Origin of the sequence: Streptomyces sp. NPDC048349 (assembly GCF_040651925.1) — a bacterium.
Taxonomy (GTDB): domain Bacteria; phylum Actinomycetota; class Actinomycetes; order Streptomycetales; family Streptomycetaceae; genus Streptomyces.
The window spans coordinates 57,672-100,959 of sequence record NZ_JBEZLA010000022.1; the positions used below are offsets into that span (position 1 = coordinate 57,672).

Here is a 43,288-nt window from a genome sequence, read left to right on the forward strand (position 1 = left end):
GGGGAGGCGCCCCACGACGCGAGGCGGTGACGGGCATGCGGTTCGACTCCGGACGGGTCTGCCTGGACCTGGTGGCCACCTACGCCCCTCAGGAGGGGATCCCGGACGGAGAAGAGCTGCGGCTGTGGCTCGCCGGGGCCGGGCTGGTGCCCGACCGGACGCCGCTCGCCCGGGTCGGCCCCGACTGGGCCGCCGCCTTCCGGTCCCTGCGGGCCGACGTGCACACCCTCGTACGGGCGGAATTGGACGGGGCCTCCCCCTCGCCCGAGACGGCCCGCGCCCTCGCCCGGGTCAACGCGCTGGCCGCCGGGCCACCCCCGGGCCTGTGTGCCGTACGGGACCAGGAGGGGCACCTCGTACGGCAGCTGTGCGGCGGAGTGGAGTGCGGGGCCCTGCTCGCGGCCGTGGCCCGGGACGCCGTCGAGCTGCTCACCGACCCCGGCGAACTGGCCCTGCTGCGGGCCTGCGAGGGCGAGGGCTGCACCCGGGTCTACCTGGACACCTCCCGCGGCCACCGGCGCCGCTGGTGCTCCAGCGAGCTGTGCGGCAACCGGGAACGCGTCGCCCGGCACCGCCGCCGCGTCCTGGCCGGGGGATCCGTGTAGGCGGCGCCCGGCCCGCGCGGGGGGACACGGCCCGGGGCGGTTCCGGAACGGGCGTGCGGACAGGGTGCCGGTTCGCGTACGGTTGACGGTCGCCCATGCACGTCAGAAGGGGGCCTTGGTGGCCGCGCAGAATGCCGCTGTCGACAGCACGGCGGATTCCGTCCGAGATCGGGAGATCGCGGTCGAGCAGACGCATCTCGACCGGGTGTACCGACGCCTCGAGGAGAAGATCCACGAGGCCGAGTTCCTGATGAACGACGCCGCCAAGCGCGGTCAGGTGGGCACCCCCGGTGCCCTCGCCGAGCGCGATGCGCAGGTCTTCCGGGCGGGCATCCACCTGAACCGGCTCAACAACGAGTTCGAGGACTTCCTCTTCGGCCGCATCGACCTGGTGCTCGGCAAGGACGGGGAGCGCGGCCCGGACGGCGCGTACACCTCGGTCGAGCCGGCCGACCACGCGATCCGTGAGGACCTCACCGCGGACATCGCCGAGACCCTGCACATCGGCCGCATCGGAGTCCTCGACTCCGACTACGCACCGCTGGTCATCGACTGGCGGGCCCCGGCGGCCGCCCCGTTCTACCGCTCCACGCCCAAGGACCCCGGCCGCGTCGTGCGCCGCCGCGTCATCCGGTCCAAGGGCCGCAAGGTGCTGGGCGTCGAGGACGACCTGATGCGCCCCGAGGTCACCGCCTTCCTGGACGGGCAGGAGCTCCCCGCCATCGGCGACGGCGCCCTGATGGCCGCGCTCGGCCGGGCCCGCACGCACTCGATGCGGGACATCGTCTCCTCCATCCAGGCCGAGCAGGACCTCGTCATCCGGGCCCCCGCCGCCTCCGTCGCCGAGGTCGCGGGCGGGCCCGGCACCGGCAAGACCGCCGTCGCCCTGCACCGCGCCGCCTACCTGCTCTACCAGGACCGCCGCCGCTACTCCGGCGGCATCCTGATCGTCTCCCCGACCCCGTTGCTCGTCGCCTACACCGAAGGCGTGCTGCCCTCCCTCGGCGAGGAGGGCCAGGTCGCCATCCGGGCCCTGGGCTCGCTGGTCGACGGCGCCGAGGCGACCACGTACGACGACCCGGCCGTGGCCCGGATCAAGGGCTCCTCGCGGATGCTCAGGGTGCTGCGCAAGGCCGTGCGCGGCGCCCTCGAGCTCGGCGGCGCCCCCGACCGGCTGCGCGTGGTGGCCTTCGGGCGGCGCCAGGAGCTGGAGGCCGACGAGCTGAACCGGATCCGGCAGAACGTGCTCGGCGGCACCGCGCCGGTGAACCTGCTGCGCCCGCGCGCCCGCAAGCTCCTGCTCGACGCCCTCTACGCGAGGTCCGGCCAGGCCGGCCGGCACAGCGACCCGGAGCTGGCCGCCGAGCTGCGCTCCGCGTTCGACGAGGACATCTCCACCGAGGACGCCTTCATCGACTTCCTGAACCGCTGGTGGCCCGAGCTCACCCCGCGCGCGGTGCTGGCCTCGATGGCTGACGAGCGCCGGCTCGGCCGCTGGTCGCGCCGGGAGCTGAACCCGCGCGAGGCCCGCCAGCTGGCGCGCTCGCTGCGCCGGCTGGGCCCCGACGGCAAGGGCCCCCTGTCGGTGCACGACGTGGCGCTGCTGGACGAGCTCCAGCAGCTGCTCGGCGCTCCCGCACGCCCCAAGCGCAAGCGGGAGATGGATCCGCTGGACCAGCTCAGCGGGCTGGAGGAGCTGATGCCGACCCGCGAGGAGACCCAGTGGGAGCGGGCCGAGCGGCTCGCGGCGGAACGCACCGAGTACGCGCACGTCATTGTGGACGAGGCGCAGGACCTGACGCCGATGCAGTGGCGGATGGTCGGCCGGCGGGGCCGCACGGGCACCTGGACGGTGGTCGGCGACCCGGCGCAGTCCTCGTGGACCGACCCGGACGAGGCGGCCGCGGCGCGCGACGAGGCCCTCGGCTCCCGGCCGCGCCGGCGGTTCACGCTGACGGTCAACTACCGCAACCCGGCGGAGGTCGCCGAGGTCGCCGCCCGGGTGCTGCGCCTGGCGATGCCCGGCATGGAGCCGCCGTCGGCGGTGCGCTCCACGGGCCTGGAGCCCCGGTTCACCGCCGCCGGGGACGACCTGGGCGGCGCCGTCCGGGAGGAGACCCGCAGGCTGCTGGAGCAGGTGGACGGCACCGTCGGCGTCGTCGTGGCCATGGACCGGCGCGCGGAGGCCGCGGGCTGGCTCGCCGACCTGGGCGAGCGGGCGGTGGCGCTCGGCAGCCTGGAGGCCAAGGGCCTGGAGTACGACGCCACCGTGGTCGTCTCCCCGGCGGAGATCGCCGACGAGTCCCCGGCGGGCCTGCGGGTGCTGTACGTGGCGCTGACGCGCGCGACGCAGCAGCTCACGGTGGTCTCGGCGGAGCGGGACCGGCCCGACGCGTCCGGAGTGCCCGAACTGCTCCGCCCGTAGGCCGTCCGGAGCGCGGACTGCTCCGCCGGTAGGCCGTCCGGAGCCCGCCTGCTCCGCCCGTAGGCCGTCCGGAGTGCCCGGACTGCTCCTCGGTAGGCCGCTGCGCGGGCTTTCCCGGCCCGTACGGCCGTATGGCCCGCGGCCAGGAGCGTGGTGGGCACAACCGGCCGCCGGGAGGGGGACCGCATTCGGCGATCCTTTGTTAGCCTGGTGAAGGCACCGACTCGATCCAAGCCCCCGGGCCCAACCTTCGTCGCTTAGAGCGACCACTTGCCGCGAGGCGAGCATGGCGGGTCGGTGTCATAGACGTGGCAGCACAGGTCCGCGCCCCTCACTCCGGTGGGGGGCGCGGACCTGTTTTGTATGACCCGCCCTTCCGCGCACCCCTGGTATCTCGTATGGTGGAAGTGTCTTTCCGGAATTTGTAGCTGGTTACCTTGTACCGGCTGGTAGGTGGGACGATCGGACAACAGGTCCCGCCGCGCCACCCGCTGTGTGCCCCGGGCCCTGTGTACAGCGAAAACCAGGGACAGAAGAGGAACACGGCCATGGCAACGGCGCCCAGCGTCTCGTATTCGATGACGGTCCGCCTGGAAGTGCCCGCGAGCGGAACCGCGGTCTCCCAGCTCACCACCGCCGTGGAGTCCTCCGGCGGCTCGGTCACCGGCCTCGACGTGACCGCCTCCGGCCACGAGAAGCTCCGCATCGACGTCACCATCGCCGCGACCTCCACCGCGCACGCGGACGAGATCGTCGAGAAGCTGCGCGGGATCGAGGGCGTCAGCCTCGGCAAGGTCTCCGACCGCACCTTCCTGATGCACCTCGGCGGCAAGATCGAGATGTCGTCCAAGCACCCCATCCGCAACCGTGACGACCTCTCGATGATCTACACCCCGGGCGTGGCCCGCGTGTGCACCGCGATCGCCGAGAACCCCGAGGACGCCCGCCGCCTCACCATCAAGCGCAACTCCGTCGCAGTCGTGACGGACGGCTCGGCCGTACTGGGCCTGGGCAACATCGGCCCGATGGCCGCGCTGCCCGTCATGGAGGGCAAGGCGGCCCTCTTCAAGCGCTTCGCCGGCATCGACGCCTGGCCGATCTGCCTCGACACCCAGGACACCGACAAGATCGTCGAGATCGTCCGCGCCATCGCCCCCGGCTTCGCGGGCATCAACCTGGAGGACATCTCCGCGCCGCGCTGCTTCGAGATCGAGGCCCGGCTGCGCGAGGCCCTGGACATCCCCGTCTTCCACGACGACCAGCACGGCACGGCGATCGTCGTGCTCGCCGCGCTCACCAACGCACTGCGCGTCGTGGGCAAGGCAGTTGGGGACGTCAAGGTGGTCATGTCGGGCGCCGGCGCGGCCGGTACCGCCATCCTCAAGCTGCTCCTCGCGGCCGGCGTCAAGAACGCCGTCAGCGCCGACATCCACGGTGTGGTGCACGCGGGCCGCCCCGACCTCGTCGACGCAGCCCCCGACTCCCCGCTGCGCTGGATCGCCGACAACACCAACCCCGAGGGCTACACGGGCACGCTGAAGGAGGCCGTGGTCGGCGCCGACGTCTTCATCGGCGTCTCCGCCCCGAACGTGCTCTCCGGCGAGGACGTGGCCGCGATGGCGGAAGGCGCGATCGTGTTCGCGCTCGCGAACCCGGACCCCGAGGTGGACCCGGCCGTCGCGCGTCAGACCGCCGCCGTCGTCGCCACCGGCCGCTCCGACTTCCCGAACCAGATCAACAACGTGCTGGTCTTCCCGGGCGTCTTCCGCGGCCTGCTGGACGCGCAGTCGCGGACGGTGAACACGGACATGATGCTGGCCGCCGCGACCGCCCTGGCGGACGTCGTCGGCGAGGACGAGCTGAACGCGAACTACATCATCCCGTCGGTGTTCAACGACAAGGTCGCCGGCGCCGTCGCCGGCGCCGTCCGCAAGGCCGCCACGGCGGTGTGACCGGGGCTGTGACCGCCCTCACGGGCGCCACGGTCCCGGCGCGTCGCGAGATGCGGGCCGTGTGGGGCGCCTCTAGGGTTGCGGGGATGCCCGCGAGGTCCGCGGTGCGCAGCAGCGTATGGGCGAGGGCGTGGACGGAGCGTCACCGCGGCGTGACTGTGGCGCTTTTCGTGTGACCCCGGCGGGTGCCGGATTGGCTTTCCCGCCGCTGGTGGGGGCAGGATGCGTAACCGGGCGAGAGGGTCTGACGTTCAGACCCGGGTCCGGGGACTGTCCGAGGGCCCTGGCAGCATCGGCTTCGATCTCACGCCTCTAAGGCAAGTTGAACACGGGAGTACAACATGAACCGCAGTGAGCTGGTGGCCGCTCTGTCCGAGCGCGCCGAGGTGACCCGCAAGGACGCCGACGCCGTTCTGGCCGCGCTCGCCGAGACCGTTGGCGAGATCGTCGCCAAGGGCGACGAGAAGGTCACCATCCCCGGCTTCCTGACCTTCGAGCGCACCCACCGTGCCGCTCGCACCGCGCGCAACCCGCAGACCGGCGACCCCATCCAGATCCCGGCCGGCTACAGCGTGAAGGTCTCCGCGGGCTCCAAGCTCAAGGAAGCCGCCAAGGGCAAGTAGTCCTGCCCCCGGCGCCGAAGGCCGCACAGGCCTTTGGAACGGCAGCAGTACGGCGAAGGGCGGCCACCCCGTCCGGGGTGGCCGCCCTTCGGCCGTTGCGGGGCCCGTGCCCGGCTCCCTGCGGTCCTGCCGCCCCTGCCACCCCTACCGGCGGTCCTTCCGCCCCTGTCGCCGCCGGCGCCCTGCCCGGCCCGTGGCCGTCCGGTGGGGCGTCGGCGGCGCCCGGGGGGCCTGCCGGGGGCCCAGGAGCCGTCCGAGGGGCCATGAGAAAGCCCCCCGGGGCCCTTGCGGGGCCCGCGGGGGGCTTTCTGACGGACCGACGGCCCGAGGGCAGCTACCGCTGCCGCCGTGCGCCGGCTCAGACGAGGTCGCCGCCCGGCAGCTCGACCTTCGCGCCGAGCTCCACGAGCTTCTCCATGAAGTTCTCGTAGCCGCGGTTGATCAGCTCGATGCCGTGGACCCGCGAGGTGCCCTCGGCCGCCAGCGCCGCGATCAGGTACGAGAACCCGCCGCGCAGGTCGGGGATGACCAGGTCCGCGCCCTGCAGCTTGGTGGGGCCGGAGACGACGGCCGAGTGCAGGAAGTTGCGCTGGCCGAAGCGGCAGGCCGAGCCGCCCAGGCACTCGCGGTACAGCTGGATGTGAGCACCCATCTGGCCCAGCGCCGAGGTGAAGCCGAGCCGGGACTCGTAGACCGTCTCGTGGACGATCGACAGGCCCGTGGCCTGCGTCAGGGCGACCACGAGCGGCTGCTGCCAGTCGGTCTGGAAGCCGGGGTGCACGTCCGTCTCCAGCGCGATGGCGTTGAGCGGACCGCCCGGGTGCCAGAAGCGGATGCCGTTGTCGTCGATCTCGAACGCCCCGCCGACCCGGCGGAAGGTGTTCAGGAAGGTCATCATCGAGCGCTGCTGGGCGCCGCGCACGTAGATGTTGCCGCCGGTCGCCAGGGCCGCAGACGCCCAGGAGGCGGCCTCCAGGCGGTCCGGGAGCGCCTTGTGGTTGTAGCCGCCGAGGCGGTCGACACCGGTGATCCTGATGGTCCGGTCGGTGTCCATGGAGATGATCGCGCCCATCTTCTGCAGTACGCAGATGAGGTCCTCGATCTCGGGCTCCACGGCGGCGTTGCTCAGCTCGGTGACGCCCTCGGCCAGTACGGCCGTCAGCAGCACCTGCTCGGTCGAGCCGACCGACGGGTAGGGCAGGCGGATCTTGCAGCCGCGCAGGCGCTGCGGGGCCTCCAGGTACTGGCCGCCCTCGCGCTTCTCGATGGTCGCGCCGAACTGGCGCAGCACGTCGAAGTGGAAGTCGATCGGCCGTCCGCCGATGTCGCAGCCGCCCAGGCCGGGGATGAAGGCGTGGCCGAGACGGTGCAGGAGGGGGCCGCAGAACAGGATCGGGATGCGCGACGAGCCCGCGTGGGCGTCGATGTCGGCGACGTTCGCGCTCTCGACGTGGGTCGGGTCGAGCACCAGCTCGCCCGGCTCCTCGCCGGGACGGACCGTCACCCCGTGCAGCTGGAGCAGCCCGCGCACGACCCGGACGTCACGGATGTCGGGAACGTTGCGCAGCCGGCTGGGTCCGCTGCCGAGCAGAGCGGCGACCATGGCCTTGGGCACGAGGTTCTTCGCACCGCGGACACGGATCTCGCCCTCGAGCGGGGTGCCGCCGTGGACAAGCAGTACATCGTCACTGACTGTGCCGGTCATGAATCTCGCGTTCCGGAGTGGGATGGGCAGGGGGCCAGGGAAAAGAGTAAGGGCCACCACCCCTTTGTTTGTATGGCTGACGCGGCCGTAGGACTGTCATGAATTCGGTACAACACCCTCCGTACCCACCACATGGCGGAGCGTTGCATTCCGCTCGCGCCGCCCGCGCGCCCCGCCTCCTGCTGCCGTGCGCCCTGAGCTGCGGACGACCCGATCTTCCCGCCCGCTCCCCGTAACGGGCGAATGTGCGGGATCATGGCGGCATGACCGAGGTGTCCTCCCTCACAGGGCGGCTGCTCGTGGCCACCCCAGCCCTCGCGGACCCGAATTTCGACCGCGCGGTGGTGCTGCTGCTCGACCACGACGAGCAGGGCTCGCTGGGCGTCGTCCTGAACCGGCCGACCCCCGTGGGCGTCGGCGACGTCCTGCTGCCGTGGGCCCCCCTGGCCGGCGACCCCGGTGTCGTCTTCCAGGGCGGTCCCGTCGCCCTGGACTCGGCCCTGGGGGTGGCCGTCATCCCCGGCGAGGAGGGCCCGCTCGGCTGGCGCCGGGTGCACGGCGCGATCGGGCTGGTGGACCTGGAGGCCCCGCCGGAACTGCTGGCCGCGGCCCTGGGTTCCCTGCGCATCTTCGCCGGCTATGCGGGCTGGGGCCCGGGCCAGCTGGAGGACGAGGTGGGCGAGGGCGCCTGGTACGTGGTGGAGTCGGAGCCCGGCGACGTGTCCTTCCCGGACCCCGAGCGGCTCTGGCGGGCGGTCCTGCGCCGCCAGCGCAGCGATCTCGCGATGGTGGCCACCTATCCGGACGACCCGTCGCTCAACTGACCAGCGCGGCGTTCAGTACCCTGGTTTTTATGAGCACTCTTGAGCCCGAGCGCGGGACTGGTACGGGGACCCTCGTAGAGCCGACGCCGCAGGTGTCCCACGGCGACGGCGACCACGAGCGCTTCGCCCACTACGTCCAGAAGGACAAGATCATGGCGAGCGCGCTCGACGGGACCCCCGTCGTCGCGCTCTGCGGCAAGGTCTGGGTGCCGGGCCGGGACCCGAAGAAGTACCCGGTCTGCCCCATGTGCAAGGAGATCTACGAGTCCATGGGCCCCGGCGGGGACAAGGACAAGGGCGGCAAGGACAAGTAGTCCGGCCTTCCCGCAGCAGGACCAGGGCCCCCGGGGTGCGCATCGGCGTACCCGGGGGCCTTCGGCGTACCCCGGGGGCCTTCGGCGTACTAGGGTCGGCGCGACGAGCACTCTGCGGAACGGGCGTTGCGCAGGGCGCAACAGGCTGCTGCGAAGGGCTGACGCATGGACCTGATCCCCGCACCCCGGCTCGCCGCATTCCATGAGCGCGGGCTCCGTTTCGGCTTCGGGCCCCAGCCCGTGCTCGCGGCGGGGCCGGGCGCCGAGGGCGCCGCGCGCCTGCTGCGCCGCGAACTCGGCGCGGCCACCGGCTGGAGCCTGCCGGCCGCCGGGCCGGGCGGCGGCGCCGAGATACGGATCGGGATCGGGCCGGCCGGGCGGGAGTTCGGGGAGGGGGAGGGGCCGGAGCCGGGGCTGGAGTCCGAGGCGTACGCACTCGTCGTCGACGCGACGGGCGTCGAGCTCACCGGCGGGGGCGAGGCCGGGCTGCTCTGGGGCATCCAGACGCTGCGTCAGCTCCTGGGGCCCGACGCCTACCGCAAGGCCCCGCTGCCCGGGCGAACCTGGAGCCTGCCGTACGCACGGATCGCGGACGCCCCCCGGTTCGGCTGGCGCGGGCTGATGCTCGACGTCGCCCGGCACTTCCTGCCCAAGGACGGCGTGCTGCGCTACATCGACCTGATCGCCGCGCACAAGCTCAACGTGCTGCACCTGCACCTGACGGACGATCAGGGCTGGCGGGTCGAGATCAAGCGCCACCCCCGGCTCACCGCGGTCGGTGCGTGGCGGGCGCGCAGCCGCCGGGGACACCGGGCCTCGCCGCTGTGGAACGAGACCCCGCACGGCGGCTATTACACCCACGACGACATCCGCGAGATCGTCGCGTACGCCGCCGAGCGGCACGTCCGCGTGGTCCCCGAGGTCGACGTACCGGGCCACTCGCAGGCCGCGATCGCCGCGTACCCGGAACTGGGCAACACGGACGTCGTCGACACCGCCGCGCTGGAGGTGTGGGACGACTGGGGGATCAGCGAGAACGTGCTCGCACCGACCGAGGCCGTCCTGAGGTTCTACGAGGGGGTCTTCGAGGAGCTGCTGGAGCTGTTCCCCGCCGAGGTCTCGCCCTTCGTCCACGTGGGCGGGGACGAGTGCCCCAAGGCGCAGTGGAAGGCCTCCGCGGCCGCACAGGAGCGCATCCGCGAGCTGGGCGTGGACGGGGAGGACGGGCTGCAGTCCTGGTTCATCCGGCACTTCGACACCTGGCTCGCCGAACGGGGGCGGCGGCTGATCGGGTGGGACGAGATCCTCGAGGGCGGGCTCGCGCCGGGCGCGGCCGTCTCCTCGTGGCGGGGGTACGGGGGCGGGGTCGCCGCCGCCGAGGCCGGGCACGACGTGGTCATGTGCCCCGAGCAGCAGGTGTACTTGGACCACCGGCAGGCGGCCGGAGCGGACGAGCCGACGCCCATCGGGTACGTGCGCTCCCTGGAGGACGTGTACCGGTTCGAGCCGATTCCGCCGAAGTTGTCGGCGGAGGCGGCCGCCCGGGTGCTCGGCGCCCAGGCCAACGTGTGGACCGAGGTGACGGAAGACCAAGGGCGCGTGGACTACCAGGTGTTCCCGCGCCTCGCGGCCTTCGCCGAGGTGGTCTGGTCCCGGCAGCCCGCGCCGGAGGAACGGGACTTCGCCGCCTTCGAGGCGCGGATGGCGGCGCACTACGCGCGCCTGGACGCCCTCGGGGTCGGTTACCGGCCACCGGCCGGGCCGCTGCCGTGGCAGCGGCGCCCGGGGGTGCTCGGGCGGCCGATCGAGGGAGCGCCCCCGAACGTGTGACAACGGGAACCGGAACTCTGGCTGGATTTCTGGTGATACGGGGAAAATCGGGCGATCGGGCGATCGGGCGATCGGCCGGAGGGGGGCGGGTCCCGGCTGTGCCGGGGCCGCGGGCGGCCGGAGCGGGCCGCCGGGGCGGGGGCGCCCGGCCCACCCTCGCGCCGGGCGTGCGGGAAGATGTGCCAGAGTTGCCACCTCCCGGCGGTGAGCACGTACCGTACGGCGGACAGGCGTGAGCGCCGGGACCGGGACATCGGGAAGGGGCAGCTGGGTTGACCACGCACGCACCGCAGGCGGCGCAGTCCGTGACGCTGCCGGCCTCGCTCGACGAGGCCGTGGCGGCACTCACCGCCATGCCCGCCGCCGTGCCCGTCGCGGGCGGCACCGACCTCATGGCCGCCGTCAACGCCGGGCAGCTGCGGCCCGCCGCACTGGTGGGCCTGGGGCGGATCAACGAGATCCGCGGCTGGCAGTACCAGGACGGCCACGCGCTGCTCGGAGCGGGACTGACCCACGCGCGGATGGGACGGCCGGATTTCGCCGCCCTGATCCCCGCACTGGCGGCCGCCGCCCGCGCCGCGGGACCCCCGCAGATCCGCAACGCCGGCACCCTCGGCGGCAACATCGCCTCGGCCGCGCCGACGGGCGACGCCCTGCCCGTGCTGGCCGCGCTGGAGGCCGTACTCGTCGTCGTCGGCCCGGCCGGATCGCGCGAGGTCCCCGTGTCGCACCTGCTGGCCGGCCGCGAGATGCTGCGGCCCGGCGAGCTGATCGGCTTCGTCCGGGTGCCGCTGCTGCACGCGCCGCAGGTGTTCCTGAAGGCCACGGGACGCACGGGCCCGGGGCGCGCGGTGGCGTCCGTGGGGCTGGTGCTGGACCCCGCCCGCCGGGGTGTGCGCTGCGCGATCGGGGCGGTCGCCCCGATGCCGCTGCGCCCGCTGGAGGCCGAGCAGTGGGTGGCCTCGCTGATCGACTGGGACGGGGAGCGGAACCTGGCCCCCGAGGCACTGGAGGCCTTCGGCGAGTACGTCGCGGCCGCCTGCGTGCCCGACCAGGGGGAACCGGTGGCCCCCGGTGTACTGCATCTGCGGCGGACGGTGGCCGTGCTGGCACGCAGGGCCCTGGGGAGGGCGCTGAGCTCATGAGCGGGAACGAGAACGAGAACGTGACCCAGGGGAACGGTACGGCGAGCTGGGGCTGGGAGCCGGTGCCGCAGGGCGGCGAGTACGACTCCGACGCGACGGCCTTCGTGAAGCTGCCGCAGGACATGCTGGACGCGCTGGGGACCGGCGAGCCCCTCGCCGCGCCCGGGCACGGGTACGTGCCGCCGCCGATGATCGTGCCGCTCGGCTCGGCCAGCACCGACCCGGCGGCCACGGGCACGTGGACGATTCCGGTGCAGTGGCCGGAGGCGGGGGCCTCGGCGGCCGCGGCTTCCCCGGCCGCCCCCTCCCCGGCCCCCGTCGGCGGACCGATCCCGGCGTCCATCCCGATCCCGGCCTCGGTGGCCGCGGCGTTCGCCGAGGCGGAGCCGCAGGCGCAGGCACCCTCGCAGGTGCCCCCGCAGCAGGAGCCGGAGTCGGATCCGGGGGCGACGGCGGAGTGGCGGTTCCCCGACGAGGCCTCGTCGACCGGGCAGTGGTCCGCCGACTGGAGCCAGGCCCCGGCGACGCTGCCGGGCGGCGCCGCGGCGCCGTGGGCGGACCACCCCGACTACACGGCGCAGCAGCCGGAGCCGCAGCAGTCGCAGCCCGGGACGCTGCCCGGGACGGACGAAGCCGTGGCTTCGGCGGCGGCCGCCGGGCGGCTGCTCGGCGGGCCCGGGGTCGGCTCCGCGCCGCTGCGCGGGCCGCGCGTGCTGGGCGGCCCCGGCGTGGGGACCCCGCTCCCGGAGACCGGGCTTCCGCAGACGGGCGAGCCGGCGCACCCGGCCGCGCATGACATCGCAGCCCCCCATGACGTGGAGGCCGCGCACGACATCGACGCCGCGCACGACATCGAGGCCGCGCACGGCACCGCGGCGATGCCGGTCGAGGAGGAACGGCCGCACCCGGTGGCTCCGGGAGGCCTGGACCTGTTCGGCGGGGTGAGGGTCGGGGCGCAGCCCCAGCCCGAAGCCGTGGCGGAGCCGGTTCCCGAGAGCGAGGCCAGGGTCGGGGCCGAGGCCGGGGCCGGGGCGGAGGCCGGAGCGGAGGCCGGGCCCGGGGCTGCGGCCGGGGCGGAGACGTTCGCGGAGCAGTCCGTGGACCGGTCCGCGGAGCAGTCGCCGGAGGCGCCGGCGGAGGCGTCGGCCGAGCAGTCCGCGGCGCTGTCGGCGGAGCAGTCCGCCGGGCTGTCGGCGGAGCCTGGGGGTACGGACGGGCACGGTTTTGCCGGGGTCGGGCCCGGACCGGCCGGGATTCCGGCCGGGGCCACGCCGACCGGGGACACCGCCGACATCGCTGTGGCACCGCCGGCCGAGGACACCTCCGAGGGTTTCCCGACCGGGGTGCCGACGTACCAGGAAGAAACGGCGACAGCCGGGGCCGTCGCCCATCACGAGCACCCGCAGGCCTCCTACGTCCTGCGCGTCAACGGCGCGGACCGTCCCGTGACCGGCGCCTGGATCGGCGAGTCCCTCCTGTACGTGCTGCGCGAGCGCCTCGGCCTGGCCGGCGCCAAGGACGGCTGTTCGCAGGGCGAATGCGGCGCCTGCGCCGTGCAGGTCGACGGCAGGCTCGTCGCCTCCTGCCTGGTGCCGGCCGCGACGGCCGCGGGCAGCGAGGTCCGCACCGTCGAAGGGCTCGCGACGAACGGGGAACTCTCGGACGTCCAGCAGGCGTTGTGCAGGTCGGGTGCGGTGCAGTGCGGGTTCTGCGTGCCGGGCATGGCCATGACGATCCACGACCTGCTGGAGGGCAACCACGCGCCCAGCGAGCTGGAGACGCGTCAGGCTCTGTGCGGCAACCTCTGCCGCTGCTCCGGGTACGCGGGGGTCATCGACGCCGTGCGCGAGGTCGTGGCCGGGCGCGAGGCGGCGGCGGCCGAAGGGGCACACGCCCAGGCCCTGGGAGGCCATGCCCAGGCCCAGGCTCAGGGTGGCCAGGCCCAGGGGTCGGTGCCGCCGGGGGCGCGCATTCCGCACCAGGCAGCGCCCGGCGAGGGCGGCATCCACCACGGAGGGACGGCGTGAGCGGGCAGGACGCGGCGACGGCGACGACAACGGTGAACACCACGGTCACGGCCCTGGGGCCGGAGGCCGGAGCCACAGCGTCCGCGCAGCGCGCACCGAGCGGGATCGGAGCATCCGTCCCGGCCGCCGACACCCGCGCCAAGAGCGAGGGCACCTTCCCCTACGCCGCCGACCTGTGGGCCGAAGGCCTGCTGTGGGCCGCCGTACTGCGTTCCCCGCACGCCCACGCCCGGATCCTCTCCATCGACACCTCGGCCGCCGCCGAGATGCCCGGCGTGCGCGCCGTCGTCACCCACGCCGACGTCCCCGGCGCCACGACGCACGGCCGCCGGATCGCCGACCGGCCGGTCTTCGCGCACGACGTCGTACGCCACCACGGCGAGCCCATCGCCGCCGTCGCCGCCGACCACCCGGACACCGCCCGTCTCGCGGCGGCCGCGATCGCCGTCGAGTACGAGCTCCTCGAGCCGGTCACCGACCCCGAGCAGTCCTTCGGGGCCCCCGCCCTGCACCCCGACGGCAACCTGATCCGCCACATCCCGCTCCGCTACGGCGACCCGGAGGCCACCGGCGAGGTCGTCGTGGAGGGCCTGTATCGGATCGGCCGCCAGGACCCCGCCCCCATCGGCGCCGAGGCCGGGCTGGCCGTGCCGCGGCCCGACGGCGGCGTCGAGCTGTACACCGCCTCCACCGACCCGCACTCCGACCGCGACCTGGCGGCCGCCTGCTTCGGCCTGGACCCGGACCGCGTGCGCGTGGTCGTCACCGGAGTCCCGGGCGCGACGGCCGACCGCGAGGACGCCGCCTTCCAGCTCCCCCTCGGCCTCCTGGCCCTGCGCACCGGCTGCCCGGTCAAGCTGGCCGCCACCCGCGAGGAGTCCTTCCTCGGCCACACCCACCGGCACCCGACCCTGCTGCGCTACCGCCACCACGCGGACGCGGAGGGCCGCCTGGTCAAGGTCGAGGCCCAGATCCTGATGGACGCGGGCGCGTACGCCGACGCGTCCTCGGAGTCCCTGGCGGCGGCGGTGGCCTTCGCCTGCGGCCCGTACGTCGTTCCGCACGCCTTCGTGGAAGGCTGGGCGGTCCGCACCAACAACCCGCCGTCGGGCCACGTCCGGGGCGAAGGGGCGCTCCAGGTCTGCGCCGCGTACGAGGGCCAGATGGACAAGCTCGCCGCCGCCCTCGGCATCGACGGCGCGGAACTGCGGCTGCGCAACGTCCTGGCGACGGGCGATCTGCTCCCGACGGGCCAGACGGTGACCTGCCCCGCGCCCGTGGCGGAACTCGTGCGCGCGGTACGGGACTTCGAGCTGCCCGCCCTCCCGAAGGACACCCCGGAGGACGAGTGGCTGTTGCCGGGCGGCCCGGAGGGCGCGGGCGAGCCGGGCGCGGTGCGGCGCGGGGTCGGGTACGGCGTCGGCATGGTGCACATGCTGGGTGCGGAGGGCGCCGACGAGGTCTCCACGGCCACCGTGAAGGTGGTCAACGGGGCCGCGACGGTCATCTGCGCGGCGGTCGACACCGGACAGGGCTTCGCCACGCTGGCCCGTCAGATCGTCCAGGAGGTCCTGGGCGTCGACGAGGTGACGACGGCGCCGGTGGACACCGACCAGCCGCCGGCGGGTCCGGCGGCGCACGGCCGCCACACGTGGGTGTCGGGCGGCGCGGTGGAGCGTGCGGCCAAGATGGTCCGCACGCAGCTCCTCCAGCCCATGGCGCACAAACTCGGCATGTCCACGGAGCTCCTCCAGATCGCGGATGGCCGGATCACGTCGTACGACGGCGCCTTCTCGATGACGGTCGCGGAGGCCATGGAAGGCAAGGAACTCTGGGCGACGGCCCAGTGCCGCCCCCACCCGACCGAACCGCTGGACGCGGACGGCCAGGGCGACGCCTTCGTCGGCCTCGCGTTCTGCGCGATCCGCGCGGTGGTGGACGTGGACATCGAACTGGGCTCGGTACGGGTCGTGGAACTGGCGGTGGCCCAGGACGTGGGCCGCATCCTCAACCCCCGCCAGCTGGAAGCCCGTATCGAGGCGGGCGTCACGCAGGGCGTGGGCGCGGCGCTGACGGAGAACCTCCGCACGGTCTCGGGCCTGGTCCGCCACCCGGACCTGACGGGCTACGCCCTGCCGACCGCCCTGGACGCCCCGGTGGTCCGGATCGTCAAACTGGTCGAGGAACGGGACGTGGTGGCGCCCTTCGGCGCGAAGGCGGCCAGCGCGATCCCCGTGGTGACGGCGCCCGCGGCGGTGGCCTCGGCGGTCCGGGCGGCCACGGGCCGTCCGGTGAACAGGCTCCCGATCCGGCCATCGGCGGCGGTCGCGGCGCCCAACTCGTGACCGTGTGACCCGCATTGCACCTGCAACCTCGAAGTTGGGGCTGTCGGTGCTGATCGCTACAGTGACGGGTGAGATGGCGTACGCGCGCGTGCGAACCGTGTGTGCGAACGGGGACGGGGAGTCGGGGAGGCCAGCGTGGCAGTGGAGAGCGAGCCGGGTCTGTTGGGGCAGGGCCTTGCGCCCGGGCTGGCGGACGCGATCATGGCGCAGGCGGCGGCCCTGTCGGTCGAGTACGACTCGATGAAGGAGTACAAGAGCCTGGTCGACGGCCTCCTGACGTCCCTGGAGGACTCCCAGGCGGACCACGGAAAGCTGGCCCACGGCACCCTCCCGGCGGGCTCGCTGGGCACGGGCTTCCCGGAGGCCGACGGCCTCTACAAGTCGTACAACACGGTCCACGAGGAGCTGCAGAAGCTGTCGAAGGGCCTGGCCGGCCAGATCGAGGCCCTGGGCATCGCGATCCTGACGGCGGGCAAGGGCTTCGGCGAGGTGGACGAGGAGACCAAGCGCCGGATGGCGGCCATCGCGAAGGAAGCCCAGGAGAACTACGTCGCGAAGCGCGACCCGTACGCGGACAAGGCGGGCGCCGGCGGCGCCGGTGACGCCCCGCCGGCGACCTCCACGCCGCCGAACAACCCGAGTACGAACGGCGGCACGAGGCGGGGCGGTCAGGTCTGATGGCGACGAACTTCGAGGGTTACTCGCACGCGCAACTGGCCGCGATGGTCGCCTCGCTCGACCCGAAGACGGTGTCGCAGCGCGGCACGCAGCTCACCGAGGCCGCCAAGGCCATCAAGGAGATCGGCCAGAAGCTCAAGGACCACAAGGTCAAGGGCTGGGAGGGCGAAGCGGCCACCGCCTTCCAGGAGTGGGTGAACCGCGCGGGCAGCGCGACGCTGGTCCTGGCGGACTTCAGCGCGACGGGCGGCCACTGGATGACGCTGGCGGCCCAGACCATGTCCGAGATCCACATGCCGAAGTACGACGCGGGGGCCGAGGCGGAGCTGAAGGAAAACCTCGAGATCTCGCGCAAGCACCACAACGACCCGGACGCGAAGCAGCTGGGGCAGGAGGCGTGGTCGAAGCTGAGCGGGGACCATGCGCGGGCGGTGGATGCGCTGACGAAGCTTTCGCAGTCTTATGCGTTGTCCAAGACGGAGATGGACAAGGCGACGATTCCGACGTTTCCGAAGCCGCCTGAGGTGTTCGTGCCAGACCGCACCCACGACGGAACCGCAATGGACCGCCCGGGCGTAGGTTCCGGACAAGTGGGCTCTCCGGGAAGCTCTTCGTATATGTCGTCGTCACCCGGTGGCGGCGGTGCCGGTAGCGACCCGGGCTGGGTGCCCGGGCACCCAGCGAGGTCCGAGAACACACTCCCGCCGACGGCGCCCGGGCTGGTGACCCCGGACCGTGACGTGGACGTGGACCTGGACACCGTCGCGACGCTCCCGAACCCGACGACGCCTCCGCTGACGACGCCGCCTGTGGGGCCGTTGCCCACGGGTCCCACCGGTCCCGCACCTGTCGCCATCGTCCCGCCTGTACCCATGCCGCCGGTCGGCGGAATGAAGACGATCCCCGGCATTGGTCCTATCGGCCCGGTCGGCGCCGTCCCCGGTACGAGTGGGCCCTTGGGCAAGATCGGCCTGCCGCCGCGCGACACCGGCATCATGGGCGGTCGTCCGGTGACGTCCCCGGGCCCCAGCTCAGGGATCCCTCGCGGCACGGTCATCGGCACGGAAGCCGGGCACGCCGGCCGTCCTGTGAACGGCATGATGGGTGGTGGCCTGGGTGGTGCCCATGCGGGCGTGAGTGGACCCGTAGGCGGCCGTCGGCTGGCCACGGAGCCGGGAGGTATCGTCGGCGGGCGCCAGCCTGCGACAGCTGGTCGTGCGACGCCGTTCACCCAGGGCGGCTCGGGCCTCGTCCGGAACCACGCCGGCGGCGTCGGCGCAGGGGCGCATGCTCCGGGCAGCCGACGCGATGACCAGAGGGGCGAACGCCCCGACTACCTGGCCGAGGACGAAGAGACCTGGCAGGGCAACCGTCGTGTTGTCCCGCCGGTGATCGACTGAGCAGAACGGACGTTGTACGGGATGCGCATGCGTAAGACGACCTCGGCTCTGGTCGGACTGCTGCTGGCCGGGGTCGCCGCGACTCCGGCCCACGCGGAGACGATTCGATCGCAGCAATGGCATCTCGACGCCATGAAGGCCGACGACATCTGGAAGATCAGCACCGGGAAAGGGGTCACCGTCGCGGTGATCGACAGCGGTGTCGACCGCATCCCGGAGCTCGAGGGGCAGGTCCTTCCCGGCGCGGCGTTTCCTCCTGGCTCTGCCGAAGGCGGCCGGGACAACGACTACGACGGTCACGGCACGGGCATTTCCGCGATGATCGCCGCTACCGGTAAGCACCCGAGCGGGGACGGCGCCCACGGGCTTGCACCCGGTGCCAAGATTCTGCCCATCCGAGTGCCTGACGTACTGGAGCCTGCGAAGGCACCGTCCATGGTCGCGGCCATTCGGTACGCGGCCGACTCGGAAGCGAAGATCATCAACATTTCCAAGGCGATCAGTGGTAAGCCTGAAGATGATCGAGACCGTGCTGAAGCCGTCAAGTATGCGCTTTCCAAAGGAAAGCTGATCTTCGCTGGCGCAGGCAACGGTGGGAACAGGACGGTTATGTACCCGGCCGCAACCCCCGGCGTAGTGGGTGTCGCAGCAGTAGACGCCCAGGGAGAGCCCACTAAAGAGTCACAGCAGGGCGCGTTCATCGACATGGCGGCCCCGGGTATCGACATCGTGTCTGCCTGTAAGGGCAAGACAGGCCTGTGCAAAACACACGGCACAAGTGACGCCACCGCCCTCGCCTCCGCCTCCGCCGCCCTCCTCTGGTCCGCGCACCCCGACTGGACCAACAACCAAGTACTCCGCGTCCTCCTGAACACCGCCGGGAAGCCCGTCGACGGCTCCCAGCGCAACGACTTCGTCGGCTACGGCGTCGTCCGCCCCCGCATCGCCGTGCCGACCCCCGGCGACCCCGGCCCGGCGAACGAGTTCCCGCTGCCCGACCTGGCGGCTGCGGAGGCGGCGGCCAAGTCCCCCTCGGCCCCTGCGGACGGCAAGGCCCCCGACGCGCCGGCTTCGCCCAAGCCGGCGGCGCAGGCCGAGGAACAGGAGGAGCGCAGCCTCCTCCCCTGGATCGGACTCGGGCTGGGAGCCTGCCTGCTGATCGGCGGGGCCGTCACGGCCGTCGTCGTACGCCGTAACCGCTAGCTGCTGCCGCTGACCGTGACCGCTGACCGCTGACCGGACCTGACGAGGGAGTTCACCCGATGTCGTTCGACGAGGAATGGTCGGCGGCACGCGCCACGGCCGCCGCCAACGTCTCCATGCGGCTCAACCAGGTCCCCGCCGATCCGGGCGGAGGCGGGAGCGGCGGCCTCGATCTCAACCAGGACCACATCGGCGCCATCGGATCCGAGGCGTACAAGCTGCACTCCCGCCTGCAGACGGACGGCAAGCACGCCGCGGCCTCCACCGCCGAAGCCGCGGGCGCGCTCACGAAGGAGAACTTCGCCAGCGGGGCGGCGCTGCTCAAGGTGAACACCCTCTGGGAGAGCCAGGTGAAGACTCTCGTGGCCGCCTGCGCGACCATCTCCAACGGGCTGAACTACTCCCTCTCCTCCCATGCCAAGGACGAGGAGCAACTCCGCGCGGACTTCACCGCGTCCGCGCTCAACTCATACCTCAAGTAGGCGCCCGCATGCTGACGTACGAGAACGTGATGAACGCCCCGCTGGACAAGCTCCAGACGGCCGTCACCGACTGGAAGGCGATGGTCGACAAGCTCGACGAACTCGCCGAGGCGGCCCGCAACGGCATGAAGACGAAAGCCGACAAGGCGGAGTGGAACGGGGTCACCGCCGGTGTCGGCCGGGAGTTCGTCGCCAAGACGGCGAAGGAGTTCGAGGACGCGGCCAAAGAGGCCAAGGGCATTCACAAGGCGCTGACCGAGGGCCTCACCGTCTTCAGGGCGTCCAAGGAGCAGCTGAAGAAGATCTCCTCAGAGGACGCACCCGCCGCGGGTTTCCGGGTCGATGCCTCCGGACGGGTCTCTGAGCTTCCCCTGGCCACCGAGGGCGAGCGGAACGCTGCCCGGCATGACCCCGACTACCAGCAGAACCTACGTGAGAACCGGGGCCTGTGGCAGCAGAAGATCGACGCGATCGTCGACAACTGTGACGACACCGACCAGTCTCTGTCCCGCATGCTCGGTGCCAACCTCACGGACGCGCACGACTTCAGCGGTCCGAAGTACACCAGCCTCGACGCGGAACAGGCCGGACGCGCCGCCGACCTCGCCAAGAAAGGGCGCGACCTCAAGCACGACGAACTCGTCGAACTCAACGAGCTGCTCGCGGATAATGCCAAGGTCCCGGAGTTCTCCAAGAACTTCTACGAGACGCTCGGTCCCAAGGGGGCGCTCGAGTTCTTCGGGTACATGTCCACCGACACGTACGACTACTCGAAGCTGGACGAGCAGCGCCTCAAGGACGTCCAGGAGCTCCAGAAGAACCTGGGCCTCAATCTGGCCACCGCCACCAGTTCCAAGAGCGAGCCGCACCTGCCGGACAGTTTCGCGCAGGAGCTGCGCAAGCTGGGAACCCAGCACATCCCGCTCGCGAAGTACGACCAGAACCCGCCGTACGGATACCAGCTGCTCGGCGGCATCATGCGGTACGGCAACTACGACCCCAAGTTCCTGGTCCCCATCGCCGAGCACGCCACCCAGATCCACGCCAAGGATCCCGACTTCTTCAACTCGACACGGCACCTCAACGGCTACGGCAAGAACCTGTTCAACCCGTCCGGGGTCAACGGCGCTGGCTACGACCCGGTGGTCAGCTTCCTGGAGGCGATGGGGCACAGCCCGGAGGCGGCGGCTCGGTTCTTCGATCCGGAGCGCCATCCGCAGGCGTACAACCAGGACGGGACCGTCAAGACGGGCGAGGCGAACCTGGGCAAGGACGCCGACGGCAAGGTGATCACCAACTACCTCGACTTCTTCGGCAACGAGAAGTACGACTACACGATCGACATGGAAGGCACGAACTTCGATGACCTGAAGAAGGTCGAGAAGTACATGCCGGATGCCCTGGGCCACGCACTGGAGGCCGCGACCCTCGGCCACGCCTGGGACGATGCCAAGCCGGAGCTCAACCGGACCGAAGCAGGAGCTCGGGTGATGGAGGCGGCCGCCCTGAAGTACGGAGGCGACGCCGGACTGCTTCACCATCAGGACGTGCTCGCGGACAGTCTGGGCAATATGACCGCTGGGTACATCGACGACGTCAACAGGGCTTTGACTACGGATCCGGCCAACAGCGTCTTCAACCCGGTTGCCGGGGACAAGCAGGCGCATGTGGACTTCAAGCGCGAAAGCGCCCGGGACCTGTTGGCCGCCCTCGGCCAGCATCCAGATGCCTACGCCACCGTCTCCGCCGCGGAACGTGTCTACTCCGCGACCGTCCTGGAGAGCCGGGGCGAACACAACGGCACGATCGACGAGGGACGCGCCCGGGCGACGATCCGTACCACCGCCGAGGTGCAGGGCATCCTCGACGAGTCCAGGGCCGAACAGGTCCGGGCGGTGGGCGAGAAGATGCACGAGAAGTACGAGAAGGCACACGAACAGCGGTCCGCGTGGGTCGAGTTCGGCACGACGGCGGCCATCGCGGCCGGTGTGGCCTTCCTGCCCGCGACAGCGGCCGCGGCCGGCGCGGCGGCGATCCTCGTCCCCTTGGCCGTGGATGTGGGTAGCGGTGGGGTGGAACAGGCTGCCTCTCAGGTCATCGGAGAGTGGTCCGACGAGGCCGTCGAGAAGCACAAGGACAAGCAGGACGGCGAGACGCACGTCAGCAACAAGGCCATGTTCCAGGCTGGCGAGCACAGTGCCGAGGCCCCGATGCTGGCCTTCATGAAGCGCCACAACATCGACTCGAACAGTGATTTCGGAAATGACCTCACCGAGTCGATGCGCATCGGATACGAGTCCGGCAACTCCATCGCCCGCCAAAAGGGCCACGAGGGGCAGACAGAGGGCATCAAGTGAACCGCTTCCGTACGCCGCGCCTGCTCGCGGGGCCCGCCGTCGGCTTGGTGGTCCTCGGTGCGGCGGCCGCAGGCTGCTCCGCCGACGAGCGTGACCAGCCTCCACCGGCCGCGACCCCGCAGGTGCTTTCCGTCGCCGACGTCTGCGCGGGACTCTTCTCTGACGAGGGCGGCAAAGGAGTGGAGAGGGTTCTGGAGTCCACCCGGTTCCTTGTGCGGGCCGAGGAGAGGAACCCGGACGTGCGGGCGGTGGCCAAGGCGATGGAGGATGCCTACAGGTCCGGCAGGAATATCCAGAACATGCCCCAACCGGTCTGCGAGGCCGCCGGGGAGACCAAGGACAGCGGGTTCATACCCTCGCTCCGCATCATGTTCACGGCGTACAGCAAGCACGCCGGGGAACCGCCGGACTTCCCGGGCGTGAGCGACAGTGGGGTGAAAGTGTCGACGCGGCAGAAGGCGAACCAACTCGCGTTCGACTGCGTCAGCTCCCGCGTCGGTTCCACGCAGGACGTCCCACTGCGGATCAGGGTCGATTTTCAGGAGCGCTGGGACGAAAGCAAGGGCGCGGCCGCCCTGAGCCGGGACTACATGGCCGTCACTCACTCGGCGGCCCTCGCAGTCGCCAAGGAACTCGGGTGCGCGAACGACGGCGGGCTCCCCGCTCGGGCGGACGGGCTGCCGCAGCCTGAGGATCGCCCCTGACCTGGAGGGGCGGGCGGCGACCCGGCTGGGAGGACGCGCTGCCCGCGCCCAAGCACGGCGAAGGCCGCTCAGGGCTCCTGAGCGGCCTTCCGTGGAAGCCGTGACCGGAATCGAACCGGCGTAACTCGCTTTGCAGGCGAGTCCCTCAACCACTCGGGCACACGGCTGTGGGGTGGTGATGTGGATGACCGTACGGGCCCCCACCGGGTGGGGGAAGGCATCCGCGGGGGGTGCAATGTGAATGCCATGCCGCGTTCACAGTCCCGGTCCTAGGTCCGGGGGACGAGGCGGGGGTCCGTCTAATTGACAGGGTCCAAAACCCTGCAAGCCCCTTACTCTGGGGCGATGAGTGCCCTTGAACCCCGCGTGCCCCACATACCCGCGCCGATCCCGCCCCCCGCCCGGGGCGGGATCCTCGGGTCGGCGTACCGGACGCTCAGCATCGGCATCATCTCCGTCGTCTTCCTCATCGCCTTCGAGGCCACGGCCGTCGGCACGGCCATGCCCGTCGCCGCGCGCGAGCTGGACGGGATCGGGCTCTACGCCTTCGCCTTCTCCGCCTACTTCACGACCAGCCTCTTCGGCATGGTCCTGTCCGGGCAGTGGGCCGACCGGCAGGGGCCGCTGCGGCCGCTGACCGTCGGGATCGCCTCCTTCGCCGGCGGGCTCGTCGTGTCCGGGACCGCCGGGGTCATGGGGCTGTTCGTGCTCGGGCGGGCCGTGCAGGGGTTCGGCGGCGGGCTGGTGATCGTCGCCCTGTACGTCGTGGTCAGCCGCGCTTACGAGGACCGGCTGCGGCCCGCCATCATGGCGGCGTTCGCCGCGAGCTGGGTGGTCCCCTCCATCGTCGGCCCGCTGGCCGCCGGCACCGTGACCGAGCACCTCGGCTGGCGGTGGGTGTTCCTCGGGATCCCGGCCCTCGTCGTCGTCCCCCTCGCCGTCGCCCTGCCGGCGATCCGCAGGACCGCCTCCGGGCCGGTGGATCCCGGCGCGCCGCCCGCGGCCTTCGACCGGCGGCGCATCCGGCTGGCCCTCGGCATCTCGCTCGGCGCCGGGCTGCTCCAGTACGCCGCCCAGGACCTGCGGTGGCTCTCGCTGCTCCCGGCGGTGGCGGGCGTGGCGCTGCTGGTGCCCGCCGTGCTGGGGCTGCTGCCGCGCGGGACCTACCTGGCGCGGCGCGGGCTGCCGTCCGTCGTGCTGCTGCGCGGGGTCGCCGCCGGGTCGTTCATCGCGGCGGAGAGCTTCGTACCGCTCATGCTGGTCACCCAGCGGGGGCTGAGCCCGACGCTGGCCGGGTTCTCGCTGGCGCTCGGCGGGCTGACGTGGGCGGGCGGCTCCTGGCTCCAGTCGAAGGGGCGGATGGCTCCCTACCGGGAACGGCTGATGGTGGGCGGGATGGTGATGGTGGCCTTCGCCATCGCCGCGGCGCCGGCCGTGCTGATCGAGTCCGTGCCGGTGTGGACGCTGGCGCTGGCCTGGGCGGTCGGTTCCCTGGGGATGGGGCTGGTGATCGGCTCCACCAGCGTGCTGCTGCTGAAGCTGTCCGCCCCGGAGGAGGCCGGGGCCAACTCCGCCGCGCTGCAGATCTCCGACGCGCTGGCCAACGTGGTGCTGCTGGCCGCCGGCGGGGCCGCCTTCGCCGCGCTGGGCGGGGGAGCGGTGGGCGCCGCCCACACCCTCCGGGAGGGGGCGACGGCCTCGCACCCCGCCGCGTTCGTCGTCGTCTTCCTGCCGATGGCCGCCGTCGCACTGGTCGGCGCCTGGGTCGCCACCCGGCTGCACGACAAGGACCGCAATCCGATCGGCGACCCGGCCCCCGCCCACTAGGGTCGGGCCATGCAGCAGCTGATCATCCCGCTTTCCGGCGCCGAGCGGGCCGAGCTCGACGACCTCGCCGACGCCACCGGAACCACCCCCGAAGAGCAGGCGGTCGCCGCCCTACGGGAACACCTGCGCCGCCAGCGGGCACGCGTCGGCGACGAGGCCGCCCGCCTGGCGCAGCGCCACGCCGAACTCCTGAAGCGGCTCGGCGCATGAGCGGGACGGTCCGGGCCGCCGGAGTCCGCCACCTCACCCTCGCCGAGGTCCTCGACCTCGCCCGGCATGCGTGCCTCGCCCAGGACCAGCCGGTCGAGCTGCGCGCCCCCGGGCTGCTGGAGTCCGCAGTGCACCGGCCGCGGGCGCGCATGTTCGGGACGCCCGCGTACGAGGACCCGTACGAGCAGGCCGCCGCGCTCCTGCACGGCATCGCGACGAACCACCCCCTGGTCGACGGGAACAAGCGGACCGCCTGGCTCGCCGCCGCGACCTTCCTCGCCGTGAACGGGATCGACCTCGCCGACGCCGACCAGGACACCGCCTACGCGCTGGTCATCGACGTCGCGTCCGGGCAGGAGGCCGACGTGGCGCGGGTCGCCGGGCGGCTGCGGCAACTGGCGCCGGCCCGCCCGGTGTGACGCTCGCCGCACCCGCCGAGGTCACGGGCCTGTCCCTCCTCGGCGGGCCGGCCCGTGCCGGTAGGGTGGCCCGGTTGTCCTACGTACGACTGCCGAGAGCGACGAACCGGAGACCGTGACTACTACCGCCTCCCACCACCTCTCACCCGCCTTCCCCGGCCGCGCCCCCTGGGGCACCGCCAACAAGCTGCGCGCCTGGCAGCAGGGGGCGCTGGACCGCTACATCCAGAACCAGCCGCGGGACTTCCTCGCGGTCGCCACGCCCGGCGCGGGCAAGACCACCTTCGCGCTGACCCTGGCCTCCTGGCTGCTGCACCACCACATCGTCCAGCAGGTCACCGTGGTCGCGCCGACCGAGCACCTGAAGAAGCAGTGGGCCGAGGCCGCCGCGCGGATAGGCATCCGGCTGGACCCGGAGTACTCCGCCGGGCCGCTCAGCAAGGACTACCACGGCGTCGCCGTCACCTACGCCGGTGTCGGCGTGCGCCCGATGCTGCACCGCAACCGCTGCGAGCAGCGCAAGACCCTCGTGATCCTCGACGAGATCCACCACGCGGGCGACTCGAAGTCCTGGGGCGAGGCCTGCCTCGAGGCCTTCGACCCGGCGACCCGGCGCCTGGCCCTGACCGGGACGCCCTTCCGGTCCGACACCAACCCCATCCCCTTCGTCACGTACGAGGAGGGGAACGACGGGATCCGGCGCTCTTCCGCCGACTACACCTACGGCTACGGCAACGCGCTGGGCGACGGGGTCGTCCGGCCCGTCATCTTCCTCTCCTACAGCGGCAACATGCGCTGGCGGACGAAGGCGGGCGACGAGATCGCCGCACGGCTCGGCGAGCCCATGACCAAGGACGCCATCTCCCAGGCCTGGCGCACGGCGCTGGACCCGCGCGGTGACTGGATGCCGAACGTGCTGCGCGCCGCCGACCAGCGGCTGACGGAGGTCAGGAAGGGCATCCCCGACGCGGGCGGCCTGGTCATCGCCTCGGACCAGGACTCGGCGCGCGCGTACGCCAAGCTGCTGCGGGAGATCACCGGCAGCAAGGCGACCGTCGTGCTGTCCGACGACACCGGTGCGTCGAAGCGGATCGACGAGTTCAGCTCGGACGGCAGCCGCTGGATGGTCGCGGTCCGGATGGTGTCCGAGGGCGTCGACGTGCCGCGCCTCGCGGTCGGGGTGTACGCCACCACCATCTCGACGCCGCTGTTCTTCGCCCAGGCCGTCGGGCGCTTCGTGCGATCGCGCAGACGTGGCGAGACGGCGTCCGTGTTCCTTCCGACCATCCCCTACCTGCTCGGCTTCGCGAACGAGATGGAGGTCGAGCGCGACCACGTCCTCGACAAGCCGAAGAAGCAGGGCGAGGAGGACCCGTACGCCGAGTCCGAGAAGGAGATGGACGAGGCGAACCGGCAGGAGGACGAGGACACCGGCGAGGACGAGCAGATGTCCTTCGAGGCGCTCGAGTCCGACGCCGTTTTCGACCGCGTGCTCTACGACGGCGCCGAGTTCGGCATGCAGGCGCACCCCGGCAGCGAAGAGGAGCAGGACTACCTCGGGATCCCCGGGCTGCTCGAGCCGGACCAGGTGCAGATGCTGCTCCAGAAGCGCCAGTCCCGGCAGATCGCGCACAGCCGTCGCAAGCCGGACGCGCAGGCGGACCTGCTGGAGCTGCCGGCCGAGCGGCGGCCCGTGGTCTCGCACAAGGAACTGCTGGAGCTGCGCAAGTCGCTCAACACGATGGTGGGCGCGTACGTCCACCAGAGCGGCAAGCCGCACGGGGTCATCCACACCGAGCTGCGCCGGGTGTGCGGCGGGCCGCCGAGCGCGGAGGCGACGGCGGGGCAGCTGCGCGAGCGGATCAAGAAGGTGCAGGAGTGGGCCACCCGCATGCGGTGAGGTGCTCCCGGGGAGGGGTTCGTGCGCGGTCGCGCACGGGCCCCTTTTTCGTTTCGAACAAAGAGCAGGGTAATGGCGCGGTAAAGAGCTCTTGGAGGGAACGAGGTGACGAAAGGGCGCCAGGGTCGGTCAGGAACCGGCATAAAGGGGTAGTGCGCGCCCGGATTCTGGACGAGGCCTTCCGCTGAGCGGACCCGCTCGCTACTGTCCCCGCATCGAACGCACCGTGGCAGCGCCGCCGCGGGAGCGCAGCCGGTGCTTTGGCCGCTACCGGCGGCCTCTCCGTGCGCCGCCGCGGGACCGGCGGCGCGCCACCCCGAGAGTCACCGCCGCTCACCGAAAGAGGGAGAGGCGTCGTGACCGCGGAAACCTCCCAGACTCTCGACAGAGGGCTCAGAGTCCTCAAACTGCTCGCCGACACCGACCACGGTCTGACCGTCACCGAGCTTTCCAACCGCCTCGGTGTGAACCGCACCGTGGTCTACCGCCTCCTGGCCACCCTGGAGCAGCACGCCCTGGTCCGCCGTGACCTCGGCGGCCGGGCCCGCGTCGGGCTCGGGGTGCTGCGGCTGGGCCGGCAGGTGCACCCGCTGGTACGCGAGGCCGCCCTGCCCGCGCTGCGGTCCCTGGCCGAGGACATAGGCGCCACCGCGCACCTGACCCTCGTCGACGGCACCGAGGCGCTCGCCGTCGCCGTCGTCGAGCCCACCTGGACGGACTACCACGTGGCCTACCGGGCCGGCTTCCGCCACCCGCTGGACCGCGGGGCCGCCGGGCGGGCCATCCTGGCCGCCCGTCAGGGGGCCCTGATCGAGCCCGGGTACACGCTCACGCACGGCGAGCTGGAAGCCGGCGCCAGTGGCGCTGCCGCGCCGCTCGTCGGGATCACCGGGCTGGAGGGCAGCGTCGGTGTGGTGATGCTGGCCGATGCGGTGCCGGAGCGGGTGGGGCCGCGGGTCGTCGACGCGGCGCGCGAGGTGGCCGACGCGCTGCGGTAGGCGCGGAGCGGGTGGGCGGGGTCGGGCCGGTCGGGTCGGCCGTGCCGGGCGTGGTCGGGTGCGGCGCCGCTGCCGGGGCTCCGCCCCCAGACCCCGCGCCTCACACGCCGGCGGGGCTGGACGTGCCCTGCCGGACCGGATTGCCCGGGGGGCCGGATGTGCCCCCGGGGCTGGGTAGCCGGGTGCGGGACGTGCCCCCGGGGCCGGGTTGCCGGGCGCGGGATGTGCCCCCCGGGGCCGGGATTGCCCGGCAGGGCGGGATGTGCCCTGCGGGGCGGGAGCGGGTGGGCAGATAGATTGGCCGGGTGCTCTCTCGTCTTCTGCGTCTGCAGCCTCCCGTAGCCCTGGCCGTCTGTGCCGTGCCCGTGGCGGGGCTGTTCGCCGTCGCCGTCCTCGCGCCGCTGCCCTTCGTGATCGCCCAGCCGGGCCTGACGGCCGATGTGCTGGGGGAGCGGGACGGCAAGCCCGTCATCACAGTCGCCGGCGCCCCGACCCGGCCGACCACGGGCCAGCTGCGGATGACCACCATCCAGGCCACCGGGCCTTCCGAGACGGTGGACCTGCCCGAACTCCTCTACCACTGGTTCGACAGCTCCCGGGCCGTCATGCCGAAGGAGGCCGTCTACTCCTCGGGCGGAACCGACGAGGAGATCGAGCAGCACAATCTGGAGGAAATGGCCCGATCCCAGTCGGCCGCCGCACAGGCCGCCCTCGGCTACCTCCACAAGGACCCCAAGGCCGTGAAGGTCGACCTCAACCTCGCCGACGTCGGCGGCCCCAGCGCCGGGCTCCTCTTCTCCCTCGGCATCGTCGACAAGCTCGACGGGGACGGCAGCGGCGGCGACCTGACCGGCGGCCGCACCATCGCCGGCACGGGCACCATCGCCGCGGACGGCGCGGTCGGCGCGGTCGGCGGAGTGGCCCTGAAGACGCAGGCCGCGCGGCGCGACGGGGCGACGGTGTTCCTCGTACCGAAGGCCGAGTGCTCGGACGCGCAGTCCGAACTCCCCGAGGGGCTCCGGCTGGTCCCCGTCACTTCCCTGACGGATGCGGTGAACGCCCTGCGGGCGCTGAACCGGGGACAGGACGCTCCGTCCTGCTGACGGCGGCCCGGCCGTTCAGCCCGCGCCACGCCGGGAAGACCAGCGGGGCCAGCGTCGTCAGCAGGTAGGCGCCGCCGAACAGCAGCAGCGCCCGCGTCACCCCGAACCCGTCGACCAGCAGACCGGCGGCCAGTCCGCCCATCGGCATGGCCAGCTCGCAGCCCGCCGTGCTCACCCCCGAGACGCGGCTGCGCAGCTCCTCGGGCACGTTCTCGTACACGACCGTGGTCAGGATCGGGTTGAGCACGCCGGCGCCGAGCCCGGCCAGGGTCATGGTCACCGCGAGCGGCAGCGGGGTGTCCGTGAGGGCGGCCGTCACGTAGCGGGGCGCCCCGCACAGCAGGAACGCGGCCGCGAACACCGCCCTGCGCGGGAACCGCTCGCCCCACATCCCGTAGAGCAGGGCGCCCAGCAGGGCGGCGCCGCCGAAGAGGGAGATCATCAGGCCCAGGGTGGTGGCGCCGCCGAAGGCGTCGTCGCCGTGCACCGGCAGCAGGACGGAGAACCAGCCCTGGTCCAGGCCGTTGGTCAGCATCACCATGAGCGTGATGCCCGTCAGCAGCCGGGAGCGGGTCAGGAAGGCCCAGCCCTCGGCCAGTTCGGCCCGGTACCCCGCGAACGAGGCCTTGCCGGCGGTGCGTTGCGGTTCCGCGGCCGGTACTCCGCGCAGGAAGGCGGCGACCAGCAGGGCGGACGCCGCGAAGGTGGCCGCGTCCAGGAGCAGCACGGTCTCGGCCCCGAACGCCGCGATCAGTACGCCGGCCAGCGCGGCCCCGATCATCCGGGCCCCGCGCGAGACGGCGTCGTAGAGGCTGGCCGCCCGGGCCAGCGTGGTGCCCGCGTGCTCGGCCAGGCTCGGCAGGAGCACGTACCGGGCGGTCAGGCCCGGGGTGTGCACGAGCCCCCCGACGGCCATCAGCGCACACAGCATCCAGAACTCGAGCAGGCCCGCGAAGTGCAGCAGCGGGATCGCGCCGATGGAGACCGCGCAGATCAGGTCGGAGGCCGCGGAGACCCGCCGACGGCCGATCCGGTCGATGACCGGGCCTCCGACGAGCGCGGCGACGACGACGGGCAGGGTGGCGCAGAAGGCGACGATCCCGGCCCGGCCGGCGCTGCCCGTGGTCTGGAGCACGAACCACGGCACGCCGATCAGGGTGAGCGAACTCCCGGCTATGGAAATGGTGTTGGCGGCCAGGACCGCCGTGAACGGCCGTCTGCTCATGCCGTGTACGGGTGCTGGAGGCGGGCCTGGACGTGGGCCGGCTGCATCAGGCGGATCCCGGCGGCGACCAGTGCCTCGCCGAGGCGGTCGCGCAGGGCGGGGGTGGTGTCCGCCGCGGCGGCCAGGCGCCAGGCGGCGGCCGCGGCGGTCAGGTCGGCGGTGCGGGCGGCGTGGTCGCAGGCATGGGTGAAGGCGTGCATGACAGGACTCCTTCTGCGAAAGGGGGTGCTATTCGGCGGTGCGGCGCGGGATGACGTGCGTGTGGAAGCGGACCGTTTCCGTGCTGCCCGGGGCCGGGTCGTCCGCGTCCGAAGGCGGCAGGTCGCGGTAGCTGTTGATCAAGTCGTGCATCTTCCCGATCAGCTCGTGGCTCTGGGCGGCCGTCAGCCTCAGGGTGAAGTCGCTGAGGTCCGAGGCGCCCCGCCACTCGGTGGGCCACTCGTGCGCCGTGGCGAGCCAGGTGGTGAGCTCCTGCGTGTGGATCGTCGCGACCTCGGCCAGGAAGACGTCCGCCGCGCTGCGGGTCGCCGGGTCGTGGATCAGTCCCTCGTCGAAGGAGGTGACGTCGTGGCTGGCCTTCCACCAGCGCTCCCGGCCCTTCCCGTGCTCGGGCGCGTCCTCGACGAAGCCGTGCGCGGCGAGCTGGCGCAGGTGGTAGCTGGTGGCGCCGCTGGACTCGCCGAGCCTCTCGGCCAGTTGGGAGGCGGTGGCCGGGCCGTTCTGGCGCAGGGCGGACAGCAGGCGCATGCGCAGCGGGTGCGCCAGGCCGCGCAGGGCGTGGGCGTCGAGGGTGCGGACGGAGGGCTGGTCGCCGGGCTTCTCGGGCATGCCTCAACTGTAGAGTTGCAAAGAATTCTCTGCAAGGATTTCTTTGCAACCATTTCTTTGGAACTCTGTCAGTCGTCCTCGGCCGCCTGCTCGACCAGCGGGATGATCCGCAGCGGCACCGGGTTCTCCATCACGATCGCCGTCGAGGCCCGGACGATCCCCTCGAAGGCGACGACCCGGTCGATCACCCGCTGCAGGTCGGCATTGGACCGTGCCACGAGCCGGCACAGCATGTCGCCGTGCCCCGTGGTGGTGTGCAGCTCCAGCACCTCCGGCACCCCGGCCAGGTGGGCCCGTACGTCGGCCCCCTGGCCCTGCTTGATCTCCAGGGTGGCGAAGGCGGTCACCGGATATCCCAGCGCGGTCGGATCGACCTGCGGGCCGAAGCCGCGGATGACCCCGTTCGACTGGAGCCGGTCGAGACGGGCCTGCACGGTCCCGCGCGCCACGCCCAGGCGGCGCGAGGCCTCCAGGACGCCGATCCGGGGCTCGCGGGCGAGCAGGACGATGAGGCGGCCGTCGAGTTCGTCGATGCCCACAGGTGCCTCCGGGGTGGTCATAGTGCACAGATGTTTCAGCCATCCTGCGGCCGCACTGGGCATTCTGTATAGCCAAACAGGAAACTATTGCGCAGCTTGTGGATCGGCGGGACTCTGCGCTCATGACTGAGTCTCTGGTGAACCTCGAAACCACCCCGCACACCGCGCGTGAGGCAGACCCCTTCCCGGTGAAGGGCATGGACGCGGTCGTCTTCGCCGTCGGCAACGCCAAGCAGGCCGCGCACTACTACTCCACCGCCTTCGGCATGAAGCTCGTCGCCTACTCCGGACCGGAGAACGGCGTGCGCGAGACGGCCAGCTACGTCCTCACCAACGGCGCCGCGCGCTTCGTCCTGACCTCGGTCATCAAGGCGACGACCGACCACGGCCGCTTCCTCGCCGAGCACGTCGCCGACCACGGTGACGGCGTGATCGACCTGGCCATCGAGGTCCCGGACGTGCGGGCGGCGTACGCGTACGCCGTCGAGCACGGCGCCCGTGGCCTGGACGAGCCGTACGAGGTCAAGGACGAGTACGGCACGGTCACGATGGCCGCGATCGCCACCTACGGCCAGACCCGCCACACGCTGGTGCAGCGCGGCGACTACACCGGCGTCTACCTGCCCGGCTTCGTCCCCGTAGACCCGATGGTCGAGCCCCCGGCCAAGCGCACCTTCCAGGCCATCGACCACTGCGTCGGCAACGTCGAGCTCGGCCGCATGAACGAGTGGGTCGCCTTCTACAACAAGGTCATGGGCTTCACGAACATGAAGGAGTTCGTGGGCGACGACATCGCGACCGAGTACTCGGCGCTGATGTCGAAGGTCGTCGCGGACGGCACCCTGAAGGTGAAGTTCCCGATCAACGAGCCGGCGATCGCGAAGAAGAAGTCGCAGATCGACGAGTACCTGGAGTTCTACGGCGGCGCGGGCGTCCAGCACATCGCGCTGGCCACGAACGACATCGTCGCGACCGTGCGGTCGATGCGGGCGGCGGGCGTGCAGTTCCTGGACACGCCGGACTCGTACTACGACACGCTCGGCGAGTGGGCGGGCGAGACGCGGGTGCCGGTGGAGACCCTGCGCGAGCTGAAGATCCTCGTCGACCGCGACGAGGACGGCTACCTGCTGCAGATCTTCACCAAGCCGGTGCAGGACCGGCCGACGGTCTTCTTCGAGATGATCGAGCGGCACGGCTCGATGGGCTTCGGCAAGGGCAACTTCAAGGCCCTGTTCGAGGCGATCGAGCGCGAGCAGGCCAAGCGCGGCAACCTGTAGGTTGCGCAGCCCCGGCCCCCTGGCTCCCGCCGGGGGGCTTCGCCGGGCCCGGCTGCGGCCCCGCCCGGGGGCTCGGCCCGCGCCGGGGCGCGCCGCCGCCTGGGCTCTGCCCATACCCGGCCGCGCCCCCACCGAGGCTTCGCCGTGCCGGGCCGCGCCCCCGCTGCCGGGGGCTCCGCCCCCGGACCCCCGCGCCTCAAACGCCGGCGGGGCTGGATTTGGCTGATGCCGCCTGCCGCTGCGGGGAATCCAGCCGCACAGGGCGGACGGCGGGAGCCAAAACCAGCCTCGCCGGCGTTTGAGGCGTGCGGGGGACGTCCGCTGATGGGCGGCGGCAGGAGCGAAGACCAGCCCCGCCGGCGTTTGAGGCGCGGGGTGTGGGGCGGAGCCCCGTGGCGCGCCCGGGCGCAGTGGGACCGGCCTCGCGGCCCCCGGGAGGGGAGGGTCGCGGGGCCGGGCCAGGCTCCGGGGGTCAGGTGGAGGTCGCGGACGGCTTTGGTGTTGGTTTGGGCTGGGCCGCGGGCTTCGGCTTCGGCTTCGGCTCGGCCGCCTTCGGGAGTTCCGGGGCCACCCACGGAGTGGCCGGCTGCATGTTCTCCGGACCGCCCGACGGCGGCTGCCCGATCGCCGCCAGGGCCTCCTTCGCCAGCGGCGCCCGCAGCGGCGAGAAGTGCGGGTTCGTGCGCATCGCCTCCTGGAGGTGGCGCCGCGTCGCCGCCTCGTCCCCCAGCCCCCGCTCGATCATCGCCCGGTGGTAGGCGAAGTCGGCGCTGCGCAAACCCAGTTCGGTCGCCTTCTTCGCGTACTCCAGCGCCGTCGAGTCCTCGCCCGTCTTGTGCAATGCCCAGCCCAGGGCGTCCGCGACCTGCACGCTCTTGTGGCGCGACCACTCCTGCGACAGCCGCCGCACCGCCGCCGCCGGATCGCCGTGGTCCGCCTCATACAGGCCCAGCACCACGTCGTCGTCGACCCCGTCCGGGGAGTCCCGCACCGTCAGCGCGTCCAGCATGTCGTACGGGACGCGCGCCTCCTGCTCCCGGCCCAGCGAATCCAGCAGCTCGCCCAGCTCCAGCGCCAGCCGCGGCAGCGGAGTGCGCCCCAGCGCCAGCCGGTAGTCCCGTACGGCCTCCCCGTCGCGGCCCAGCGCGGCCAGCGCCCGGGCCCGGCCGCCCAGCGCCTCCGCCTGCGCCGGATCCGTCCGCAGCGCGCCCTCGTACAGCCGCAGCGCCTCCCCGGCGTCGCCCCGCTCCCAGGACAGCTCCCCGAGCCGGAACAGCGCGTAGGCCTTCTCCGCCGGGCCCTTGGCCGCGGCCGCCGCCTGCTCCATCGCCACGACCGCGTCCTCGCGCCAGCCGCGGTCCCGGTAGACCTGCGAGGCCCTGACGTACGCCGCCAGGCCCGGCCGCAGCTCCAGCAGCCGCTCCATCGCCGCCTGCGCGGCCTTGTAGTCGCCCAGGCCGGTGTACGCGTCCACGAGCACCGGGTACGCCGTCCAGCGCCGCGGGGACTGCGCCCGCACCAGCTCGCCCCACTTCTTGCCGGTCCCGAAGTCCCGCCGGGCATTGGCCAGCGTGCCCATGCCCGTCATCGCGTCGAAGTTGCCCTTCTCGGCCGGGCGGACCTCCAGGGACCTCTTCAGCGCCTTCTCCGCCTTCGGGAACCAGGCCGGATCCGCGGAGCGGCGTGCCCGCTCCAGGTAGGCGGCGCCCAGGACCGCCCACGAGGCGTCGTCGTCCGCGTGCTTCGCCAGCCACTTCTCCCGGTCGGCGACCAGCGCCGTCAGATCCACCGCCGCCGCGGGCGCGCCCATTCCGACCGCCGCCGCGGCCCGTTCGCTCGGCCCCGGCGGGCGGGCGTCGTCCCCGGTCCGGGCCGGCCGGATCAGCAGGGCCCCCGCGATCAGGACCACCGCGACCGCGGCCGCCACGAGCGTCTTGCGGCCGGTGAAGGTCACGGGCGGCGCCGGGGTCTGCGCTTCCTCGTCGATACGGTCGATACGGTCCATGGGCTCACTGTGCGTCAATATGAAGAGCTCTCCGAAGTGTCCGAAGCCCGTCGCGGCCGTGTTCACACCGATGGCCCCCGGTGCCACGCTGGTCCCATGGATGACGATCTCTTCGCACGTCTTCGCACGAGCCTGCTGGCAGGGCTCCCCGCCGAGGCCCTCCTCACCGACCCCCAGGTGACCGCCTCCTACGCCACCGACATGGCCAGCTTCTGCCCCGCGGGCCGCCCCGCGGCCGTCGTCCTGCCCCGGACCGTCGAACAGGTCCAGCACGTCATGCGCACCGCCACCGCCCTACGGATCCCCGTGGTCCCGCAGGGCGCCCGTACGGGCCTGTCGGGCGGGGCCAACGCCTCCGACGGCTGCATCGTGCTGTCCCTCGTGAAGATGGACCGGATCCTGGAGATCTCCGCCGTCGACCGGATCGCCGTCGTCGAACCGGGCGTGGTCAACGCGGTCCTCTCGCGGGCCGTTGCCGCACAGGGCCTGTACTACCCGCCCGACCCCTCCAGCTGGGAGCAGTGCACCATCGGCGGCAACATCGGCACCGCCTCCGGCGGGCTGTGCTGCGTCAAGTACGGGGTCACCGCCGAGTACGTGCTGGGCCTCGACGTGGTGCTGGCCGACGGGCGGCTGCTGAGCACGGGCCGGCGTACCGCCAAGGGCGTCGCCGGATACGACCTCACCCGGCTCTTCGTGGGCTCCGAAGGCAGCCTCGGCATCGTCGTACGGGCCGTCCTCGCGCTGCGCCCGGCGCCGCCCCGCCAGCTCGCGCTGGCCGCCGAGTTCCCCTCCGTCGCGGCCGCCTGCGCAGCCGTCTGCGCCGTCATGGAGGCGGGCCTGACCCCCTCGCTGCTGGAGCTCATGGACCGCACGACCGTCCGGGCCGTCAACGCGCTCGGCAGGATGGGCCTCCCGGAGGCCACCGAAGCCCTGCTGCTCGCCGCCTTCGACACCCCGCACGCCCCCGAGGACCTCGCGGCCGTGGGAGAGCTGTGCACGGCCGTCGGGGCCACCGCCGTCGTGCCCGCCGAGGACGAGGCGGAGTCGCAACTGCTCCTGCAGGCCCGCCGGATGGCCTTCCCCGGTCTGGAGGCGCTCAGGCCCGCGACGATGATCGACGACGTGTGCGTACCGCGCTCGCGGCTCGCCGAGATGCTGGACGGCACCGCCGCGATCGCCCGCGCGCACGACCTGCTCATCGGGGTCTGCGCGCACGCGGGCGACGGCAACACCCACCCGATCGTCTGCTTCGACCCCGCCGACGAGGACGAGACGCGACGGGCCCGCGCGTCCTTCGGCGAGATCATGGCGCTGGGGCTCTCGCTCGGCGGGACCATCACCGGAGAGCACGGGGTGGGCGTGCTGAAGAAGGAATGGCTGGCGCGCGAACTCGGGCCGGTGGGACTGGAGATGCAGCGCGCGGTCAAGGCGGCCTTCGACCCGCTGGGCCTGCTCAACCCGGGCAAGCTCTTCTGATCCCACCGCCGGCCCGCTGCCGGCCTCACAGGTCCCCGTCGGCGGACTCGTCCGAGGGCCAGGGATCGCGCAGCCACAGCTCGTCGGCGGGGGTGGGGGCGAGCAGCTGGGCCAGGGCGTCGTCCAGGCCGAGCCGTTCGGCCTCGGTGCCGGGCGGGACGATGCGCAGGGTGCGCTCCAGCCAGGCCGACACGGAGGTGGCGGGGGCCTCCAGCAGGGCGTCGCCGTCGGGCGAGCTGAGCGCCATGCAGAGCACCGACTTGTTGTCGATCTTGGTGGGCCAGACCCGGACGTCGCCGTGGCCGCAGGGGCGGAACACGCCCTCGACCAGCAGCTCGCGGGCGAAGGTCCAGTTCACGGGCGCGCTGGAGCCCGTGTGGAAGGTGATGTGAACGGCGTACGGGTCGTCCGTGAGGTAGAGGAGCCGGGCCGGCACGGGGATGCTGCGCTCGGGGGACAGGACCAGCTTGAGTTCCAGATCGCGCTCGATGACGGGGTGGTGCATGACGGGCCTCACTTCGGTTCGGTGCGCGGGGGCGGATCGCGCCCCACACCCGCAGAGAGCTCCGGCGGGCCCGGGTATGACGCGACTTCGGGCGGGGAATCGAAGGTTGGCCGATTTCTGTCGGGTGACCGGAAACAGTCGCATGGCCGGGGGTTCGCCCGAAGGTTTGCAATCTCCCGTTACCGGACCTGTCGGGGGGCGGTTCTTGGCTATGGTCCTGCCCTGCACATGCCTCAAGCCACGATCGGAGTTGGGGACATTGACGGCCTCCCCTGGTGACGGCGAGCACGCGGCCCGCGAGGGCTACTACCCCGATCCGTCCATCCCCGGGTACGTCCGGTACTGGAACGGTGCCGCCTGGGTTCCGGGAACGAGCCGCCCGGCCCCTGCGCCTGCGCCTGCCCCGGCGCCCGTGCCGGTGCCGGCCCCCGTGGCCGTGGAGGAGACCGGGCCGGTGTTCCTGGACCAGACCTCGGCGACGGCGGCGGTGGCCGAGCGGGCCGTGGAGCAGGCGGTGTGGCAGGCCGACCCCGTGCACCAGGCCGGCTTCGGCGGGCCGCGCGACCGCCGGGTGTCGTGGGGCAGCCCGTCGGAGCCCGAGCGCGCACCGGAGCCCGAGCGCGAGCCGGAGCGGGAGGCCGAGCGGGATCCCGAGCGGGATCCCGAGCGGGTGGTCCCGCTCCCGGCGCGGGGCCCGGCCGCCGGGATCTCCCTCGCCCGTACGCCGTCCGCCGCGGCCGGGATCCTGTCGGCCCGCTCCCCGGCGGCGGCGCCCCCGGCCCCGGCTCCCGCCCCCGCGCCCCCGGCTCCGGCCCCCGCGCCCGCCCCGGCTCCGGCCCCCGCATGGCCCGACGCGCCCGGCGGGTCCGCGGGGTCCAGGGGGTCGGGCCTGACGTCCTCCTGGCCCGAGACGGCCCCTGCCGCCGCGGAGCCCCGGCCCGCGGAGCCCCGGCCCGCGGAGCCCCGCCCCGCAGAGCCCCGCCCCGTCGAGCCCCGGCCCGCCGCGGTCCGCCCCGAGCCCTGGCAGCCCCGGCAAGCGGGCGCGCGCCCGTCCATCCCGGCTGCCGAGCAGTCCGCCCCTGCCGGGTCCGAGGCCCGGGCACCCCGCCGGGAGGACGCCGCCGGGTCCTGGGCGCCCCGCGGGGAGGACTCCGCCGAGGCCCGGGCCCCGCGTCGGGAGGGCCCCCTCGAGGCCGGTGCCGGCCGCCGGGAGGAGCCGGCCCCGGCCCGGGCCGCCCACCGGCAGGGCGCCGCCCAGCCCCCCGCACCCCGCGGGGAACGCGCCGCCGAGGCCCCCGCCCCCCGCAGGGAGGGCAGCGGGACCCCGCGGGAGGTGTTCGAGCGGATGGCCGAGCGGGCCGTGCGGCCCGCCGGTCTGATCCGCCGGGCCGTGGCCCGTGCCGTGGACTCCCTGGTCCTCGCGGCGGTCGCGGCGGCCACCGCCGCGCCCCTGGTCCCCGCCGCCACCGCCCACCTCCAGGCCAAGGTGGACGCCGCCCGCACGAGCGGCCGCACCACCACCGTCTGGCTGCTCGACGGGACCGTCACCGGCCAGCTCGGGCTGGTCCTCGGCGCGGTCCTGCTCTTCGGCGTCTTCTACGAGGCCCTGCCGACCGCCCGTTGGGGCCGCACCCCGGGCAAGAAGCTCCTCGGCGTGCGGGTGCTGTCCACCGCCACCCTGCGCCCGCCCACCCTCGGCGCCTCCCTGCGCCGCTGGCTGCTGTTCGCCCTCCTCGGCCCCCTGGGCGGCCTCTGGTGCCTCGTGGACCGCCCGAAGCGCCGCGGCTGGCACGACAGAGCGTCCGGGACGTACGTGGCTCGCTAGGAGCCGCCTGGGCCGTCCCCCGATTGGATGCCGTCGCGTTGCGAGGTTGACGGGGCCGGGTTCGACTCGGGCCATGAGTACCGACCAGCCGCCGCCGGGCGAACGGCCCGAGGACGACCCGTTCCTCAAGAAGCCCCAGGAACCGACGCCTCCGTCGGGCGGTTCGCCGTACGGCTCACCGCCCCCGGGCACCCCGCCGCCCCCGCCCCCCGGCGGCGCGGGCGGCGGCGGATACCCCCCGCCGCCCCCGCCCCCGTACGGCGGTGGCGGCGACCCCTACGGCGGCGGCTACGGCATGCCCGATCCGCTCGCGGGGATGCCCCCGCTCGCGGACTTCGGCAGGCGGCTGGCCGCCCGCGTCATCGACGTGGTCATCGTCGCCGTGCCCCTGTTCCTCATCCAACTGGCCTTCGGCACCAAGCGGTACATGGTCGAGACGAACGAGGGCGAGGACATCAGCGAGGTCATCACGCGGTCCTACAGCGGCAGCGGCCTGATCATGACGCTGATCTCGATCGTCGCGTACCTCGGCTACGACTGGTGGTTCACCCGGAGGAACGGCCAGACGATCGGCAAGAAGGCGATGGGCCTGCGCGTCGCGATGCTCAACGACGGCAGCGTCCCGCAGTCCGGCCCCGCCCTCGCCCGGGCCGCCGTGCTCTGGCTGCCGACGCTGATCTGCTGCTTCTGCCTGTGGCCGATCGCGCTGGTGATCTCGATCCTCGTGGACAAGCCGTACAAGCAGGGCCTCCACGACAAGGTGGGCAGGACGGTGGTCGTGCAGTCCACCACCTAGGACCACACCTGACCGTCTCCACCGTCGAGCCGCGCGCTCAGTGGTGAACGGGGTGTTCCGCAGCGGCCGTCCGGGATTCGGGTACCCGGGCGGCCGTCGGCGCGTCCTCGTGCGGGAGGCGCGCCGGGGCCGGCGCGGGGGCGGGCGCGGGAGCCGGTGCGGCCGCGGGGGCCGGTGCGGAGGCGGGCGCCGGCGCGGCCGCGCCCGGACGGGACGCGTGGCGGCCCCGGCGCCGCGGGAGCGGCACGGTGAGGGCGACGAGCAGACCGAGCGCGAGGGCGGCGGCGCACACGAGCGCGATCCACAGCCCCGAACTCGTCTGCGAGAGCAGCAGCATGGCGATCGTCGACACGACGACGGTGGCGGACCCGTAGGCGAGCTGTGCGGCAGTCGGACGCGGCATGGCGATATCCGTCCTCGGTGAGGGGAGGGGGAGTCGGCTCAACTAGGTCGCGCGTCAAGTGACTCTACGACGGGGGATGCCCGAGCGGAACCGGCAGTAAGCGTGACCTAACCCACGGTGCCGGAGCACGGGGGGCGCACAGGGTCATCGCGCACGCCCCGGTGGGCCCGAAATGCCCGGCTGAGGCGCGTGGCGGACGGTCGTGACGTGCCCTTCGCCCCATATGGCAGCGGAACGTCCGAATAGCGGAACTGACTGACCGCATAGTGCAGTTGTAAGGAACAAGTCAAGGTCTGTCTTTTCTCTCGACTCTCCGGTCAAATGTCGTCACTTGAGACGCGCGCCGCGCGGAACCCCCCGCTCCTATGGAGACGTTCCGACCGTCCATGCGGCCGCGGGAGGGGAACGACATCAAGTGACCAGCAATTCCGCCAGACGGCGTGCGCTTCGCACCGCCGCCGTCGCCGTGACCATGGCCGCCTGCGCGACCAGCGCCACCTTCTTCACCGTCGCCTCGGCCCAGGCCGACGACAAGGGGCCGGGCGCCCCCGCGGCCGACCACCAGGACCCGACCGCTCCTTCCAAGGTGGTCGAGCACAACCTCAAGGGCCCCTTCAGCGAGCAGCAGGCGCAGCAGCGCAAGGCCGCCCTGGAGCAGGTGCTGACCGGCAAGAAGGACGTCGAGCAGCGCGGCGCCTCCAAGGTCGTCAAGCTCGACGAGAGCAAGTACGTCGAGCTCGGCCGCGAGAAGACCGACAAGATCTTCACGATCCTCGTCGAGTTCGGCGACCAGGTCGACAACACGACCATGTTCGACCCGGACGGCCCGGGCCCGAAGCCGGCCGTCCCGAAGTACGGCGGCACCCCCGGCCCGGCGCACAACACGATCGCCGAGCCGGACCGCACCAAGGACAACAGCACTGCCTGGCGCAAGGACTTCAGCCGCGACTACTTCCAGGAGCTGTACTTCGGTACGGGCCAGGGCAAGCACTCGCTGAAGACCTACTACGAGAAGACCTCCTCGGGCCGCTACTCGGTCGAGGGCGAGGTCTCCGACTGGGTCAAGGTCCCGTACAACGAGGGCCGTTACGGCTCCAACTACTGCGGCCAGACCAACTGCGCCAACGTGTGGGACACCGTCAAGGACGGCGTCACCGCATGGACCGAGGCCCAGAAGAAGGCCGGCAAGACCGACGCCGAGATCAAGGCGCAGCTGGCCCAGTACGACCAGTGGGACCGCTACGACTTCGACGCCGACGGCAACTTCAACGAGCCCGACGGTTACATCGACCACTTCCAGATCGTCCACGCGGGCGAGGACGAGTCGGCCGGCGGCGGCGCGCAGGGCACGACCGCGCTGTGGGCGCACCGCTGGTACGCCTACGGCACCGCCGCGGGCAAGACGGGCCCGGAGAACAACAAGGCCGGCGGCACCCAGATCGGTGACACCGGCATCTGGGTCGGCGACTACACGATGCAGCCGGAGAACGGCGGCCTCGGCGTCTTCGCGCACGAGTACGGCCACGACCTGGGTCTGCCGGACCTCTACGACACCTCCGGTGGCGGCGAGAACTCGGTCGGCTTCTGGTCCCTGATGTCGGCCGGCTCCTGGCTCGGCACCGGCAAGGACTCCATAGGCGACCTCCCGGGCGACATGACCGCCTGGGACAAGCTCCAGCTGGGCTGGCTGAACTACGACACGGCCAAGGCCGCGACGAAGTCCACCCACAAGCTGGGCGTGGCGGAGTACAACACCAAGGACAAGCAGGCGCTGGTCGTCGAGCTGCCGAAGAAGAAGGTCACCACCGAGGTCGTCGCTCCCGCCGAGGGCGCCTCGCAGTGGTGGAGCAACATGGGTGACGACCTCAAGAACACCCTCACCCGCTCCGTGGACCTGACGGGCAAGACGTCCGCCGCGCTGTCCCTCAAGGGCTGGTGGGACATCGAGGCCGACTACGACTACCTCTACACCGAGGTGTCCACCGACGGCGGCGCCAACTGGACCGCCCTCGCCGGTACCGCCGACGGCACGGCCATCCCGGCCGACGCCTCCGGCAGCCCGTCGCTGACCGGTGTCTCGGGTGCCTGGAAGAACCTGAACTTCCCGCTCGACGCCTACGCGGGCAAGAAGATCGACCTGCGCTTCCGCTACCAGACGGACGGCGGCGCGGGCGGCAAGGGCTTCACCGCCGACGCCGTCACCCTGACCGCGGACGGCGCCGCGCTGTTCACCGACGGCGCCGAGAACGGCGACAACGGCTGGACCGGCAAGGGCTTCTCGCGCATCGGCGCCGGCTTCACCAAGGAGTACGCGCAGTACTACCTGGCCGAGAACCGCCGCTACGTCTCGTACGACTCCACCCTCAAGGTGGGCCCGTACAACTTCGGCTTCGGCACCACCCGTCCCGACTGGGTCGAGCACTACCCGTACCAGGACGGTCTGCTGATCTGGCAGTGGGACACCTCCCAGAAGGACAACAACACCAGCCAGCACCCGGGCCAGGGTCTGATCCTGCCGATCGACGCCAACGCCAAGCCCATGAAGTGGGCGGACGGCACCCTGCTGCGGAACAAGATCCAGCCGTACGACGCCGCCTTCAGCGCGTACTCCACGGACGCGTTCACGCTGCACAAGAACGGCGAGTCGCTGTTCCTGAAGCCGAAGCCCGCCCAGCTGGTCTTCGACGACCACAAGGGCAAGTACTACTACGACGAGAACCCGACCGGCTCGGTGAGGGTCACTGACACCAACACCAAGATCAAGATCGCCAAGGAGACCTACGACGGTCTCGTCATGACGGTCGAGGTCGGCCCCTCCTCGAAGTAATTCGATAAAACCGCAGGTCAAAGCGTGATCGGCCGTCGCCCTCTAGCGGGCGGCGGCCGATCGCGTTTAGATGCGTGGTGCGAGTTTCTTATTGACGGGGGAGATGACAGCCATGCCCGGTGGAGGTTTCGTCAGATTGCCAGGCGGCAGCGTGGTGGTCGCGCTCACGCTGCCGAGGCCCTCGGGAGAGGGCGGAAACGTCCGCGTGCTGGTGCACGCCGCGAACCGGGCCCGCGCCCTGACCAGGCTGCGGAACCTCGGTATGCGGGCGGTGTACCTGCGGGGCAACGCGCAGCCACCGACCCCGGACGAGGTCACGGCCGTCCTGCACCACCCGGACGGCCTGCTCTGGCGCTGCGCGCCCGACGTCGAGGACGAGCTCTGGCACCCCATCCGGGCCCTCCTGGGCACCTAGGGGGTGTCTGACGGAGGTCCGCGGCGTCGCGGTGCCCGGCACGCACTCTCGCCGCACCGGCCGAAAGCCCAAGTACGTCCAGTACGGG

36 protein-coding genes and 1 tRNA gene are annotated in these 43,288 nt (G+C 72.5%); 28 read left to right on the forward strand and 9 right to left on the reverse strand.

The window, feature by feature from the left end; genetic code table 11:
• Positions 1-35: 35 nt before the first annotated feature.
• From AB0D44_RS14815 to AB0D44_RS14830, 4 genes are all read left to right on the forward strand, one after another.
• Positions 36-605 carry an ABATE domain-containing protein gene (locus AB0D44_RS14815; protein ID WP_362589756.1) on the forward strand — a complete coding sequence of 190 codons (570 nt, stop codon included), beginning with the start codon at positions 36-38 and terminating at the stop codon, positions 603-605.
• Positions 606-723: 118 nt separating this feature from the next.
• Positions 724-3,030, forward strand: coding sequence for a UvrD-helicase domain-containing protein (locus AB0D44_RS14820; RefSeq protein WP_362589759.1), 2,307 nt, complete (start codon positions 724-726; stop codon positions 3,028-3,030).
• A gap of 548 nt (positions 3,031-3,578) precedes the next feature.
• Positions 3,579-4,982 (forward strand): NAD-dependent malic enzyme, encoded by a 1,404-nt coding sequence (locus tag AB0D44_RS14825; protein WP_362589762.1) that lies wholly within the window; start codon positions 3,579-3,581, stop codon positions 4,980-4,982.
• Positions 4,983-5,323: 341 nt separating this feature from the next.
• Positions 5,324-5,605, forward strand: coding sequence for an HU family DNA-binding protein (locus AB0D44_RS14830; protein WP_007264399.1), 282 nt, complete (start codon positions 5,324-5,326; stop codon positions 5,603-5,605).
• Between the two features lie 358 nt (positions 5,606-5,963).
• Here the strand turns inward: AB0D44_RS14830 and murA are convergent, their stop codons facing one another.
• On the reverse strand, positions 5,964-7,310 hold the full coding sequence (gene murA / locus AB0D44_RS14835) for a UDP-N-acetylglucosamine 1-carboxyvinyltransferase (RefSeq protein ID WP_362589765.1): 1,347 nt from the start codon (positions 7,308-7,310) through the stop codon (positions 5,964-5,966).
• A 263-nt stretch (positions 7,311-7,573) separates the two neighbouring features.
• Between murA and AB0D44_RS14840 the strand changes: the two genes are divergently transcribed.
• The 12 genes from AB0D44_RS14840 to AB0D44_RS14895 all read left to right on the forward strand — a co-directional run bounded on the left by AB0D44_RS14840 (position 7,574) and on the right by AB0D44_RS14895 (position 22,619).
• Complete coding sequence (locus tag AB0D44_RS14840) at positions 7,574-8,134, forward strand: YqgE/AlgH family protein (RefSeq protein ID WP_362589768.1); 561 nt, start codon at positions 7,574-7,576, stop codon at positions 8,132-8,134.
• A gap of 29 nt (positions 8,135-8,163) precedes the next feature.
• Positions 8,164-8,448 (forward strand): DUF3039 domain-containing protein, encoded by a 285-nt coding sequence (locus AB0D44_RS14845; protein ID WP_030010729.1) that lies wholly within the window; start codon positions 8,164-8,166, stop codon positions 8,446-8,448.
• A 165-nt stretch (positions 8,449-8,613) separates the two neighbouring features.
• The gene (locus tag AB0D44_RS14850) at positions 8,614-10,278 is read left to right on the forward strand and encodes a beta-N-acetylhexosaminidase (protein WP_362589771.1); all 1,665 of its coding nucleotides are present in this window, start codon (positions 8,614-8,616) and stop codon (positions 10,276-10,278) included.
• A gap of 272 nt (positions 10,279-10,550) precedes the next feature.
• Positions 10,551-11,423 carry an FAD binding domain-containing protein gene (locus tag AB0D44_RS14855; protein ID WP_362589774.1) on the forward strand — a complete coding sequence of 291 codons (873 nt, stop codon included), beginning with the start codon at positions 10,551-10,553 and terminating at the stop codon, positions 11,421-11,423.
• Positions 11,420-13,450: a (2Fe-2S)-binding protein gene (locus tag AB0D44_RS14860; protein WP_362589776.1), complete on the forward strand. Its 2,031-nt coding sequence runs from the start codon at positions 11,420-11,422 to the stop codon at positions 13,448-13,450. Before AB0D44_RS14855 ends, AB0D44_RS14860 begins: the two co-directional genes overlap by 4 nt.
• A 53-nt stretch (positions 13,451-13,503) precedes the next feature.
• Positions 13,504-15,795 (forward strand): xanthine dehydrogenase family protein molybdopterin-binding subunit, encoded by a 2,292-nt coding sequence (locus tag AB0D44_RS14865; protein WP_362589849.1) that lies wholly within the window; start codon positions 13,504-13,506, stop codon positions 15,793-15,795.
• Positions 15,796-15,930: 135 nt separating this feature from the next.
• Entirely contained in the window at positions 15,931-16,473 is a 543-nt protein-coding gene (locus tag AB0D44_RS14870) for a hypothetical protein (RefSeq protein WP_362589779.1), read from the forward strand.
• Positions 16,473-17,873 (forward strand): hypothetical protein, encoded by a 1,401-nt coding sequence (locus AB0D44_RS14875; protein ID WP_362589782.1) that lies wholly within the window; start codon positions 16,473-16,475, stop codon positions 17,871-17,873. The genes AB0D44_RS14870 and AB0D44_RS14875 overlap by 1 nt, the downstream gene beginning before the upstream one ends.
• Positions 17,874-17,900: 27 nt before the next feature.
• Positions 17,901-19,076: a type VII secretion-associated serine protease mycosin gene (gene mycP, locus AB0D44_RS14880; protein ID WP_362589785.1), complete on the forward strand. Its 1,176-nt coding sequence runs from the start codon at positions 17,901-17,903 to the stop codon at positions 19,074-19,076.
• 59 nt (positions 19,077-19,135) lie between these two features.
• Positions 19,136-19,558 (forward strand): hypothetical protein, encoded by a 423-nt coding sequence (locus tag AB0D44_RS14885; protein ID WP_362589788.1) that lies wholly within the window; start codon positions 19,136-19,138, stop codon positions 19,556-19,558.
• Positions 19,559-19,566: 8 nt separating this feature from the next.
• Positions 19,567-21,915, forward strand: coding sequence for a hypothetical protein (locus tag AB0D44_RS14890; RefSeq protein ID WP_362589791.1), 2,349 nt, complete (start codon positions 19,567-19,569; stop codon positions 21,913-21,915).
• A complete protein-coding gene (locus AB0D44_RS14895) occupies positions 21,912-22,619 on the forward strand; it encodes a hypothetical protein (RefSeq protein ID WP_362589794.1) in 708 nt (235 codons plus the stop codon). The genes AB0D44_RS14890 and AB0D44_RS14895 overlap by 4 nt, the downstream gene beginning before the upstream one ends.
• Positions 22,620-22,711: 92 nt before the next feature.
• Here the strand turns inward: AB0D44_RS14895 and AB0D44_RS14900 are convergent.
• Positions 22,712-22,786: transfer RNA gene (locus tag AB0D44_RS14900), tRNA-Cys, on the reverse strand.
• Positions 22,787-22,964: 178 nt separating this feature from the next.
• Between AB0D44_RS14900 and AB0D44_RS14905 the strand changes: the two genes are divergently transcribed.
• The 6 genes from AB0D44_RS14905 to AB0D44_RS14930 all read left to right on the forward strand — a co-directional run bounded on the left by AB0D44_RS14905 (position 22,965) and on the right by AB0D44_RS14930 (position 29,076).
• Positions 22,965-24,446 (forward strand): MFS transporter, encoded by a 1,482-nt coding sequence (locus AB0D44_RS14905; protein WP_362589796.1) that lies wholly within the window; start codon positions 22,965-22,967, stop codon positions 24,444-24,446.
• A gap of 9 nt (positions 24,447-24,455) precedes the next feature.
• Positions 24,456-24,656: a hypothetical protein gene (locus tag AB0D44_RS14910; protein WP_362589799.1), complete on the forward strand. Its 201-nt coding sequence runs from the start codon at positions 24,456-24,458 to the stop codon at positions 24,654-24,656.
• Positions 24,653-25,075 carry a type II toxin-antitoxin system death-on-curing family toxin gene (locus tag AB0D44_RS14915; protein ID WP_362589801.1) on the forward strand — a complete coding sequence of 141 codons (423 nt, stop codon included), beginning with the start codon at positions 24,653-24,655 and terminating at the stop codon, positions 25,073-25,075. The genes AB0D44_RS14910 and AB0D44_RS14915 overlap by 4 nt, the downstream gene beginning before the upstream one ends.
• A gap of 115 nt (positions 25,076-25,190) precedes the next feature.
• Positions 25,191-26,975: a DEAD/DEAH box helicase gene (locus tag AB0D44_RS14920; RefSeq protein ID WP_362589804.1), complete on the forward strand. Its 1,785-nt coding sequence runs from the start codon at positions 25,191-25,193 to the stop codon at positions 26,973-26,975.
• 356 nt (positions 26,976-27,331) lie between these two features.
• Positions 27,332-27,973, forward strand: a complete 642-nt coding sequence (locus tag AB0D44_RS14925) for a helix-turn-helix domain-containing protein (protein ID WP_069920456.1) — start codon at positions 27,332-27,334, stop codon at positions 27,971-27,973.
• A gap of 305 nt (positions 27,974-28,278) precedes the next feature.
• On the forward strand, positions 28,279-29,076 hold the full coding sequence (locus AB0D44_RS14930) for a S16 family serine protease (RefSeq protein ID WP_362589807.1): 798 nt from the start codon (positions 28,279-28,281) through the stop codon (positions 29,074-29,076).
• Here the strand turns inward: AB0D44_RS14930 and AB0D44_RS14935 are convergent.
• The 4 genes from AB0D44_RS14935 to AB0D44_RS14950 all read right to left on the reverse strand — a co-directional run bounded on the left by AB0D44_RS14935 (position 29,006) and on the right by AB0D44_RS14950 (position 31,668).
• Positions 29,006-30,301, reverse strand: coding sequence for an MFS transporter (locus AB0D44_RS14935; protein ID WP_362589810.1), 1,296 nt, complete (start codon positions 30,299-30,301; stop codon positions 29,006-29,008). The two genes, AB0D44_RS14930 and AB0D44_RS14935, sit on opposite strands and share 71 nt — an antisense overlap.
• Positions 30,298-30,501, reverse strand: coding sequence for a hypothetical protein (locus AB0D44_RS14940; RefSeq protein WP_362589812.1), 204 nt, complete (start codon positions 30,499-30,501; stop codon positions 30,298-30,300). The genes AB0D44_RS14935 and AB0D44_RS14940 overlap by 4 nt, the downstream gene beginning before the upstream one ends.
• Positions 30,502-30,529: 28 nt before the next feature.
• The gene (locus tag AB0D44_RS14945) at positions 30,530-31,129 is read right to left on the reverse strand and encodes a helix-turn-helix domain-containing protein (RefSeq protein WP_362589815.1); all 600 of its coding nucleotides are present in this window, start codon (positions 31,127-31,129) and stop codon (positions 30,530-30,532) included.
• 68 nt (positions 31,130-31,197) lie between these two features.
• Positions 31,198-31,668, reverse strand: a complete 471-nt coding sequence (locus AB0D44_RS14950; protein ID WP_362589851.1) for an Lrp/AsnC family transcriptional regulator — start codon at positions 31,666-31,668, stop codon at positions 31,198-31,200.
• 122 nt (positions 31,669-31,790) lie between these two features.
• Here AB0D44_RS14950 and hppD point away from each other — a divergent pair, with 122 nt between their 5' ends.
• Complete coding sequence (hppD, locus tag AB0D44_RS14955; protein ID WP_362589817.1) at positions 31,791-32,945, forward strand: 4-hydroxyphenylpyruvate dioxygenase; 1,155 nt, start codon at positions 31,791-31,793, stop codon at positions 32,943-32,945.
• Positions 32,946-33,417: 472 nt separating this feature from the next.
• Here hppD and AB0D44_RS14960 read toward each other — a convergent pair whose 3' ends face one another.
• The gene (locus AB0D44_RS14960) at positions 33,418-34,950 is read right to left on the reverse strand and encodes a hypothetical protein (protein WP_362589820.1); all 1,533 of its coding nucleotides are present in this window, start codon (positions 34,948-34,950) and stop codon (positions 33,418-33,420) included.
• A 96-nt stretch (positions 34,951-35,046) separates the two neighbouring features.
• Between AB0D44_RS14960 and AB0D44_RS14965 the strand changes: the two genes are divergently transcribed.
• Positions 35,047-36,429: an FAD-linked oxidase C-terminal domain-containing protein gene (locus tag AB0D44_RS14965; RefSeq protein WP_362589823.1), complete on the forward strand. Its 1,383-nt coding sequence runs from the start codon at positions 35,047-35,049 to the stop codon at positions 36,427-36,429.
• A 25-nt stretch (positions 36,430-36,454) separates the two neighbouring features.
• On the opposite strand, the gene AB0D44_RS14970 is transcribed toward AB0D44_RS14965, so the two are convergent.
• Positions 36,455-36,934, reverse strand: coding sequence for an SsgA family sporulation/cell division regulator (locus tag AB0D44_RS14970; protein ID WP_362589826.1), 480 nt, complete (start codon positions 36,932-36,934; stop codon positions 36,455-36,457).
• 259 nt (positions 36,935-37,193) lie between these two features.
• Here AB0D44_RS14970 and AB0D44_RS14975 point away from each other — a divergent pair, with 259 nt between their 5' ends.
• On the forward strand, positions 37,194-38,759 hold the full coding sequence (locus tag AB0D44_RS14975; RefSeq protein WP_362589829.1) for an RDD family protein: 1,566 nt from the start codon (positions 37,194-37,196) through the stop codon (positions 38,757-38,759).
• A 73-nt stretch (positions 38,760-38,832) separates the two neighbouring features.
• A complete protein-coding gene (locus AB0D44_RS14980) occupies positions 38,833-39,555 on the forward strand; it encodes an RDD family protein (RefSeq protein ID WP_362589832.1) in 723 nt (240 codons plus the stop codon).
• Between the two features lie 37 nt (positions 39,556-39,592).
• On the opposite strand, the gene AB0D44_RS14985 is transcribed toward AB0D44_RS14980, so the two are convergent.
• On the reverse strand, positions 39,593-39,958 hold the full coding sequence (locus tag AB0D44_RS14985) for a hypothetical protein (protein ID WP_362589834.1): 366 nt from the start codon (positions 39,956-39,958) through the stop codon (positions 39,593-39,595).
• A gap of 472 nt (positions 39,959-40,430) precedes the next feature.
• Here AB0D44_RS14985 and AB0D44_RS14990 point away from each other — a divergent pair, with 472 nt between their 5' ends.
• Positions 40,431-42,785 (forward strand): immune inhibitor A domain-containing protein, encoded by a 2,355-nt coding sequence (locus AB0D44_RS14990; protein WP_362589854.1) that lies wholly within the window; start codon positions 40,431-40,433, stop codon positions 42,783-42,785.
• A gap of 112 nt (positions 42,786-42,897) precedes the next feature.
• On the forward strand, positions 42,898-43,200 hold the full coding sequence (locus tag AB0D44_RS14995) for a hypothetical protein (protein WP_362589837.1): 303 nt from the start codon (positions 42,898-42,900) through the stop codon (positions 43,198-43,200).
• Positions 43,201-43,288 lie beyond the last annotated feature (88 nt).

Bases quoted from the DNA above. Each gene is read 5' to 3' on its own strand.
- AB0D44_RS14860 (WP_362589776.1), top strand. From the start codon at position 11,420: ATGAGCGGGAACGAGAACGAGAACGTGACCCAGGGGAACGGTACGGCG.
- murA (WP_362589765.1), bottom strand. From the start codon at position 7,310: ATGACCGGCACAGTCAGTGACGATGTACTGCTTGTCCACGGCGGCACC.
- AB0D44_RS14970 (WP_362589826.1), bottom strand. From the start codon at position 36,934: ATGCACCACCCCGTCATCGAGCGCGATCTGGAACTCAAGCTGGTCCTG.
- AB0D44_RS14825 (WP_362589762.1), top strand. From the start codon at position 3,579: ATGGCAACGGCGCCCAGCGTCTCGTATTCGATGACGGTCCGCCTGGAA.
- AB0D44_RS14985 (WP_362589834.1), bottom strand. From the start codon at position 39,958: ATGCCGCGTCCGACTGCCGCACAGCTCGCCTACGGGTCCGCCACCGTC.
- AB0D44_RS14875 (WP_362589782.1), top strand. From the start codon at position 16,473: ATGGCGACGAACTTCGAGGGTTACTCGCACGCGCAACTGGCCGCGATG.
- AB0D44_RS14940 (WP_362589812.1), bottom strand. From the start codon at position 30,501: ATGCACGCCTTCACCCATGCCTGCGACCACGCCGCCCGCACCGCCGAC.
- AB0D44_RS14840 (WP_362589768.1), top strand. From the start codon at position 7,574: ATGACCGAGGTGTCCTCCCTCACAGGGCGGCTGCTCGTGGCCACCCCA.
- mycP (WP_362589785.1), top strand. From the start codon at position 17,901: ATGCGTAAGACGACCTCGGCTCTGGTCGGACTGCTGCTGGCCGGGGTC.
- AB0D44_RS14815 (WP_362589756.1), top strand. From the start codon at position 36: ATGCGGTTCGACTCCGGACGGGTCTGCCTGGACCTGGTGGCCACCTAC.
- AB0D44_RS14830 (WP_007264399.1), top strand. From the start codon at position 5,324: ATGAACCGCAGTGAGCTGGTGGCCGCTCTGTCCGAGCGCGCCGAGGTG.
- hppD (WP_362589817.1), top strand. From the start codon at position 31,791: ATGACTGAGTCTCTGGTGAACCTCGAAACCACCCCGCACACCGCGCGT.
- AB0D44_RS14960 (WP_362589820.1), bottom strand. From the start codon at position 34,950: ATGGACCGTATCGACCGTATCGACGAGGAAGCGCAGACCCCGGCGCCG.
- AB0D44_RS14995 (WP_362589837.1), top strand. From the start codon at position 42,898: ATGCCCGGTGGAGGTTTCGTCAGATTGCCAGGCGGCAGCGTGGTGGTC.
- AB0D44_RS14980 (WP_362589832.1), top strand. From the start codon at position 38,833: ATGAGTACCGACCAGCCGCCGCCGGGCGAACGGCCCGAGGACGACCCG.
- AB0D44_RS14850 (WP_362589771.1), top strand. From the start codon at position 8,614: ATGGACCTGATCCCCGCACCCCGGCTCGCCGCATTCCATGAGCGCGGG.
- AB0D44_RS14910 (WP_362589799.1), top strand. From the start codon at position 24,456: ATGCAGCAGCTGATCATCCCGCTTTCCGGCGCCGAGCGGGCCGAGCTC.
- AB0D44_RS14885 (WP_362589788.1), top strand. From the start codon at position 19,136: ATGTCGTTCGACGAGGAATGGTCGGCGGCACGCGCCACGGCCGCCGCC.
- AB0D44_RS14965 (WP_362589823.1), top strand. From the start codon at position 35,047: ATGGATGACGATCTCTTCGCACGTCTTCGCACGAGCCTGCTGGCAGGG.
- AB0D44_RS14905 (WP_362589796.1), top strand. From the start codon at position 22,965: ATGAGTGCCCTTGAACCCCGCGTGCCCCACATACCCGCGCCGATCCCG.
- AB0D44_RS14945 (WP_362589815.1), bottom strand. From the start codon at position 31,129: ATGCCCGAGAAGCCCGGCGACCAGCCCTCCGTCCGCACCCTCGACGCC.
- AB0D44_RS14890 (WP_362589791.1), top strand. From the start codon at position 19,567: ATGCTGACGTACGAGAACGTGATGAACGCCCCGCTGGACAAGCTCCAG.
- AB0D44_RS14935 (WP_362589810.1), bottom strand. From the start codon at position 30,301: ATGAGCAGACGGCCGTTCACGGCGGTCCTGGCCGCCAACACCATTTCC.
- AB0D44_RS14845 (WP_030010729.1), top strand. From the start codon at position 8,164: ATGAGCACTCTTGAGCCCGAGCGCGGGACTGGTACGGGGACCCTCGTA.
- AB0D44_RS14915 (WP_362589801.1), top strand. From the start codon at position 24,653: ATGAGCGGGACGGTCCGGGCCGCCGGAGTCCGCCACCTCACCCTCGCC.
- AB0D44_RS14990 (WP_362589854.1), top strand. From the start codon at position 40,431: ATGGCCGCCTGCGCGACCAGCGCCACCTTCTTCACCGTCGCCTCGGCC.